This window comes from Pseudomonas siliginis (genome assembly GCF_019145195.1).
GTDB lineage: Bacteria > Pseudomonadota > Gammaproteobacteria > Pseudomonadales > Pseudomonadaceae > Aquipseudomonas > Aquipseudomonas siliginis.
In genome coordinates this window covers 167758-223387 of sequence record NZ_JAHSTW010000003.1, presented here as the reverse complement: position 1 = coordinate 223387, position 55630 = coordinate 167758, and the positions used below count along the sequence as shown (strand labels likewise).

Genomic DNA, 55630 nt, shown 5'->3' with positions numbered 1-55630 from the left:
TTTTATGGTTGCGATGGCAACCCTTTGAATCAGTGCCACCGCTGTGCGCAAAGGCAGCAACGGATGTAATCGATAATATTGCGGCAATCAGAATGGCGGACAGTTTCATCAGGGCTTGCTCCATGCTCGTGTTGTTATTCTTTGTGAGATGTCTCACGCGGAGCAGCGTATGGCCAGGTGCCTTCATTGAGCAAGCGACTTCTCCGAGGATTCGATCAAAGGTCGATTGCTTGCGATGGCTGGGTCACTGGGCGCGAACATCAGCCACACGGCGTCGTTTGTCGGGCTGGTTATGGTGGCAGGTGGCGGCACTGAGTGCCGCAACGAAAAGCACCAACACTCCCGCCTTATGCGCTCAGGCCGATCCAGCCATGGAAGCCGACATACAGGCCAACGCCAATGATCAGCACGCTGGACAGATAAGGAGCGCGGCGCGCCACGGTTCCCAGCCACGGCCAGCGATTGGAAGCCTGTCTGGCGCCAATGGCTGCTGCGGCACCGACGGTGACCAAAGTCAGCGCCAGGCCGATGCTGAAACACAGAACGAGCATGCCGCCGAGCGCGACTTCTTTGACTTGCAGGCACAGCAACAGGACAGTGATGGCAGCCGGACAGGGAATCAGGCCGCCAGTCAGCCCGAACATGACGATCTGACCCGTGGTCACTTCGCGGTTGGTGAAGCGTTTACGGATGTCGTTGGCATGAGCACGTTCGTGCGCATCCTGATAGCCATCAATCGACAGCTCCAGGCCTTCCAATTCCGAATGCGCATGCCCGTGATCATGCTCCTGGAACGTCAGGTCGTAATCATGCGAATGCCCGGCATGTCCAAGACTCAAGCGGGCGCTGAACTCGTGCGGTTCCGGAATATCCACCGTCGACTGCAGAAAACCTTCACGCTCGACGAACGCGAACGATTGGCTGCTGCCGTCCGGACGCGTCGTGGTCAGGCGAACATCCGAGGCTGCCCAGGCGTGTCCGCTAAGGGTCTTCAGGCGCCAGTGCGGTGGCATGCCTTCCTCGAAGATCGACAGTTCAACACGGCCATGGCCGGTATCTATTCGGTGCGTTTCATCATGATGACCATGGTCGTGTTCGCCGTGATGGTGATCATCGCTTTGCTCGAACTTGAACATCTGCTCACCGCGCCAGGTACGCCAGAGCATCCACAGGGCAATCGCGATGATCAGTGCAGAGGAAGCAAGCTGGAAATACGGCTCAGTGGTTTCAGCGTCCAGACCTTTGCCCAGGTACATGCCGCCGATGGCGACCAGCCACACCACGGCGGTGTGCGAAAGCGTTGCGGCCAACCCCAACAAAACAGCCTGTTTGACCGAGCCACGGATGGCCACGATGAAGGCCGCCATCATGGTTTTCGAATGACCTGGCTCCAGGCCATGCAAGGCGCCGAGCAGAATCGCGCTCGGGAAATACAGCCAGGCGTGAGCCCCGCCTTGCTGCAACAGTTCAGCGAAATCGGGCATGTCAGACCTAAAGGTACTTGGTGATTTGTTTGAAGGCTTCCAGCGGTGCGCGCTCGCCATTGCCTAGCGCCGAAACGGTATCTTCGAGGCAGTGGTCGATGTGATCCTGGATGAGCGTGCGTTTGGCCTGGCAGATCGCTTTCTCGACCGCATGAAGCTGCTGGGCGATATCCACGCACTGACGCCCTTCTTCGATCATGGTGATGATGCCGCGCAAATGCCCGTCCGCCCGTTTGAGGCGTTTGATGATCGCCTCATGACTTTGGTGGGTGTGGGGATGGCTGTGGTCGTGTTCGTGTTCACTCATGAGTTGAGTCTCAGGGCTCGATGAATTACGCTGGCATCGTATCCCCCCAGGGGGGATTAGGCAAATCGCTTGAGCGCCCGGTCAACGAGTTGAAACCTTTAACGCCATGTACAGCAAAACACTGACAACGACGGTAGTAATCGCGCTTGCTCTCGCCATGTTCATGGCCTGGGTCGGGCATACCTATTCGTTGTCAGTCACCTCGGGGCAGCCAGCCTGGGAGATCGCTCAGGACGTCCATCATTCTCACGGCGAAGAGTCGTCATCCAGTCACTCAAGCTTTTCAGAACACTATCACTCGCCATTGACCCCTGATCATCAGCACGAAACGCCGCAACTCACAGCCGCGTTGATGTTGGCGACATCGCCGATGCCATCGATCCGGGTCGATGCACTTCGACACTCGGTTCCTCTGCCGCCGATATTTTTGATCGAGCGCCCACCTCGCCCTTCGTTCGCATCCTGACCACGGCCGCAATGCGGCCCACGATCATTGCAACGTAGGATTGACCCATGCATTCGCACTCGATGAGCGGCACAGGCGTATTTACTGCGCCTTCGCACCGCCCGCTACCGCTGTTGTTTTTACTTGTCGCTGCACTTTTACTAGGGACACCCGAGGCGATGGCTCACGCTGTTGCGGAAGGCGACAAAGGTTTCATCCAGGAAAGCTCAGGCGTCATGTTGCTGCCGTTCATCTACATGGGCGCCAAGCACATGATGACCGGCTACGACCACCTGCTGTTTCTGTTCGGGGTGATCTTCTTCCTCTACCGCCTGAAGGATGTTGGCCTTTACGTCACGCTGTTCGCCGTAGGCCACTCGGTCACGCTGCTGCTTGGCGTGCTGGCCGAAATCAGCATCAGCTCCTACATCATCGACGCCATTATCGGCTTTTCGGTGGTGTACAAAGCCCTCGATAACCTCGGCGCATTCCAGCGCTGGTTCGGTTACCAACCCAATACCAAAGTGGCCACGCTGATCTTCGGCCTGCTCCACGGTTTTGGTTTGGCGACCAAGATTCAGGAATACGAGATCTCACCAGACGGCCTGATTCCGAACCTGATCGCCTTCAACGTTGGTGTCGAGATCGGCCAATTGCTGGCCCTCAGCGCGATTCTCATTTTGATGGGGTATTGGCGGCGCACCGGCAGTTTCTGGCGCCACGCGTATACCGCCAACGTCGCCATGATGAGTGCCGGTTTCCTCCTGATGGGATTCCAGATCACCGGCCTGTTTGTCTCCGCCTAAGGAATTCTGACCATGTTCAATACTCCGCTTCCAACTGTTAATGAACTGCCCAGCACCCGCAAACTGCTGCGCTCGACCGTCATCGCGATACTGGTCGCCGCCGGCCTTTTGGTGACCGTTGTCATGCCGTCTGAATACGCCATTGATCCTACAGGTGTGGGCCGAACACTGGGGCTTACCCAGATGGGCGAGCTGAAACTCATCCTTGCTCAAGAAGCGTTGGCGGAAGCCGCTGCGCCTCAAGCAACCGCTCCAGCTCCGACTGCAACTTCTGCTCGAGCTCCGGTGCAGCAAGTTGCGCAAGTCCAGCCCGTTCAGAAGCCTGTTGCTCAGCCAGTAACGGCACCCTCCCCGGCCCCGAAGTCCAATCAGATGAGCGTAACGCTCAAACCTGGCGAAGGTACGGAAATCAAACTGGAAATGCTGAAGGGCAAGACTGTCAGCTACGAATGGACAGCCACTGGCGGGCTCGTGAACTACGACACGCACGGCGAGCCCTACAACGGTGAAAAGGGTTACTTTCACAGCTATAACAAGGGCAAGCAGGTCAAAAGCAATAAAGGCGAATTCACCGCGTTATTCGACGGCACCCATGGCTGGTTCTGGCGTAACCGCAGCAACAAGGACGTGACCATCTCGCTGAATACGACCGGCGATTACCTAAGCGTCAAACAGTAGTCCGGAACACATTGAAAACGAGGCGGCAAATGCGGCCTCGTTTTTTTCTGCGCGAAGAAAAGTGCTGGATTCAAATTCCACAAATGTCCGTGCGCAGCCGCCAGGCGTCTTTCGCCGGTGGCATGCCGAACAGACGGGCGTAGTCTCGGCTGAACTGCGAGGGACTTTCATAACCGACTGCATATCCCGCCTCTGCGGCATCGACCGCGTCGGTGACCATCAGCCGGCGTGCTTCCTGTAGCCGCAACTGGTTGCGAAATTCCAGCGGGCTCATCGAGGTGATCGCCTTGAAATGCGTGTGAAACGAAGAACGGCTCATGCCGGCGATTTCGACGAGTTCATCTATTCGACACGCTTCGTTGTAGTGGCTGCGCAGCCAGGCAATGACCTTGGCGATCTGGTTCAAGCGGCTGTCTGCTTGTGCCATCTGCCTGATGATGCTGTTGCCGTTTTCGGTTAGAAGGCGATAAAGCATTTCGCGAATCACCAGCGGAGCGAGCGCTTCGATATCCCGTGGCCTGTCGAGCAGCCCCGCGAGTCGAACCGCAGCATCCAGCAGTTCTGGAGTCGTATCGTTGAGCGTAATGCCTGCCGGCGGTGCACTGACGCTCTCTTCTCTTAGCGGATGGCGCAGCGCAAGTTCACTCAACACAGCGGTATCGAGATCCAGCGCCAGGCACAGATAGGGAACAGCCTCACTCGCCTCGATGACCGAGCCCATCACCGGAAGGTCTACCGATGCAACCAGATACTTGGCAGGATCGTAAACATAGGCGGTAGTACCCAGCATCGCTTGTTTACGTCCCTGAGCGACAAGGCAGAGCGTTGGCTCGTACACCACCGGCATAGGCATCGTGGGCGTAGCCGAGCGAATAAGGCTGACACCCGGGATCGCGGTGCTGTGAATGCCGTCATCCAGGACGTGACGACCAACGATATCGACAAGCTTTGAAAGGGAATTCAAACACAACTCCATAACGTGACGATGCGGCGGATAGGCATCTGGTATCGGATGATCAAGCAAGAAATCAGGACGATCCTGCAACAGCCCTCCTCCGCTCGTAAGTCACACTTCAGATGAAGCCCAGAGGTACTGCCGGCCACACCCGCGCCGATTCTTTGCCAAAGCCCCATATAGAGCAACGGCGTGAGGGAACGCAACTAGCGGCTTACAGATAACAACAACGGCCCAGCCAACTCGACGGGGCTCATCGGATAGATTAAGGAGCACAGGAAATGACGCTTGTTCAACGCCTCTCTACAGCGCTAGCACTAGTCCTCACCGTTCTCATTGCAGGGCCGGCGCCCGCCGTGGCCAGCGAACCGACTACGGAACGCAACCGCCAATTCATTGCGCAAGCGTTCAACCAGTGGGCTCAGGGCGGCCGGACGTTCTTCACAGATGTCCTGGCTGCCGATGTGATCTGGACAATCAAGGGGACGAGCCCTTCGGCAGGTACTTATCGGGGCCGAGACGACTTCCTGAAACGCGCAGTCCAACCCTTCGCAAAACGGCTCGCCTCGCCCGTCCGCCCGACGGTGACGGATATCTGGGCTGAGGGCGATGACGTCGTCGTGCACTGGGACGGCACCGCCACCGCAGCCGATGGCGCGCCTTATCGCAACAGCTACGTATGGATCATGCGCATGCGAAATCTCCAGGCAGTTGAAGTCATTGCCTTTCTCGATCTGGTGCCTTACGACGACGTTATCAGGCGAATTCCGCTTGAAGCTGGCGATGTGGAATAGATAAGCCTGCCAAGATCGGCTGAAGGATCTGCTTGCGGGAGGCTGCAAGATGTTGCGCAGGTGGACATGTCGTCGAATGTCGGCTTTCGGCCAGAAGCGGACAGTCTCACTGGGACTGGGCTGGTATCCCTGAGGCTCGAAAGCATCTATGAAACTCGGGGCGATTCAGTGGCCGGGAATTGTTGACCACTACAGTTGGCCTCGATACTCAAATTGCTCGTGTGTCTTAATCTCTGATCGATCTTCGAACCATGAGCGGGCTATTGCCGCAGTAGACGCCATTTAGTGGCGAAATACCTCTGCCGAGATTGGCATGATAAAAGCTCTAACGTTGAAATAAACGGCGTTGCGTAGCAACGTCCGGCGCCGAAGGCGCGAACTTGATTGGCATGTTATGCATTTTTGCTGCTCGACGTAAGCATTACAAGCTGGCCTGCATATGCTGCTTTTGAAACCTTTGAAATGAAATTAGGGCCAACGCCCTCAGCAAGAAATTCTATTTCTTGAAATTCTTCGCTTACGACGGTGGCTCGCAATGATTCTGTGATTTCTGAAGAGAGCGCAAGCCAGCTTGTGGCGACATGCGATTGGCTGCAAGAGATGCAGCGCAAAAAATAACTGCCATGCTGAACGAATGCCCTTAGATTTGAAGACGTGCAAAACTCACATTTTAATTCGATACGTCGCTCAGACATTGAATTTCCCCTGTAATGCATGACGCGCAATTAAGAGGCGCGCTGAAAGCGCGTCCCGTCGAGCGTGCTTGAATGCCTTGCTATGCATTCCTTCGCCGAGTAACCGGGAAGACAAATGGCTTTTCTTGAGTTAAATTTATTTCGTTTAGCTTGTATTTAAACCCAATATCACTACAACTAAATTGTCGAATTAGATTTTTTGCTTCAATATCGCTTAGCTCGTAATTCCAAGACTGAATTATAGGGCCACCTCTAACTTTATCGAAACCATACTTTTGCCCAAGGCTACGGTGATAGTATTTTCAATCTCTGCAACCCAGAAACAATCGCCAATTGATCTAAAAGCCGCATGTAAATGAGTTGCTTTTCTCTTTCCCGTGAGGCCGCTCTCCATATATCCGACAGCGCCCTTTTTCTTTAATGTAGAGTAGCGGCTTTTCTTACCATGGCTTCGCAGCCTTGATCTCAACCCCTTAGCTGTGCCCACGTATCATGAGTTCAGTTCAAGCTTCAAAATATAGACATACCAATTTCTAATTTCTTCACTCATTTTCCGGAATCAAATTGTGCATAACGATTAAGCTAATTCGTCTGAGACAGTACTCGATTCGCACTGAGCGTGTCTATTGCAAGTGGGGTACGCCGCACGTCAGGAATAGGTCTGCTGAGGTCGAAGCGTCTCATGCAGGTGTCTACCGGAGCGAGGAGTAGCCCAAAACGTCCGCTTTTGGCCGATTCTGTTGAAAAAGTCGGCCACGGTTACCACGGCAGAAAAGTAAGCGCCTGAGATTGAAATCTTCACTTTGGGCAGAGGCTTCCAGGCTCAGATATCACGTAGCAGCGTGTAAAAAAGGCGTTTTCGCCGGCCAATATTCAGGCCATTTGGGCGAACCGACTTTTTCAACAGAATCGGCCAATAGCTGCCATTCGGCCCTCGTATCTGCGAGCTAAAACAATGTCTTAGCGTCCGAGTGAGGGCGGCCCATATAACTCAGTTTCCCAGTCTTCAAGAGGCGGTTTTACTTTGAAAGATGGGTCGCAGTATGACCTTAAGTAGTCAGTCGCTCTCCTTTGGGCGTAGGTGAAATTGAGCACGTTGCCTTCACCGTCCATCTCTATGACGTTCGCGAATATCGCGAAGACCATCTCAATTGCACTCGGCTCAGAGCCATAAATGTCGATGTACTCCACGTTTTCAAGCATGTAGTGGCTTCCACTTGCCATGTAGTACGCAAACGTTCGGAGTGCTCCACTGAAATCATTACTCAGCTTCTTCATGTACATTTTCTTTTAGTAAATGTTCTGGATTTAACTGCTTCATAATCAAGCATTGGCTTTTTTTGCCGTTTTATTGTGGTCGAGAAAGGCCTGAACCGGCCAATGAGCATTAGCAATCGATTGCTGACAGTCTGCTTATGGCCGATGTCTGCCCGTCGCGAAGGGCAGACATCGACCCAATGCTGTCTGTCGCGACCGCAGGCGATTGCGGCCAGTAGCGAAGAACTGCCCGATCTTGTATTAATTTCTTAGCCAATTCAGCCAGAGCGTTCCAGGGACTTCGGATCGAATGACACATTCGCCAGACTTTGAGCATCAGGCACTGGCAGCCATTCAGCAGTGGTGGAGTCGATTTCGCGCAGAGTGCATTGCTGGGGGCCGGACCAGGACAGTTCTATGTAGGGGCCTTCAAGTACTTCGTTCGCTATTAACATCTCGACTTCGTCGGCAGGTCCCGGGAGCATGCCTCCGACAGCAATGGGCACGCGCTGACGCAAAAGGATGTTGAGCATGCACAACAGCTCGGCATGTGATGTGTAATGCACTCTGTGCTCCCCGACTTCCGTGTAGGCAAACACCAGATCGCCCGATACTGAGTCTACGGAGCTGATCAAAGTGAGATGCGCCGGTGGCCGGCCTGACCCCTTTGAATAACGTAGTTTGATAGCCGCGCCCCTCTATATATTTCGCTTTATGAAATCGGAGAGCTTCGCGGCTTCATTGCGTAATTCGTCGAATCTTTCGTTTAGCTCAACATGGCCCGGCTTCCAGCAAAGAACGCCATTGTCATGGCTTTGACCAAGAATGAGATCATTGAATGAGCCCATTCCGCCATAGGCTGACTGTAGGTACTCAATTCCGGAGTAATCAGACTCCATTAAGCGTGCTCTTGCCTTACGCATCCACAGGCTCCAGTGAGTATCTCCATCGCTCTCAAGCATTGCTGCAAGCTGATCAAGAACGCAGATCAGTTCTTCGGTTTTCGGTCCCATTTCTTAACATCCTTCAAGTGAAACACGGTATGGGAAGTAAGTCCCGCTGCCGAGTGTTTCTTGTCAGTCTCGCTGCATAAGCTACTGTTTCGCCATCAGGTTGTCCAAGGGCCGCTTTTGGCCGATTGCTGCCCGTCGCAATGCGCATCTTGCTGGCAGACGATGCAAATGAACAACGACGACGATCATGGCAGATCAAAAACCTGACAGCCCCGTAACCCGTCCAGACAAGTTATTGTGTCGAGCCCTCGCTTCGTCAAAACCAAGGAAAGCCAATGCCCAGCTCACTTGTATTGAATGGCCAGGCTCACCAGCTCGACTACTCAGACCCCATAACCCCATGGTGGAGCTTTACCAAAACAGTGTTTGCAGCGACCGCGCTTTCATTGGTACGTGACGGTCTGATCGAACTGGACGAGCCAGTTCTCAACCAGCCTTTTACGCTGCGTCAGTTGCTGCGGCATGAGGCAGGCCTTGCCGATTATGGCGAACTGGCTGAATATCACGCCGCCGTCGCTGGCAATGAGGACGCATGGCCGGTGATTGAAATGATGCAACGTCTTGAGGGTGCGCGACTTCGATACAGCCTCGGCACCGGATGGCGTTACTCGAATGTTGGTTACCTTTTCGTCGTGAGACTTATTGAACAGCTCACTGAGCTGACGCTTGAAGAGTCCATCCGCCGACGCGTCTTGACCCCATTAGGTCTTTCGAGCGTTCGCTTCGCTAAAACGCGGGCCGATTTGAAGGAATGCCAAGGTGGAAATACGTTGAACTACGACCCCGCCTGGGTCTATCACGGCTTGCTGATTGGCCCCCTCTCGCAAGCAGCGCTATTGCTGGATCGACTCCTCGCCGGCCAACTCCTTCCCTCGACGTTGCTCCAGGCAATGCAGACAGCAAAACCCTTGGGCGGGCCGATTCCAGGACGTCCATGGATCGCTCCGGGGTACGGCCTCGGTTTGATGCAGGGTTCGATTGAGGGCGGATTGATCCTGAGCGGACACACGGGTTGCGGACCCGGCAGTGTCATTGCCGTTTACCGAGTCTGCGATGGCAACGCATCAGCCTGTTGCGCGGGTTTCGAGATGGGAGCCAATGAAGGTGCCGTTGAAGCCCACGTCGTCCAACGATTGATGCAGGCCTTACGACACGGCGCTGACAACGCCTGAGTTCTCTGCCGGCTGCCCTTCCCCCCGCAAAAAATCCACAAACGCCCTCAGCGGCGAAGGCATATGACGGCGGCCATGGTAGTAAAGAAACGGACCGTCGAAGGCCTGCCACCAGTCCTCGAGAATCGGCACCAGTCGACCATCGGAGAGCGCCTCGCGCAGGAAGTCCTCGAAGGTATAGACGATGCCCAGTCCGTTGATGGCCGAGCGAATTTTCAGATCGTGCGACGACGTCAGCAGTTGCCCCTGAGGCGGGATACGTACGATACGGCCGTCTCGATGGAACTCGAATACGCCGACTTTGCCACTCTCGAACCGATGGCCAAGCAGGTCATGGCCCGGCAGTTCTTCGGGGTGAGTGGGCGTACCGCGTTCAGCCAGATAGCGCGGGGCGGCCGCTGCAACGAAGCGTTGGCGACGCGGGCCGATGGGCACGGCGATCATGTCTTTGGCCAGGCTCTCTTCATAGCGCACGCCGGCGTCATACCCGCCAGCGTTGACGTCGACAAAGGTGTTGTCCATGACGACTTCGACACTGACCCCTGGATAAAGGCGCAGAAAACGCGCCAGCAGGTCGGGCAACAGAAAGCGTGCCACCGGCACTGGCACATTGAGCTTGAGCGTGCCGACCGGGCGCTGAGCGTCGTCGTCGAGATCGTTGAAAGCGGCGTCGATTTCTTGCAAGGCCGGGCGCAGGCGCTCGAGCAATCGTTCGCCGGCCGCCGTCGGCGTGACGCTGCGCGTGGTTCGATTGAGCAGGCGCACGCCCAGGTCGCTTTCCAGCCGACGCATGCAATCGCTCAGCGACGAGGCGGACAAACCGCGTTTTTGCGCGGCAGCACGAAATCCCCCCGCCTCGACCACCGCAGCAAATATCGACACATCGGTAAGGTTTGGTTTACGCATGAACGCTTCCTCCGCAAGCGGCTGACTGTACGCCATGCCGTACGGGCCATCCACCAATGCCCGACTTATCCTCGCGCATTCGTACACCGATACTGCTCACTCGCCCCGCCAAGCGGGAACCTGTCACGCGAATGAGAATCCCCCGATGAGCCATTCACCCGCTACGCCGAGCAATACCGCGACCCAACGCATTCTCAAGGCCGCCCGAACGCTGTTCGCCATTTCCGCGATGGCCGGCACACTGGCTGCGCAGGCGACTTCCCGAACGGAGTCGAAGCCGGACTGGTCAACCCACGACATGCCCAGCCAGAAAGGCCGCATTGTGCTGGTGACCGGGGGAACCAGCGGCATGGGCTATGAAGACGCGCTGGCCCTGACGCGCGCCGGTGCCGAGGTGATCATCGCCGCACGCAACGCCGAGCGCGGCCGCGAAGCGATCACGAAGATCAAGCAAGCCGTGCCCGAGGCGCGCGTGCAATTCGAAACGCTGGACCTTGCCAACCTGCAATCGGTGCGCGACCTCGCCAACCGTCTGCAAGGGCGCCTGCCGAGGCTCGACGTGCTGATCAACAATGCCGCGATCATGTCGCCGCCTGTCCGAGGCGTTTCCGCCGATGGCTACGAGATGCAACTGGCGACCAATTACCTGGGGCATTTCGCCTTGACCGGCCTGCTGATGCCCCTGCTACGCAAAAGCGACGATGGTCGGGTGGTCAGCCTGTCGAGCATCGCCGCCGGGCGCGCAAGCCTGAACTTCGATGACCTGCAGGCTGAGCGCAGTTACGACCCTTTCGCCAGCTACAGCCAATCGAAACTGGCGGTTCTGAAGTGGAGTATCGAGCTGCAGCAGCGCAGCGATGCCGCCGGTTGGGGGATACGCAGCATCGCCGCGCACCCCGGCGTTGCCGTGACCGAGCTGATCGCCCGGGGGCCTGGCCTGGACAGTCAATTCGGCAAACAATGGGCGGTAGAGCGGGACCTGTATCATTCCGCAGCGCAGGGCGCGCTGCCCACGCTGTATGCAGCCACGGCGCTTGAGGCGGTTGGCGGCGCCTACTACGGCCCCACCGGTGATAACGAAAAGCGCGGCCCGCTGGGCTTCGCCAAGATGCCGCCGGCCGCTGCCGATCGCTCGAATTCGGCCACACTGTGGCAACTCTCCGAGCGACTGACCGGCGTCACCTACCGCTGACCGCCCGGCACGGGCAGGCTCCGTGCCATTGCCCCGCCACTCCCACAGGAGCGCAACATGGATATGTCTCTTCTCGCCCACCGCGCCGGCGCCATCATCAATGCAGAGGCTCACGAGCTGCGCCCTGCGCTCAATGGCTTTCTGCTGTTCGTCTGCCTGTTCGCCGGCTATTTCATGCTCCGCCCGATCCGCGAATCGATGGGCATCACTGCCGGCGTCGAGAACTTGCAGTGGCTGTTCACCGCGACCTTCCTGGTCATGCTGGCGGCCGTGCCGCTGTTCGCCTGGCTCAGCGCACGCGTGCCGCGCCTGCATTTCGTGGACTGGGTGTACGGATTCTTCTGCACCAACCTACTGTTGTTCGCCGCCTTGTTCCTCGGCGAAGAAAGCCCGTGGCTGGCGCGCGTGTTTTACGTGTGGATATCGGTCTACAACCTGTTTGTCGTATCGGTCGCCTGGAGCCTGATGGCCGATGTATTCGACAGTGCCCAGGCCAAACGTCTGTTCGCGTTCATCGCGGCGGGCGCCAGCGTCGGCGGCCTGAGTGGCCCTGCGCTGAGCGCCTTGCTGATCGGTCCGCTGGGTGAGTCCGGCCTGATGCTGCTGGCCGCTGTTCTGCTGGCCGCTGCGATGTGGTTCAAACGCCAGCTGATGCGCTGGCGTGAACGGGGTGGCGCAGGACGCCCCGATGCCGCGCCGAGCGAAAGCCCTCGCAGGCCGTTGCCCGGCAATCCGTTCAGCGGTATGACGGCCGTTCTGAAATCACCCTATCTGCTCGGCATCTGCGGTTTTGTGGTGCTGCTGGCGACAGTCTCCACCTTCCTTTACTTCGAGCAGGCACGCATCGTCGCCGAACACTTCCCGGACCGCGAGGCGCAGGTGCGCGTGTTCGGCATCATCGACTTTGTCGTGCAGGCGGGCGCCCTGCTCTGTCAGCTGTTCATCACTGGACGCCTCGCGCAAAGGCTCGGCGTCGGCGTGCTGTTGGCCATGGTGCCGCTGGTCATGTGTGCCGGGTTTATCGGGCTGATCTTCGCGCCCAGCTTTGGCCTGATCGCCGCGCTGATGATCGTGCGCCGCATCGGTGAATACGCCTTCGTGCGTCCAGGCCGAGAGATGCTGTTTGCCCCGCTCGATGCCGAAAGCAAGTACAAGGCGAAGAACTTCATCGACACCGTGGTCTACCGCGCCGGCGATGCCATCAGTGCCTGGGCGAAAAGCGCGCTGGACGCCCTCAGCCAAGGTGCAGGCATGGCAGCGCTGGTCGGCGCGTTGTGTGCACTGCTGTGGGGGCTGCTGGGATGGCGGCTCGGCGAGCGGGCGGACCGCCGAGCCAGTGTGGCGGGAGCGCGGCAAAACCCAGCGTAGCGTTCAACGGTCATTGACTGAGACAGGCATTGCCGTAGAATCGCCCGCCCAAAAAATCAGCTTGCAGAGCGAGAAGGAGCTTCGATGCAACGGGTGATGATTGTTGGTCAGCCTGGGTCTGGCAAAAGTACGTTGGCGCGCAGGCTTGGTGAGCGCACGGGGTTGCCGGTCGTGCATATCGACACGATCCATTGGCAGCCAGGCTGGATCGAGCGAAGCCCGGATGAGAAGACCCGACTCTGCCTGGAAGTCGAGGCGCGTGATCGCTGGATATTCGAAGGTGGCCATTCGACAACTTGGGAAAATCGCGTCGCCCGTGCAGATCTGCTGATCTGGATCGATCGTTCGCCACCGCTTCGATTCTTGCGCGTCCTGCGTAGAACGCTGCTCAACCACGGTCAGTCTCGCCCCGACTTGCCGGAAAACTGCCCCGAACAGCTGGCGAATCTGCCGGAGTTTCTAAAGTTCATGTGGCGGACGAGAAAAACCTCGCGAGCCAAAATGCGCCAATTCGTGTCAACGGCGCCATCGGTTTGCCGGGTGGTTCATCTGCGGTCGAATCGAGAGACGAGGATTTTTCTTGAAAGCATTTGCCCTGCACAGGGCCAGACTTTGCAGACTGACTGACGGCTGACCGCCCCACCAGGGAACTGCGGGTGCATGGCATCGTCCGAGCTTAAGCGTTTAAGCAAACTGCTCGCCACGAGGTTTCCGTTTGAAAGCTGCCATCGTCAAAAAATACCGTCTGATCATCAAGACCCTCGGCTACGTGGGCTGGTCTTTGTTCTGGTTGCTGCTCTGGGACATCGCCGTCACCGTCGACTTCATGCTGTTTCTCAACGCCAAGCTGAACCTGCCGTTGATGCCGCTGACCTTGCTCGGTTCGGCGTTGATCGTGTTGATCAGTTTTCGCAACAGCAGCGCTTACAACCGCTGGTGGGAAGCGCGGACGCTGTGGGGGTCGATGATCAACAATTCCCGCAGCTTCGCCCGGCAGGTGCTGACGCTGCTGGACGACGCTGGTGGCGAGGTGAACCCGGTCAAATCCACGCTGTTGCGCCGCCACGTGGCCTACGTGAATTGCCTCGCCGCGCACCTACAGGGCCAGCCATGTCCCGACGAGGTGCGCGCGTTTATTCCCGCCGAAGAATTCGCCCGCAGTGGCACAACCAATAACTTTGCCAACGATATCCTCACCGGCTCGGCGACTCTGCTCGCTCGCGAATACAAGGCCGGGCATCTGGACAGTATTCGCCTGGCGCGGCTCGAGTCGACCCTAGTGGATCTGTCCAACAGCCAAGGCGGCATGGAGCGGATCGCCAATACCCCGCTGCCCTACCCTTATGTGTATTTCCCACGGCTGTTCATTTCGCTGTTCTGCCTGATCGTCCCGATAGGTCTGGTGGAATCCCTCGGCTGGTTCACGCCGCTGGCGTCGACTGTGGTCGGGTTCATGCTGCTGGCCATCGAGCGCATCGGCACCGATCTGCAGAGTCCGTTCCGCCACAGCGAACACCAGATTCAAATGGAAGCGCTGTGCGAAACCATTGAAAAGAATTTGCAGTCGATGCAGCGTGATTCGTTGGGGGATGTACGCAGGGTTGAGGAGCCCGCTTGAGGCGCTGCTTTAGCAGCAGAGCTTTTCATCAGATGCGGAGCGGCTATTGACGAGTGTCCGCCTCCTCGGCCGGATAAAACTCGCCCTGCTTGCCCATTTCTTCCAGTCGTTCGCGCGCTATCGCCTCAACCCGGGCCACTGCGTCTCGATCGTCAGGGTCAACCAACTGCAAGCACAGGCGGCGAACATTTTGGTCATGGGTGCCCTCGCTGAGCATTTCGTGGGTGAAGACTTGCTCTCCACGCCACAGGCATAACTGGGTATGAGTCCCGCCGAGCCATATCTCGTTGATTGATTCAAGATCAGTGGTTGCCAGTTGATCCACGGTGATTGTCTTATCCATTGCGCCGTACCTGTAAAAATGTTCGTAGACAGGTACGACTAGCGGGCACAGTGGGTCGTTCCAAGCGTCGCACTTTCCCACCGCATCCGCGGTATATCCTCCTCCCAAAACGTCAATTTTTCCGAGCCCAACTCCCAAACATCACATCACCGACGTAGATACCCGAAGAAGCTGATCGCTCCTGATCCAGACGCGTCTGCAACGTTTCAATGTCGACCTCCTCTGCACTGGCCACCCCTAACGCAATGATTCGCGGCAAGCATGCTCGAACGATGGCGCCAAGGCTGTACGGCGTATCAGGCGTTTGTACCAGGCACTCGGCTCGCACGCTTTCAACGGTCAAGCCTGCCTGAGTGAAAATGCCGTGCAGGTTGAACCCGATGTGCAAATCCGCTCCTTCGCGAGCAAGCATTTGCTGTAACCAACGTTGCGCTCTTGCATGCAAAGGGAAAGGCTCGACGCTGGCAGGCGCCATCGTCGTATCGTGTTCCTGGAAGACCATGATCCCGCCGGGACGTAGACATCTCGACAGCGCTCGGATCGTCGCCACCGCATCCGGTTGATACATGAGGACACGCCTGCCGACGATGGCGTCAAAACTGCCGATAGAGTCTGGCAATTCCAAGAGGTCTCCCTCAAGAAAGGTCAGCGCATGTCCTGCGGTGCGCTGGCGTGCAACGGCAATGGCAGCGGCATCGTGATCAACGCCGATGATCTCCCCGCCTCTTCCCACGAGATCACACAGCAAAAACGAAACATCACCCGAACCGCAACCTACGTCCAGGATTCGCATCCCTTCACTAACGCCCGCATCGATCAGCAAGCGTGTGGTGAAATCGAGTCGGTTGAGCGGCATTATCAAATTCCCTGAGTTTTCTGAAAAATCATGGCAGGCGCATAAGTCATCTGGCCCCCAACAGCGCTTCATCCTTGGCCACCGCACGTTTGTAGGCGTCGCGGCTGGTCAACTTCTGGACATAGGCGAGAAACGCAGGCCTGGGCGGCAAGGTTTGCAAGCCTAACCCCCAGCCAATGTGGGAGCCAACATAAACGTCTGCAGCGGTGAAGCGTTCCCCGGCGATAAACGGATGCGCCAATACCGCGCGCTCAAGCTGATCGACCGTGCGCTCATAGCTTCCGTAGCCAAAGAAAAACTCCTGATCCGGCGTCGGGTTGAAACTGGCGCGGTAGTTGGTGACCGCCTGCTCCAGCGGCCCCGCAGCGAAAAACATCCACCGGTAATAAGCGGCGCGCTCCGCTGCCACCGGGACCAGCCCGGCTTCGGGAAATGCCTCCGCCAGGTACGCACAGATGGCGGAAGTTTCTGTTATGGTTTGCCCGTTATGCACCAGGGCCGGGATCTTTCCCATCGGGTTCACGTCGCGAAAAAAGCCGACACGCCGATCATCAGCATCGGCCATCGTTGGCACTGCCAGCGCAGCACCGCCCCAACGGTCAGCCTGACTGCTCGACTGGTAATCCATGATCACCGTCTCATACGCGCAGCCGATTTCTTCGAGCATCCAGCGCACCATGCGCCCGCGAGAATTGGGGTTGGTATAGAAAGTCATTGTCATCGTGAGCTCCTTTTGGCTCGGTGTGTTGACGACAATGGTAAAAGCGAAGCGGTATGAGCCTGTGGGCGCCTTCCGCCAGAATACTTGCAGAACGCGCCATTGGCGGCGCATTGCATCACGCATCACCGCTATCCTGCAGTTCGGAGTCTGGAAATGCCGCACCTTCACACCAGCGCCGAGCGGTGTAAATTACCCAGGGTATTCTGGGAATCAATAGCGCAGCTGGGACTGGATCCCTCGTTGATTGAGCAACATGCTGAACTGCCCCATGACCTTTATCTGAACGAATCGACCTTTGTCAGCACACAGCAGTTGTTCGCTGTCTGGAACGCCATTGAGGCGCTTTCGGCAGATCCCGCTTTGGCGATAAAAATGGTTCGCGACACGCCCAGTGCGAAGCACAAAATGGCGTTCATCACGGCGTTATATGCTGCTGATTATCGCGACGGACTTGCGCGGTTGGCGCGCTTGCAGCGCCTGTGCAGTCCCGACAAATTATCCATGGTCGAGCACCAGAACACTGTGTCATTCACGATTCAGTGGCCATCCGGCACGGGGCCTGCGCCCTATCTTTCAGTGGAGGCGTGTTTTGCCTTGGTACTGGAGCTCGGTCGACGAGGCACCGGAAAACACATCACGCCTATGTCATTGAGCTTGCGGCGGCCAAAGCCACCGCTGGAAACTCACTCGGATTATTTCGCCTGTCCCATCAACTACGGCGCCAGCCATGACGAGATGATCGTGAGCGCCTCTGATCTTGAGCGGCCGTTTCTGCACCACAATGCGCAGGTGCTGCACATGATGAGCCCCGGCCTCGATGCCGCATTACGCGCAATCGAGGCGCCGGTTGGCTTCTGTGAGCAGGTCATTGAAATATTCAAGCGCACGCTGGCGAACGGACGGCCAAGTTTGCAACACCTCGCCAGAGAACTGTTGCAGAGCGAGCGAACCTTGCAGCGCCGTTTGGCGTCCGAGGGCACGACCTTCAACGCACTGCTCAACGAGGCGAGGCGTCAAGTGGGGTTGCACCTGCTGGCTGATAAGAGCCTGGAGCTCAAAGAGGTGGCGTATCTTCTTGGTTATGACGACGTCAACTCTTACTATCGGGCCTTTCGGCAGGTGGAAAAGGTTACGCCCAGTCAGTGGCGTCGTTCTTTCAATACCTGATATGAACCAGGCGTGAAGCAGCCGCTACCCGCTCTCAAAATGATGTCCGCTCTAGTTGGCGATAAATTTGTTGTGGGTTTTATTCGTCGTACTGTCAACGAACCAAATCGAGCCCCCGTCTGTTAAAACCCTGCTGCATTCCTTACCGTATTTTTGATAGGCAACGCAGATCACATCCCCCGTAATCACCCAACTTCCTGACTGCATGGACTCGCTGGAGATCTGAATTTGTGCAGTTCCGTCAGCGTTTAATACTTGAGAGAAAGGATAACCAGTGGACGTTACGCTGGAATATTTTCGGCCTATGACCGTAGTTTTTATTTCGCTGCCCGTTAGCTGCTTTGCGGTCGCCGGCGCGTCCGCATGGGCGTCGAGCGCAGCTTGATTACCGGACGAAGCGCAGCCAATCATAAATAGCATGGCAACCGCACAAAAAAGGAGCTTTTGCATAACTATCACCTTTTCGCTTATTGAAGCGCTATAGAAGTACCGGACTTATATTAGACACGGAACGGATCGACAATATATTCGATTACTATAAAGCCAATAGCACTCCCACCTATCCACCCCCAAACTGTAAAGCAATCGGACACAATTCGATTTAGTTCGGTAGCGTCGCCGCCATTCAATTTTGCGAACTCACACTATTTAACTTAACTATGTAGTGCTGGCGCCCAATTGGCGATTTCCGCCCATAGCGAGCCATCAGAAATGACCGCTGAAGTCGAAAGCAAACGATGCTCCAAAGCCTTGTCACCAGACAGTCACGCCAATTTCCTAATCTTCATCCCTCCCGTCGCCCCAAGAGCCCGCATTCCAAAATGCCGCCCATCACCGCCACCTGCCCACCCCGCCAAAAGATCATCCTGCGCTCCGACAACCTCACCTCTTCCGACTTCGGCGCCCTGTTCTCCAGACTCTTTGGCAACCGCTACGCCGATACTCCGCCGCCGCCCTCCAACATCATCATCGGCGGTGTCTACGGGCGGCACGACGGGGTGAGTTTCCGGCGCATGCATTACCACGGCGACTTCAGCGTCGCCCTCCCCGATCCGCAGAACGAAATCACTTTCGTCATCCCCACCGCCGGCAAGATCGTTTTCAACCACGTCACTGAATCCATTGGCATGGCGCACATCGGTCTGGCGATCGACAAGGCGGATATCCGTTCGATGCGCTTTGTTGATGATCACGCGCACCACGGGATTTCGATCAATCGTCAGCAGCTCACCGAGCGGTTGTCGGCGCTGCTGGAGAAACCGGTCGTGCAGAAGATCGTGTTTGAGCCACGCGTGGATCTGAATACCCCGGCATTTCAGGGCCTCAAGGCGTTGATCGATCTGGCCACGGGCACTGAGTTCGATGCCTTGATCAACAGCGGCACGCTGATGCCGTCACGGTTGCGCGAGATGTTGATCGATGCGGTGCTGGAGGCGTGGCCGCACAATTTCACCGAGGCATTACGGCGGCCGGCGCCGTGTGTGGCGCCGCGACATGTGAAGGTGGCGATGGAGTTTATTCAGGCGCATCCGCAGCAGTTGGTCAGTGGCGTGGACCTGGCGCGGTTGAGCCATGTCAGCCAGCGCGCCTTGCAGGAAGGTTTTCGGCGTTTTGTCGGGATGTCGATCGTGGCGTATCAGCGGCAGGTGCGTTTGCAGCGCGCCTATGAAGCGTTGGTGCGCGGGCATGCAAGCTCTGTGACGGAGGTGGCGTTGAGCTTTGGCTTCAGTAATGTCGGGCGCTTTTGTCAGTATTTTCAAAGCGCTTACGGCGTAAGCCCAGCGGAGTTGAAGGCCAGGCGTTGACCATTCGGTCCGGTTAAACCTGCATTTGATTGAACAGCAGGAATCTCAGGGCGACTAACCCAGACAGGTCGTTTGACGGCACCACCGATTCAAGCGGCGTTTACCTGGCTGCGACCGACGGTGCGTTTCTGCGCGCGTCGGTGCAGGCTTCGCAAGGGGGTTTCCATGACCGAGGATTTCATCGGCTTTTTCACGGCTCACACGATTTTAGGAATTTCATTGGCGAACTGGGTCTTGGCGTTGCTCGCCGCAACGCTCAGTTATCTGCTGACCACCACGGCGATCCGCTTCGTTTTCCGCAAGGTGCAGGCGCGGGCCACTGCCGGCAATGGGCATCTGACGTACATGGCCAGCGAAGTGCTGGCGGCGACCAGCACCACGTTGCTGCTATTGGCGTCGATTCTGGTCGGTATCGGTTTGCTGGACTTGCCGGAGCGCTGGCTCGGGCGGGTCAGCAGTTTATGGTTTGTGGTGGCGGCGTTGCAGGTCGGCCTGTGGACCAACCGCGCGCTGGCGCTGGGGTTGCATCGCTATTTTTCGCGGCATAACGCGACCGGCTCTTTTCAGGCGAGCGCATTGGCGACCTTAAGCCTGTGGGGCGTCAAGGTGTTGCTGTGGGCGGTGATTCTGCTGGCGATGCTGTCGAATCTGGGCGTCAACATCACTGCGTTCGTCGCCAGCCTCGGTGTCGGCGGTATCGCGGTGGCGCTGGCGGTGCAGAACATTCTCGGCGACGTGTTCGCCTCGCTGTCGATTGCCGTCGACAAGCCGTTTGAGGTGGGTGATTTCATCGTCGTCGGCACGCTGGCCGGTACGGTCGAGCACGTCGGCCTGAAGACCACGCGCATCCGCAGTCTCGGCGGTGAGCAGATTGTCATGGCCAACGCCGACATGATCGGCAGCACCATTCAGAACTACAAACGCTTGCAGGAGCGTCGAGTGGTGTTCGAGTTTCGTCTGACTTACGAGTGCACCAGCGAACAGATCCGCCAGATCACTCAACGCGTTGAAAGCATCATCAAGAACGAAAAACAGGCCCGCTTCGACCGCTGCCATTTCCGCAGTTTTGGTGAAAGCGCGCTGGAATTCGAGACGGTATATATCGTTCTGGACGCCAGCTACAACGTCTACATGGACGTCCAGCAACGCATCAATCTGGCAATCATGGAAGCGGTGGCCGAGCTGGACGCGACGTTCGCCTTCCCGGCGCGCACCGTGCATGTCGCCTCGCTGCCCGAACCCACCGCGCCACCGGCACGCACACAGCAACCTTCGCGTGCGCAGCATGCTTGAGCGCAAGAGCCCGGCAACCTGCCGGGCTCGCTGTGTTCAAAACGCGTAACTGGCTTTCAGTCCGCCATTGAAACCATGGCTGTCACCGCCACCGTTGGCCCCGACCTCAGCGCCCACACTCAGGGCGCCGAGGTTGGCCATCAAGTTGACGCCGCCGCTGAACTGATCGCGGTTGTCGAACGCCGCGCGCTGCTCGATATCCAGCCCCAGCAGGTGGCCTTCGCTGTCGACTTGCTGATCGCCGAGCGCACGTTCATAGCCCACGCGAACGCCCGGGACCAACTGCCACGCACCCACGGCCATCGGGGCAAATGACACGTCGAGATTGGCCACCGCGCTGCGGCGGGTCTGCTTGATGCCATCGACGTCGAGCGCCAGCTCACTGCCCTTCTCTTTGAAACCTTGCAAGTCCAGATGACTGACGCGAAAGCCCAGGCTCGGTTCGACAATCACGCTGCTCAGCGGCAGGCGATAGCCCAACGCCACGGTCGCGCCAGTGAGATTGCCGTGAGTGTCGCCCTTGGCAGTGCCGAGACCACCGCCGAGCTCGCGTTTGCTGTCGTAGTCGACGTAACCGGCGCTGGCGTTGGCATCGACAAACATGCCGCGCTCAAGGCTGGTGAGGCCGTAACGCGCACCGAGGTTGAGGAAGGTGAAGTCAGTATCGGCCTCGCCACCCGCGCCGCCCACGCTGCCCTTGCTGTAGCCAAAGCCGCCGCGTGCGCTGAGTTGTTCGCTGAAGCGCTGGGTAATGCCGAGCATCAGGCCCTGGCTGTGTTCGTTGCTGCTCTCGGCATGGGCCGAGCCGTCCGTGCCGAGGTAGCCGGCAAGCGCGGTGGTCCAGAGGCGGTATTGGCCGATCTTCAGATCGCTGCCGCTGGCGAACGGTGCGGCGGCTTGTTCGATCATCGCGTTCTGCCGCAGCAGGTAGCTGGCCGCATCAGCGTGAACCTGACCGCCGACTTGAGATTCGACACCGCCCAGACTGCCGGCGTCGATCGCCGATTGCAGGTAGTAGTTGTAGGCGCTGTAGGTGCCGGACAGCTCGGAGTTCTGCAACTGCCGCAGCAATTCGGCACCAGCGGCGGCATTGCCGATCAGCCCGGCCTGCCCCGGCAAGCTGCTGTACTCGACCAGTTTGCCGCGCAGTACGTAAATGGTTTCCTGGGACAGACCGAGGCCCTGCTTGAGGTAGTTGTCCATGCTGCCGTACTCGGCGGCGACCTGGTCGAGACCGGCCTGCAAGTAACTGGCCTGCACGCCGAGCAGCGGCTCGTAGACAGCGGCCATGCTCGGCGGCAGCGCTTTCAAGGTCGCGGCGACACGGGCGGCGGTGTAGTCGTTGGTCGCCAGATAATTGGCCATGATCGTCGCCTCATCGACGCCAGCGATGCTCTGCAACACGGCGGCGGTCCAGCCAGTGCGGTCCTTGCCGGCGGTGCAGTGGAACAGCTGCGCGGCGTCGACACTGGCCAGCTCATTGAACAACTGGCCGAACTGCCCGCGCATGCCGGCATCGCTGACGAAAGCGCGGTTGGTGTCCTCCATCATCGCCACCGCTTCGGCGGCGCTGTGGAACGCGATATTGGTGATGTCCGCACCCGAGGTGGTGCTGCCGATGATGTCGATATTGCGATAGGTCGCGCCCGTGATCATCGTGTCGGGCGTAGCGGCGATTTCACTGGAAGTGCGCAGGTCGTAAATGGTTTTGATGCCGAGACCATTGAGTGTCGCCAGATCCGCCGCCGACGGCGTCAATGCGTTGGAGCGGTAGAACACGCCGCTGCGCATAACGCCGTCGTGGGCGGTGGAGTAGGCAGTGGTGATGCCGGCGATGTCGCGAAAGTTGTCGATGCCGGACAAGCGCGGCGTGTCGAGGGTGACAGGCTCGGCCGCGTGGGCAGCGGCGATGGACAGGCTCAGAACGGACAGCGAACACAGAAGACGTTGGAACACAGTGCAGCCTCATGAAATCAGCGTTGGGCTGGTTACTATGGGCAGGCGAGTGGGAGGGAATATGACAGTTTCGGCAGGCGACAAAATGCCTGCGCGAATGGGCCGTGGGGTGCGTGATCGGTCCAACAATCCTGCTTGAATGTGTTGAAGATCCCTGTGGCAGCGAGCCTGCTCATGAAAGCGGCGTGTCAGCCGATTATATTCAAACTGAAAAAAAGCTTTCGCGAGCAGGCTCGCTCCCACAGGGTTTGGGGAAGTATCCGTTTTTTCAATTTGTCGCGCACAATCACAACCCCTTATAAGACTGCCATCACTTTCAAGAACAAGAGGCTGTACCCATGAGCAACGCCTGGAACGAAGGTTATTTCACCGACGAAGGCTACACCTACAGCTATAGCCGGGAGATCAATCCGGTGTTCCTGCGTTACTGCCTGTTGTTGCGCGGGTTCGCCACGCTGGAAAGCAACGACGGCGTGCACTGCGAACTGGGCTTCGGTCAGGGCGTGTCGATCAACATCCATGCCACCGCCAACCCGGGTTCGTTTGTCGGTACCGACTTTCACCCGGGTATGGCGGCCCATGCCATCGAACTCGCGACTGCCGCCAACAATGGCGCGCGTCTGTATGACGACAGCTTCGAACAGCTGCTGGCGCGCAATGATCTGCCGCAGTTCGACAGCATCAGCCTGCATGGCATCTGGACCTGGGTCAGCCGCGACAATCAGAAACTGATCGTCGAATTCGCCCGCCGTCACCTTAAACCGGGCGGCATGCTCTACGTCAGCTACAACTGCTTCCCCGGCTGGTCGCCGTCGGCGCCGCTGCGCAATCTGTTCAGCCTGCATGACCGCTTTGCCAATGCCTCGTCGCGCTCCGACCAGCGCATCGACGCCGCGCTGCAATTTTCCGAAGCACTGCTCGCGGCCAATCCGAAGTATGCCGCTGCGGCGCCGAGTCTCGGCGCGCGGCTGCAGAGCATCAAGGGTCAGGATCGTCACTACGTCGCCCACGAGTATTTCAACCGCGACTGGAACTGCATGTACTTCGCCGACATGGTCGACGCGCTGGCCCCGGCCAAGCTCGACTACGCCACCACGGCAGTGCCGCTGGATTCGGTCGCCCCGCTCAACCTGAGCGCTGAAGGCATGGACTTTCTGGAAACCATCGAACATCCGATCATGCGCGAGCAAGCGCGGGACTACTTCGTCAACCAGCACTTCCGCCGCGACCTGTACGTACGTGGCGCGACCCGCCTGTCCGCTGCCGAACGCCGGGCGAGGATGCTGCACAGCCGTTTCGTGCTGCTGCAACCCTGGGAAACCGTGGCGGGTTCGGTCACCGGTCCTGCCGGCGAAGCGACCCTGCAAGCGGAAATCTACGGCCCGGTGCTCGATGCCTTGGCGGCGCAAAACTATGCGGCCAAATCCATGCGCCAATTACTGTCCGAGACTGCGCTGGCTTACGACGACCTCGAACAAGCCCTGGCCGTGCTGATCGGTATGGGCGCGGTCGCTCCGTGCCAGAGCGAGGCCGCCGAGTCGCAGGTCAGCGGTCGCTGCGCCGCGCTCAATCTGCAACTGTGCAAACGCTCGCTGTACGGCGCCAACATCCAGACCCTGGCCAGCCCCGTCACTGGCGGTGGCGTGACGGTCAGCCGCTTCCAGCAGCTGTTCCTGATCTCGATCAAGCAAGGCAAACAGCAGCCAGCCGAGTGGGCGCAACTGGCGTGGAGTGTGATCAGCGAACAAGGTGAAGTGCTGGTAGAGAACGGCCAGCCGCTGCTCACTGCCGAAGCCAATATCGCCGCGCTGACCGCACAGGCGCAGGTCTTCGCCGAGCAGACGCTGCCTGTGCTGAGGGCGCTTAAAATCGCTTGATTGCAAACGAACCAAGGTGGGAGCGAGCCTGCTCGCGAAAGCGCTGGATCAGCCGCCTAATCGGTGACTGACGTACCGCATTCGCGAGCAGGCTCGCTCCCACACTGGTCGTAGATCCGGGTCAAGCCAACCGTCCTGTTTCCGGAACTTTCCGCCCTCTGCCGTCCGTCCAGCCGGCCTGCAATAAACGAAATTTCCGCTCCACCCACTCCTCACAAACTATGCATGCGCTAACGCCCACCAGGGCAAAAGCGCGATAGCCTGGTCTGAGGAAAATTTGAATGTTCATACATAACAAGCGACTTCAGTACACCGTCCGAGTGGCGGAGCCCAACCCTGGTCTGGCCAATCTGCTGTTGGAACAATTCGGGGGCGCCAATGGCGAACTGGCCGCAGCAGCGCGCTATTTCACCCAAGCCTTGGCCGAGGAAGATCCGGGGCGCAAAGACCTTCTGCTGGACATTGCCACCGAAGAATTGAGCCATCTGGAGGTGGTCGGCTCGATCATCGTCATGCTCAACAGAGGTGCCAAGGGTCAACTCGCCGAGGGCGTTCAAGAGGAAGGCGAGCTGTACCGCGCGCTGAATGGCGCCGGCAATGACTCGCACATCACCAGCCTGCTTTACGGCGCAGGCGCGCCGCTGGTCAATTCGGCCGGGGTGCCGTGGACGGCGGCTTACGTTGACTCGATCACTGAGCCTACCGCCGACTTCCGCTCCAACATTGCCGCCGAAGCACGGGCAAAAATCCTCTACGAACGCTTGATCAACATCACCGATGATCCGGGCGTCAAAGAGGCGCTCGGCTTCTTGATGACGCGGGAAATCGCCCATCAACAGTCCTTCGAAAAAGCCCTGCATTCGATCCAGCCGAACTTCCCGCAGGGCAAACTGCCGGGCATGCCGGAGTTCACCAACAAGTACTTCAATATGTCTGGCGAGCCCAACGTTCGTGGTCCGTGGAACGAGGGCGGCGCGTGGGAGTATGTGGAAAACCCAGAGCCTGCGGTGGACGGCGGCGATGGTCTGGCGACCGTCACCCTTCCGGCTGAGGACCAACAAGTGCTGGAGGCGATGAAGATCCGCACGGCGTCTGACCCACTCAGCGAGCCGGTGACCGGTGCTGATCTGGGCTCGGGTTACGTGCAAGGCAAAGATGTCTGAACCCCGTTCGGCGGCCCCGGATCGGGGTCGCCACTTGCTCAAGGAAAACCACATGAAAAGCAGCAAAGTCCTGGCACTGACCTCTGAACATTTTCAACGTCTGATGGAGCACGCATACGCCGGTTTTGAGCTCGACTGCAAACAGGCCTGTCGAGGATTGAAAGTCAGCATGGCGGTGAATGTATTTGGCTTGGGCACCCTGCTGCCGAATAATTTCGCCGATGAAGCCACAGTCCAGCAAGCGGAGGTGGCAGCCATCCATTGACCGCGAACTCGCGGGAAGACTTGCTGCTCTGTGAGCCGAGTGTTGCCACCGTCTTCAATGCAGAACCGGGCGTTCAGAAAAGTACCGCCGCCGCTTCCCTCATGAAGATCTCAACGGTCTTCGGCCCTATCCCCTCGAACTCGGACAGGCGCTTCTCCAGCGCCTTACGGTCCGCGCTCGCCGCCACGATGTTACCGACCTTACCGGCGTACTCGCTGTTGAGCTTGTTGGCCAATGCGAGCAGTCGCGACGCCGTGCTTTCATCGTAACGAACGTAACGCGCCTGCCCGAGCATCGACACCAGTTGACGGTGCGTACACTGCGCGAGCTTTTGCGGGGTGTCTTGGTGATGCTGCTCTACTATGACTTGATACGCCTTGGCGGCAATGGCCCCCTGAATTCTTTTGCCCATCAGAAAACTCGCCAGCAACCATTTGAACAGGCCGGTTTCGTTGGCATTGCGCAGGTCGATGTTCAAGTCACCGGCGGTGATGATTTCGCTCACAAGTCTCACCTCAAGGCGCGCTTCAATTACAGATGTTGACCCGGCACGGCTTTGAACGATCCAATCGCGACAGCCTGGCCAAGGCAGTAAATTGAATTCCAGGTGGAAAAGGATGGTCATCTTTCAAGAGATGAGAGATGACAAGCATAAGGACCCTCAAATGCTCGGTCGTAAGATGCCCAAAACCAAGGGGCATGACGCCGCAGAAACCGCTCCCATCAAAGCTGCCAGCGAGATCGCCGCTTTCCGCCTGACAGTCATCTTCATGCTGACGGTCATTCTGGCGTTTCTCGGCGTGGAGGGATGGCGAACCTGGCGTGACTATCATGCAGCCTTCTCGTCGGCGCGTGATTCGGTCACCAACCTCGCGCGGGCAACTGCGCAACACGCCGAAGACGCCATCCGCCAGGTCGATGTGCTGACCGCCGCCCTGGGCGAGCGCGTCGAAGGTGATGGCTTGCAAAACATCGACGTAGCGCGCATCCACAACTTGCTGGTGCAGCAGGCCAAATTGATGCCGCAGTTGCATGGACTGTTTATCTACGGCCCGGACGGCAAATGGATCGTCACCGACAAGGAAATGATCCCGGACCCGGCGAACAATGCCGATCGCGACTACTTCCAATATCACCGCGCCAACACCGATCGAAACGTGCGTATCGGTGATGTCGTCAAAAGCAAATCCACAGACGACCTGATCATCCCGATTTCCCGCCGCCTGAATAACCCGGACGGCTCCTTCGCCGGCGTGCTGCTTGGCACCATCAAGGTCAGCTACTTCGTCGACTATTACGGCGATTTCAAGATCGACGACAAGGGTGCACTGGTGCTGGCGCTGCGCAACGGCACCATCCTCGTGCGGCGTCCCTTCATCGCTTCGGTCATCGGTCAGAGCCTCGCCGACAGTGAGGTGTTCAAAAACTACCTGCCGTTTTCCAATCAAGGGATCGCCGAGGTCCGAGCCGTCGTCGACGGCACCCAGCGTCTTTACGGTTACAGAGCTTTGAGCACCTATCCGTTGGTGGTCGAAACCGGCCTTTCCCGCGAATCGATCATTGCGCCGTGGCGCTGGGACCTGATCAAAACCGGTTTTGTGTTGATGTCGGTAATCACGGCGTTCACGGTCTTCGGGTTGATTGTGTTGAGGCAACTGCGCCAACGGATGGTGATGGAAAAGGATCTGCGCCGGGCACATCAGGCCATGAAGGACATGGCCTTGACCGACAGCCTGACCGGGCTGGCCAACCGTCGGCGGCTGGACACTGCTTTGGTCGAGGAAATTCGTTTGGCCAGACGGCAAGGTTCGTCGATCTCACTGATCATGATCGACGTTGATCACTTCAAACTCTACAACGACAGCTATGGGCACGCGGCAGGTGATGATTGCCTGAGCGCCGTCGGCCAGGCCATTGCGCAAGCGGTAAAGCGACCGGGTGATCTCGCCGTGCGTTATGGCGGCGAGGAGTTTTCCGTGTTGCTGCCCAACACCGATATTCGCGGGGCGGCGCTTGTGGCTGAGGAAATTCTTGAGGCCATTCGATCCTTACGGATGGAGCACAGAGCCCATCCGCTGGGTCACGTCACCGCCAGTGCAGGTATTGCGGTTGGCAAACCCGCCGAACATGAAGTGAGCCCCGCCACTCTTATCGAGTCGGCTGACAAAATGCTTTATGCCGCGAAGCAGAAAGGCAGGGATCGCTGCTGTATCGGCGAGGAAGTGCTCGGCGCCTAGCCACCCCTCCTCAACGGGAGCGCAGCATCACGGCTGCGCGAACCCGCTGGACGCCAAACACCGTCATGCGCAGAAATTCCTGGTGACTGACCGGCAAGTGCTGGCAGTCCAGGCCGCGCTTGAGTTTGCTGTGGTCAACATCAGGATCGTGCAAGTAGACGAAATCCTCGTCACACCCGGTGATGATGACCCAATGCGGCGCTTTCAAGCGGGTGAATCGGTAGCTGCTGATCAGCACCAGCGGTTTGTATCCGGCCGCCAACGCAGCGCCGATCTGCAGATAATCACCCAGCACCTGCTCGACTCGCGTGGCAGCCAGTTCCTGGGCGAACCCATCCTCGACCAGTTTCATGATCGACTTCTTCTCCATGCTGCGTACGCCGTGAAGAAAAAGCGAGCCCGCGTGACTGACTTCCAGGCGCACATCGAAACCGCGCCGCCAGGCCGCCAATGCCAGGCCCTGAGGACTGCAGCCACCGTGCCCCGCCGTCATGAAAATGGTGGTTGCCTCGCGCCACAGCTGGATTTCCTCCGCTCGGGTCATGGCACGGGTCGGATCGATGGCAGACATGGCCATCAGCAGGCACGCAGCGCCGCAGGTGAACTCGGTGGTTTGCTGGTAATACGGCACTTGGCGCGCGGGTGCTGGTGTTTCGCGCAGGATGCGTTTCTCGTAGCGCAACGCCTCGCAGTGGTCTTCGTAGTAGTCCTCGACGCTGGCAAAGCGCTGATAGCCATTGGCTTCGTAGAGGCGAATGGCAGCGCTGTTGCCAGCGCGCACCTCCAGGCGCAGCCATGCGCAGTTGCGCGCCAATGCGCAGGCCTGTGCCTCTTCCAACAGACGCTGGCCAAGCTCATGCCCGCGCCAGGCGGGGCTGACCGCAATCGAATACAGGCGTCCAAGTGAGGTGCCACGGTGAAAAAGCACCAACGCGTAACCGCAAAGTGTTGCGCCCGAGGTGACGACAATCAGCGCGGCATTCGCTCGACTGAGCATCCAGCTGAAGTTGCGCTGATTCAACCGGTCGAGGGTAAAACACATCCGCTCCAATTCGACCAGATCGTCGATATCGTCAGTGGATGCAAAGCGAAAATCAAAAGACATGACCGCACCGTAAAGTTTGAGTAACGAACCGGGACAGACCGAAAGGCCCGTGATTTATTGAAGCGGCGTCTTCTTCAACAGGGATTCATTACTCATGTCAGCGGTGCAAGCCAACGTGAACGAAGTATTAGACAAAACCGAGCATTCGACAATCTCCCTCAGCGAGGAACCTCCCAGTATCAAGCCCTCGGGAAGTCGATTGCTCATACTGGTCGAACGCAAGGATGACTGGGCCGATTACCTGCCCAGCGAGAGCCTGATGCTCGCTCAGGATTACCTTGAACACAGCGATGATTTTCCTCATCGCACCCAGGTCATCAACCTTTGCCGCAATTACAAATACCTCGGTCAGGGCTATTACTGCTCATTGCTGGCCGAAGCGCGCGGACACAAGGTTTTCCCCTCGGTACGCACCGTCAGCGAGCTGGCGCGCAAAGCGCTTTACGGGGTCGGGCTGAATGATCTGCAACGCACCCTGGAGCGGGCGCTGGCCAACCACCCGTACGGCGAAACCGAGGCCTTCACGCTATCGCTGTACTTCGGCAAGGCCTCGATCGAGCCGCTGCAAGAGATCGGCCGTCAGCTGTTCGAGGCGTTCCCCTGCCCTATCCTGCTGGTGGAATTCCGCCGTGGTGAGAGCTGGCAGATCGCAGGCATCAAAGCCGGTGCACTGCACAAACTTCGCGACGAACAGCAGCATGTCTTCGCCGACGCACTGGATGCCTTCAATCGCAGAACGTGGCGTCAGCCGGCCTCCAAACGTGTGGCCCGCTACGACCTGGCCATCCTGCATGATCCTGACGAAGCCCTGCCGCCGTCTAACCCCGAGGCATTGCAGCGCTTCATCGCTGCGGGCGAGCAGCTGGGTATCGATGTCGAATTGATCGAGAAAAAGGACTACGCGCGTCTTGCTGAATTCGACGCGCTGTTCATCCGGGAAACCACGCGAGTGGATGATCACACCTATCGGTTTGCCAAGAAGGCTGAAAGCGAAGGCCTCGTGGTGATTGACGATCCGTCGTCGATCCTGCGCTGCACCAACAAGGTCTATCTGGCCGACCTGCTCAAGCGTCGCGGGCTGGGCATGCCGGCAACGGAAATACTCTACAAGGATCGTCCGCAGGAACTCGAAAACGCAGGGCGTCGCCTAGGTTTCCCGTTGGTACTGAAAATCCCCGATGGCTGCTTTTCACGCGGTGTGATCAAGGTCGCCGATGCACAAGCGCTGGCCACTGCCGCGCAGGAGTTATTCGAACACTCGGTGTTGCTGCTGGCGCAAGAGTATTGCTACACCGAATACGATTGGCGCGTCGGCGTGCTCAATGGCGAAGCGCTGTATGCCTGCCGATACTTCATGTCCAAGGGGCATTGGCAGATTTACAACCACAAGGCGCTGCCCGGCGAGATCAACGGAATGTGCGAGGCGGTGCCCGTCGAGCAAGCTCCGCCCGCAGTCGTGCAGCTCGCCGTACAGACTGCCCGGCTGATTGGCGACGGCCTCTACGGCGTCGACCTCAAGCAGGCGGGCGATCGGGTCCTGGTGATCGAAGTGAACGACAACCCCAACCTCGATGCGGGTATCGAAGACGCGGTACTGGGCGACGAACTTTATCGGCGCGTGCTGCAAGCGTTCACGCAAAGGCTCGAGCTCAAACACCGTGGCCAAGCGTGGTGAGCAATGATTGAAGGCTATTGCATTGACTGCGGCGCCCTGCACAGGACATCTGGAGAACAGGCGACTGTCTGGCTGTGTGTCGCCCCGGACGCAGCCGAGCAACTGGATTTGCACAGACGCCTGGGCATTGGCGCACAAGCGATAGAGTCGTCGCTGGACCCTGATGAAGTGGCCCGCATCGAGGTCAAGCCAGATCACCTGTTTATGATCTGGAAGCGCCCGGAAAGCTTCGACGGGCGCGCATTCAACGTTTCGTCCTTCGGAGTGGTGCTGAGCGAAAAACGCTTGGTGGTTATTTGCGCGAGCAACTCGCTGCTTTCGGGGTTGGAGCACGATGCGCAAATGACCGGGCCGCTGGACGTGCTGATGGCGTTACTCGCAGAAAGCGTTCACCACTATCTCGGGCATTTGCGCGTGGTCAAACAGATCGCTCGGGAGATCCAACAGCAATTCACCCGGGCGATGGACAATCAGCAATTGGCGCAGATGTACAACCTGAGCGAAAGCCTCGTGTACTACGTCAACGCGATTCAAAGTAACGGAGCGGTGCTGACGCTGCTGCGCAACCACGGTCAGCGTCAGGGCTTCAGCGACGGTCAACTGGCTGCGCTGAACGATCTGATCGTGGAAAACGAACAAAGCTTTCAGCAGGCCAGAATTCACGCCAAGGTGTTCGCCAACCTGATCGAGTCGCATGGCAACCTTGCCAACAACAGCATGAACCGCGCGCTGCGCAAGCTGACGCTGATCAACGTCGTATTCCTTCCCTTGAACCTGATCGCCAGCATCGGTGGCATGTCGGAGTTCAGCATGATGACGTCCGGCGTTCCATGGTGGATGTCTTTTCCCGTGATGATCGCCTGCATGGGCCTCGTGGGCGCGGGGATGGTGCTGGTATTGCGGCGCATGGCCTGAATCCAGAGCACATTCTGCTAACGCCTGCGCCGCATCCGAAGGTCAATTGGTCCGGCTGACCACTCGGATATGTGTAATCCCTACCCGCTCGGCCTGCTCGAGAATCTGCTCTGGCGTCGAATCCGCCGTGGGCATGACCAGGCTGTTTTCGGCATCGCCCAGATGCAGTTCGAGCAGATGCATCGCCGCGTCGTGCTCGGCCAGTTGCGCTTCCTTGAGTTCGAGCAGATAAGTACGAGGCTCGCCATTGAAACGGTATTCGATGTGATAGGTGTACATGATGTCGTCCGCGTCGGTGGGAAAAGGCACTGTTTATCCTGACGCAGCGGTCAGCTTTTAGTTCAACCTGACTGCCAAATTGCATTTGCGAACAAACTTTTTGCGCAGCGAAGCGTCCTCTTCTTAACTCTCCACAACAGCTGATCACAGCTAAGGACTGGCAATGACCTTTTTCATCTTCCTCTTGGCCTGCGCAGCGGCGGCAACCACTGGCGTGATGTTCAAACCCGGCCCGTGGTACGAATCGCTGACCAAACCCTCCTTCACCCCGCCCAACTGGGCCTTTCCCGTAGCGTGGACGATCATCTACCTGCTGCTGGCCTGGGCCGGTTATCGCCTGAGCCTGATCCCCGGCAGCCAAACGGTGCTGGCCCTGTGGGCCGCGCAAATCGCCCTGAACACGCTGTGGACGCCGGTGTTCTTCGGCGCGCATCAGGTGCTGGCGGCGCTGGTGATTCTGGCGGTGCTGTGGGTGGTGGTCGCGGTGATGGTCGTGCTCGCACTGCAACTGGACGTGGTCACCGGGCTGATTCTGTTCCCGTATCTGGCGTGGCTGTGCGTCGCGGCAGCATTGAACTGCTCGATCCTGATGAAGAATCGCCTGTGAGCGACTTCCCATGGCCGCAAGGCGAGCGCGAACTGGCGCAGGTTCGCGCGTTCAACAAAAAGCTCGCCTGGCTGCCGCGTTTCAAGATCCGCAATCGCCTTACCCCGAGGTTGATTCAGGCGTTGCTGCGGGCGGGTCAGCTCGGCGGCGACGGCAAGCTACGCCAGCATGGGCTGACCGCCGAACGCAAGATCATCGACACGGTGCCCGTGCGCATCATCCGCCCCAAGGGCAAAGCCAGAGGCGTGGTGCTGGATTTCCATGGTGGCGGCTGGGTGATCGGCAATGCGCAGATGAACGACAACTTCAACATCGCCATCGTCAACACCTGCGACGTGGCGGTGGTGTCGGTTGATTATCGGCTGGCCGTGGCGACGCCGATCGAGGGCTTGCTGGAAGACTGTCTACGCGCCACTCGCGGCATCTTGAACGATGCTGAATTTGCCGGCTTGCCCGTAGTCGTCGTCGGTGAATCGGCCGGCGGTCATCTGGCGGCGGCCACCCTGCTCGCCCTCAAATCTTCGCCGCAACTGCTGCAACGGATCTGCGGCGCGCTGCTGTATTACGGCGTCTACGACCTGACCGGCACGCCCAGCGTTCGCACCGCACCCGCCGATACTCTGGTGCTCGATGGCCCCGGCATGGTCGAAGCGTTGCGCCTGCTCACGCCGGACATCAGCGACGCACAACGACGCCAGCCACCGCTGTCGCCGCTGTACGGCAATTTCAGCGGACTGCCACCAGCGCTGCTGTTTGCCGGCGACCTCGATCCGCTGCTGGATGACACGCGGCTCATCGCCGAGTGCTGGCAACACGCGGCGCCGGTGGAGATGTACGTGCTGCCGGAGTGTCCGCATGGCTTCATCCACTTCCCCACCGCCACTGCAGACCATGTGCTGGCTTACAGCAGGCAGTGGATTTCGGCACGAGTGGCAAGCTACTCAGCGAAATCCGCCGAAATCAGCCCAGTGCTTTCGTAGCTGCCGATTGCATGGCGAGCCTTAAAAAACCGAGACAAACAAAAGGCGCCCTCACCGGCGCCTTTTTTGTTTGCGCTGAACCCTGCGCGATCGTTCACCCCATGCCGATTGTGGCTCAAACCGTAAACAGTCTTTACCCAATCCGCGCCTGTTTCCCCCGCCAGCCGCCGCATAGAGTTCGTTCCAGCAACACACTCAACTTCAGCAAAGGAACATCCTCCATGAAAGTATCAATGCTCGTCCTCGCACTCTTCGGCTTCAGCTCGGTGGTCATGGCTCAGGACTCGACTACCACGCCACCCATCGAGCAATACACCTACGCCAGTCACCTCGACGTCGCCAAAATCATCTCGGAAGACCCCGTGCCGGACGTCTGCGCCGTAGTGCCGGTGCACATGACTTATCAGGACTCCCAAGGCAAACAGCACATCCTGCAATACGAGGTCATGGGCAGCGGTTGCAGCAACGGCTGATCCGGCCAATACCTCGCACACCTATTGCGTCTCAGAGTTGGCTCGCTGAGACGCAAATGCTTTACCGCTTCAATCGATAAGCGCCTGAGCAGTGCTCGCCAACTGCGCGCCGACCCGGGTTTTCAAGGTATCGATGAATCGCGTGATCTTCGCATCGACAAACTGGCGAGACGTGTAGACCGCGTAAACATTGCGCTCGTAGGTGTGGTAATCGGGCAGCACCCGCACCAGCCTGCCGGTACGCAAATCGTCGATCGCCGTGAAGCCTGCCAACAGACCAATCCCCGCCCCTTCGCGAATGGCAACGGCCATTGCGTCCATATCGTTCACGCTGAAACTCGGCCCGCTCGGAATGAACGTCGCATCGCCGGCCTTGCTTTTGAGCTGCCATTCATCGCGCACGTAATCCACGGTACCGAGCAGCAGGCATTGATGATCGCAAAGCTGCTCCGGCGTTTCGGGTGCGCCATGCCGCGCCAGGTATTGCGGGGAGGCCACCAGTACACAGTGACTGACGCCGATCTTCTGGCTGACATACGCCGAATCCGGCAGCGTTCGCGCGATCAGAATGGACACGTCCAACTGATCCTCAAGCAGATTGGGCATGCGTTGGGAGAGCATCAAATCGACGGTCACTTCGGGAAACGCCTGGCGATATTCCAGCACCGCGCCGGTCACCAGTTGCCGCGCCAGTCCGGGCACGCAGTGCACGCGTAACGTCCCTCGTGGTTGCAAGGCGGCATTGCTCGCCTCGGCTTCGGCGCTTTCCAGGTCAGCGAGAATCTTCACGCAGCGTTCATAAAACCGCCGGCCCGCGTCGGTCACCGAGAGACGCCGGGTCGAGCGTTGCAACAGGCGGGTGTCGAGCACGTTTTCCAACGCCGAGACCGCACGCGATACGTTACCGACGGTGGAGTCGAGATGGTTGGCCACGGCAGTGAAACTGCCCATCTCGACTACCTTGATGTACACCGACATGTTTGAAAGTTTGTCCATCCTGATCGTCCTGTAGAACTGCCACTCACTGCGGATAAGCACGGATGCTACACGCTCGCCCCTGCGCTCGATATTACCTTCTGGGACAACAATGATTCCCTCGTGGCCGGCTAAATCAAACGGCACGCCTTCCATAGACTGGATTCCACGGGACGCCTGAACCACTGCGTACAAGGCGCCGAATGAATCCTTAACCATGAAGGCGACATCCATGAACACTCTTTACGATCCGCTCTATCTCTTCATCGGTGGTCAATGGCTCACCGCCCAAGACCGCGCTACCGCTGCCGTGGTCAACCCGGCAACCGGCGAGGAAATCGGTCAGGTGCCACTCGCCACCGCAGACGATCTGGATCACGCCCTCGAAGTCGCTCGACTGAGCTTCGACCAATGGCGCCAGACCGTGCCGGACCAGCGCGCAAAAATCCTCAAGCGCGCCGCCGACCTGATCCTCGAACGCGCCCCGCACATCGCTGCGCAGATGACACTGGAAGAAGGCAAGCCACTGCGCGAAAGCCTCGATGAAGTGACCCGTGCGGCGGAATATTTCGAGTGGTTCGCCGAAAGCGCACGACGCATCGACGGCCGTGTCGTCCCGGCCAATCGTCCGGGTGTACTGCAACTGGTCAAACGCCAGGCGATTGGCCCTGTGGCAGCGTTCACACCGTGGAATTTCCCGGCCATCACCCCGGCGCGCAAGCTCTCGGCAGCGCTGGCTGCCGGTTGCAGTGTGGTGCTCAAGCCTGGCGAGGAAAGCCCCTCCACCGCGCTGGCCCTGGCCCGGGCGCTGGACGATGCCGGCTTGCCCAAAGGCGTGCTGCAAGTGGTGTTCGGTGTGCCGGATCAAGTGTCCAGCCATTTGATTGCCTCACCGATCATTCGCAAAGTGACCTTCACCGGTTCGGTGCCGATCGGTCGGCTGCTCTCGGCCCGCGCTGCCGAAGGCGTCAAGCCGATCACTCTGGAACTGGGCGGCCACGGCCCGGTGCTGGTGTTTGCCGACGCCGACATCGAAAAGGCTGCTGTGGAAGGCGTCGCCAATCGCTTTCGCGGCACCGGTCAGGTGTGCATTTCCTCGACTCGTTTTCTTATCCAGCGTGAGGCCTACGCCGAGTTTGTCGAGCACTTCGTCGCGGCCACCCAGGCGTTGAAAATCGGCGACGGCATGGATCCGCAAACCCAGGTCGGCCCTCTGGCCAACCCACGGCAACTGGCGAAGATGGAGCAACTGATCGCCGACGCCGTCGAGAAAGGCGCGCGGGTGCTGGCCGGTGGCGAAGCGTTGCCGGGCGCAGGCTTCTTCTTTCAGCCCACCGTATTGGCCGATGTGCCGATGAGTGCGCGAATCATGCACGAAGAACCCTTTGGCCCCATCGCGATACTGATGCCTTTCGATGAGTTGAGCGACGGCCTGCAAGAAGCCAACCGCCTGCCCTACGGCCTCTCGGCCTACGCGTTCACTTCCAATGCGCGCACCGCAATCGACGTGGCCGATGGCCTGGAAGCCGGAATGATCGGCATCAACCAGTACCGTATCGTCGCCACTGAGTTGCCGTTCGGCGGTATGAAGGAAAGCGGCCACGGTTCCGAAGGCGGCATCGAAGGCATAGAGCACTATCTCACCAACAAATTCATCAGCCAGGTTTAAGGGGATTTCCATGTCGACTATCGATTTCAGCAGCCCACGCGAAGCCGCCCGCGCCTTCACCCCGAAACTGGCGCAATTCGTGGACTCAACGCTGTACCCGCAGATCTGGAGCGACCCCGCCTTGTCACCCCGCGAGCGCAGTCTGATCACTGTCGCTGCGCTGATTGCCGGCGGCCACTGCGAAGAGTTGCCCGCGCACCTGCGCCGTGCCGTCGGCAATGGCGTGAGCCATGAAGAGTTGTCGGCGGCGATCACGCACCTGGCCTTTTACGTCGGTTTCCCGGGCGCCATCACCGCCTCGGCCATCGCCAATGCCACGCTTGCCGACACGGAGCAACGCTGAGATGAAAGCCATCAACCTGAAAGCATTCGGTTCGGCAGAAGTGCTGCAACTCGGCGAAGCGCCCAACCCTGAAGTACGCCCGACCGACCTGCTGGTGCGGGTCTATGCGGCCGGCGTGAACCGTGCCGACCTGACCCACCGAACCGGCGGCTACGGCCATGCGAACTTCGGCGACTCGTTGATCATCGGTCTGGAGATTGCCGGGGAAGTGCTCGAGACCGGCAGCGAGGTCAGCGGATTCGCCGTCGGCGACCGGGTGATGGGCGTGGTCGGCGGCGGCGCCTACGCCGAACTGGCGCGCATCGACTACCGCATGGCCATGCCGATTCCGGCGCAGCTCGACTATGTGCACGCCGCGGCGATTCCCGAAGTGTTCGTCACCGCCCACGAAGCGATGCTGCACCTGGCCCGACTCAAGTCAGGCGACTCAGTGCTGATCCATGCCGCCGCCGGTGGCGTCGGCTCCGCTGCCGTGCAACTGGCCTACGCCACCGGCGCCACGGTGTACGCGACCACCGAAGGCAGCAAGCTTTCGCGCGTCGAACACCTGGGCGCCGACGTGGCCATCGATTACAAGACCGAGGATTTCGCCGCAGTCATCGCCGACAAAACCCAAGGGCGCGGCGTCGATGTGATCATTGATTTCATCGGCGCGCCCTACTTCGCGCGCAACATAGCCTCGCTGGCCCACGGTGGTCGCCTGGTGCAGGTCGGCATTCTTGGCGGCGGCGGCAAGGTCGACGTGGAGCTGGAGCACATCCTCTACCGACATCTGCAAATCATCGGCACGGTGATGAAGTCGCGCACCCAGCCGGAGAAGCACGCGATGATCCAGCGCTTTCGCGACCACTGGCTGAAACGCTTCGCCGGCGCTGCGAGTCTGGAACCGGTGGTGGACAGCACCTTCCCGCTGTCCCGCGCAGCCGATGCCCATCGGCGGATGGAGTCTTCGCAGAATGTCGGGAAGATTATTCTGACGATGCAGGCCGAGGATTTGCGTTAAGGCAGGTCGATCAAATCTGGCCTTGCACCGTCCTGTTGCAAGGTCAGCGGCCAGCGCACTCAAGATTTAACACTGATCCCCCGAGCAGCAAAGACTTCACGCGCAGCCGTTATACCGTTCAAGGCGCTGGGAAATCCTGCGTATACGGTCATTTGCAAGATCACATCGACCACCGCCTCCGGTGTGCACCCGACGTTCAGGGCGCCGCCGATATGCACTTTCAGTTGTGGCTGGGCATTGCCCAGTGCGGTCAGTGCCGCAACGGTTGCCAGCTCACGAGTGCAGTGGTCGAGGCCGGGGCGGGCAAAAACATCGCCATAGGCAAAACTCAGAATCCAGTCCGCAAGCTCTGGAGCAGTATCCTTCAATGAATCAACCACTGCCTGGCCGGGTCCGCCAGTAATCTGCGTCAGAGCGGCTTCTCCGCGCGCTCGACGATCAGTCATCTCCACCGGCGCTGCGACACTGGTCACGCTTGCGCCAATCAATGTGGCGGACAGCAAACGATTGAGACCGGGAAGTTTACGGATCATGGTGATGCTCCTTTTGCTCGAGTTGGTGGTAGATCTGAATCTTGTTATCCAGAACCTCCAGGGACTGGCTCAACTGGCTGATCTGCGCTTGCACGTCCCGGCGATGCTGCTCGAGAAGCTCGCGGCGTTCTGCCAGGGTCGAGTCGCCTGATCGACGCAATTCGGCATACCGCAGCATTTGCTGGATCGGCATTCCGGTCGCCTTCAGCCGGAGCAGAAACTCGGCCCACAGCACATCCTTCTCGGCGTATACCCGGTGGCCATTGCCACCGCGCCCAACCGGGTCGAACAGCCCGATGCGCTCGTAATAGCGGATCGTGTGAGCGCTCAGATCAAGGCGCTTGGCCAACTGTGAAATTGTCAGTTCTGGATTCATGTCATCACCGTAAAGGTTTGAGCGCGCTCTAAGTCAATGGCTATTTTCCATCGAGCAGAATCAGGCAAATCGCCAACAGTATCCGCCTAACGCCGACACCGCCCTGCCCCCTAATCTGAACCCATGCAGAACACACCACTGCAACGGGTTAACCAGAGACTGATCTGAACGACCCGGACCTCAATCGAAATTTGACCGGAGTCACCGCCATGAAAACTGTAAGCCAACTGATCGCCGTCGCCACCTTCGCCCTTAGCGCCAGCGCATTCGCCGTACCGAGCAATCAGGAAGACCGTTTCTTCACCCAGGTCAACGACCCACAGCAGACTGTTGCTGCCGATGGTTCGCAGCGTACGCCGCAGGGCCAGGCTCTGGCTGAAAACGGCCGCAACCGCCTCGAGGAACAAGGCCTGGTTGAAGACGGCTATGACAAGACCCCACAAGGCCAGGCCATCGCTGCCGACGGCTCAGACCGCACCGCATTGGGTGAGGCCCTCGCCGCTGATGGATCGGACCGTACACCGGGTCGTCGCGCAGCTTAAGCGCGTGTTGCCGAGACAGGAAAAGTCCTGCGGGTTTGAAACCTGCAGGACTTTTCCGTCTTTTGAGGCAAGACCTGATCGAAAACTCTATTGATAGGAACAGGCAATACTCCGATCCGATTCGGCATCGTCCGCCAGCGTTATCCGCCCTAGCATGGCCTCTCCAATCGCCTGCTGGAGTACAAATCCATGAAGACCCTTTTCATCACCGGTGTCAGCAGCGGCTTTGGCCAAGCGCTGGCCAAAGAAGCGCTCGCTCAAGGTCACAGGATTATCGGCACAGTGCGCAGTGAGTCCGCTCTGGCAGCCTTCGAAGCGCTGTCGCCCGAGCGCGCGCATGGGGTGCTGCTGGACGTTACCGATTTCGATGCCATCGATGGGGTGGTTGCGGCAGTGGAGGATCGCCACGGCCCGGTGGACGTGCTGGTCAACAACGCAGGTTATGGCCATGAGGGGATTTTCGAAGAGTCATCGCTGGAGGAAATGCGCCGCCAATTCGACGTCAATGTGTTCGGCGCGGTGGCGATGACCAAGGCTTTCGTCCCGTATTTCCGCCAGCGCCGCGCGGGGCATATCCTCAATATCACTTCGATGGGCGGCCATATCACCATGCCCGGGATCGCCTATTACTGCGGCAGCAAGTTCGCTCTGGAGGGCATCTCCGACACCTTGAGCAAGGAGCTTGCGCCCTTCAATATTTTTGTCACCGCTGTGGCGCCGGGGTCATTTCGCACCGACTGGGCAGGCCGCTCGATGCAGCGCACGCCGCGTAGTATCAGTGACTACGACGCAAGCTTCGATCCGGTGCGCAAGGCCCGGGAGGAGAAAAGCGGCCAGCAGCTGGGCGATCCGCTGAAAGCTGCACGGGCCATGCTGACCATCATCGACAGTCCAGATCCGCCGGCGCACCTGCTGTTGGGCAGTGATGCGCTGGCGTTGGTGCGTGACAAGTTGCAGCAGACGGCGGAGAGTATTGAGCAATGGGCAGCGCTTAGCCGTTCGACGGATGGCTGAGCAACGCGGAGAACCTCAATGCCGAAACCGAAAGACCCCATCATAGCGCGCATGGTCCAGCTAATGAGCCGGCTCGCCCCGCTGGAAGGTTACAACCTGAGCCCGCTGGACGATGTGCGTTTCCTGCGTTCCAACCGACCGCTGACCCGCACGCCGGTGTTGTACGAACCGGGCATCGTGATCCTTTGTCAGGGGCGTAAACGCGGTTATCTCGGCGATGAAGTCTACGTCTACGACGCTCAGCATTATCTGGTGGTGTCGGTGCCGGTACCCTTCACCATGGAAACCGATGCCAGCGAAGCCGAGCCAATGCTCGCGGTGTACGTGCGTCTGGATTTCGCCCTGGCCGGCGAGCTGATTCAGCAAGTGGATGAGCGGTGGGATTTCCCTACAGCGCAGCCGATGGGCATGTACGCCTCTCCTCTGGACGAACCGCTACGCCGGTCAACCCTGCGTTTTCTTGAAGTGATGAGCGACGATGCCGACGCGCAAATCCTCGGCCCGGCGATGCTGCGCGAGATCTACTACCGCATCCTCACCGGCGAACAAGGCGGCACCCTGCGCGCCGCCATCGCCCAACAGGGCCAGTTCGGCAAGGTGACCCGCGCCATCCACAAGATCCACAGCTGTTATCACCAGCATCTCGACGTAGAGACCCTGGCCGAGGAAGCGCAGATGAGCGTGCCGAATTTTCACCTGCACTTTCGCAAGGTTACCGATTCCTCGCCGATGCAGTATCTGAAGTCGACGCGGCTGCACCAGGCGCGATTGTTGATGCTGCGCAACGACCTGACTGCGGCAAAAACTGCATTTCTGGTCGGCTACGAAAGCGCCTCGCAATTCAGCCGCGATTTCAAACGCCTCTTCGGCCGCACACCCCTGGCGGAAGTTGCGTGGATGAAACAGGCCTATGCGCTGCCGGCACCGTCGATTGCTTCGCCGTTTGTGTCTTCGCACTGACTTCACCCGCGTCTTGAACAACAGAAATCCATATTGAAGGGAAGAAAGTGAATCTGAGAGCTGAGATCGATAACGCATTTGGACCCCAGGCATTCGCCCGTCCGCTTTTCTATTCCTGGCCGGGAGGATTGCGTTTCGAACTCTCCGAAACGGGCGGAATGATCGAGCAATTCCTGACCGCTATGCGCAAAGCCATAACCATCTGCGGCGACATTTTCCAAGGGGACGCATCGTTTGTCGCATGCCTGCGCATTCATTCCGGTCGCAATCGATTCGCCCACCGCAGCACTCTTCGCGCCCTTCAATCTGCTGGAATCGATACTCCATCAGCGCTGTGCATCTGGAGCGAAGAAATAGACAACGAGGAATGGTTCAGTGAGCAAGAGCCGGAATATTGGGTCAACGTCGCCTTCGAAGCGTCTGTCACGAGCATTCAAGCATTACTCTGGTGCGCATTGGCCAAGGACTTCGGTGCTATCCAACCGCGTGCGAACTGTGCTGTCTACCTGTTCAATCTGCCCAAGCGAGTCATGGTCTTTCCCTATGACGACCGAGGCATGGACGTGGTTGGGACCAATACCGAACTGCTTTCGCAGCTTTATCAACGACACTATGCCTGGCTGCTCGACCATGACCGAGCAGCGATGGATGCCACATTCGGCAGGCTGAAACGTTAGGTGAACGCTATCGTTTCAACGTCTTCGCCATGATGATCGTGCGCTCTGTCTGATGAAATTCATCTCTGATCTTCTTGAAGCCGAGCGATGCATAGAAGCCTTCCGCGGTAACCGAGGAAGGAACGCGTAGCAGATTGAAACCTGCATCGATGGCGAGTGATTGAATGCGTTCCATCAACTGTCTGCCAATACCCCTTCCTTGAAAGCTCGAGTCGACAAATACGCTTCGAACAACGTCTCGATCAAGACTTGCCGTTGCGACGATTCGACTGTCGAGCGTAGCGACTAGAACCTGACGCTCAGCCAACAAGCAAAGGATCTTCGAAGGCGAAAAGCTTTCAATTACTCGATCAATGATTTCGGATGAATAGTCGAGAGCATTGCTCTCACAGAGCGTCTTGATGATCGTCTCACTGATAGCCGATGCATCCGCATCTTTCGCAATGTGAATTTGAATATCCATCCCGTAGCTCCTTGCTGGTCAGTTCCGTGTACAGCACTTATCGCAGCAAATTCCCCATCCACATAGTGCTTGCCCCCTCCTGCGACTCCCCGCCCAATCACACAGGTCAGCCACCTGCATCAGGATGGGATCATGAACACCACGGCCATTCCCGAAGGTTTCACTCCATTGACCCGCAGCAGTCCGTTGCTGGATCTGCTCGGCCCAATCTACGCCAGAGGCCACGGCCTGCAATTGGAACTGGGTTTGCTGACCGACTCCCGCCATGCCAATGGTCGCGGCACTTTGCATGGTGGTGTTTTGGCGACGCTAGCGGACGTGGGCATGGGCTACGCCATGGCCTTCTCCAGCGATCCGCCGCAGCCGTTGATCACCGCGAGCATGACCCTGGATTATCTCGGTGCGGTGCAAATCAACGAGTGGCTCGAAGTGCGTCTTGAACACTCCAGAAAGGGCCGCCAACTGGCGTTTGCTGGCGTCAGTCTGCACGTCGGTGAGCGAACGGTTGCGCGCGCCAGTGCCGTGTTCGCCGTGCCGATGAATTGAATCGACTGACTCGACTCATCGACCCAGCTGGACGGCAGGCTGGGATTTGCCGCCCCGCCCGCACGGCCATCACCTATGCGGCCTTGTGTTCGCCAACGTCACCGATACGCAGCCAGAAGCATATCCGCCGCCCGCTCACCAATAACGACACACGGCGCCATCGTGTTGCCAACGGTAATGCGCGGCATGATCGAGGCATCTGCAACGCGCAGCCCGTCGATCCCGTACACGCGTAATTGGTGGTCAACCACCGACAGCGCATCGCGGCCCATTTTTGCCGTGCACGACAGGTGCCAGTAGGTCATCGCCGAATTGCGGATGAACTGTTCCATAGCGCGACGCTCTCTGGGACCGGGCACGACTTCGCGCTTGATCAGCCCATTGAAGGCCTGGCTGTTGCCGAGTGCGCGGCACAGTTCGATCGACGCATGGGCTGCGGCCATGTCCTCGGGCTCGCTCAGGGAGTTCGGCTCAATGATCGGTGCATCCAGCGGCCCAGCACCCGACAACCGCAAGCGTCCGCGACTGGCAGGTCTGGCCAGCCCGGCGAACATGGTCCAACCATGCTCCGGCGGTTGTATGGCGACCTCTGGCGGAGACGGTACCGCGAATGCCAACTGGCACTGCAACAGGTCCGGGGCTTCCAGGCGACTGTCGCTTTTCCAGTACAAGGTGGTTTCACATCCGCTGCCAGCGACCGCCTGGGGTTGTCGGTATTCCCACGTGCAAGCAAACGCCAGATGATCCTGCAAATTCTCGCCCACACCGGGTAAATGAACGACCGGTGCGATGCCGTGTTTTCGCAGTTCATCCGCCGGACCGATGCCCGACTGCATGAGCACTTTCGGTGATTGCACCGCGCCCATGGACAGGATGACTTCAGATGCGGCATGAAAGCGCCGCCGCTTGCCGGCGATCAACACTTCGACACCGACGGCCCGGGTGCCGACCAGCAACACGCGGGTCACCAACGCCCCGGTCAGCACCGTCAGGTTCGGACAGTGCAAGCGTGGCCGGATGTAGGCGTCGTAAACCGACTCGCGCTTGCCCTGTTTGATGCGCAAGTCGGTGACAGCGATCCCTCCTGCGCCTTCCATCATCTCGCCATTGGGACTGTCGAATCGGGGGATGCCCAGATCGCCGGCCGCCTCCAGCGTTGCCAGCGCAAGGGGTTGAGGTGTGGCCGGCTGCTCGACATGTACCGGCCCACCTGAACCACGCCGGGTGGCGTCCGGGCTGCCTTGCCAGTTTTCGATCCTGCGGTAGTAATCGAGCACCGATGCGTAGCCCCAGGCCGGGTCGCCAGATTCGGCAGCGAAATGCTCCCAATCGGCGCGATGGCCGCGCGACCAGACCATCACGTTGATGCTCGATCCACCGCCGAGCCCCTTGCCCATGCTCAACGGTAGCCGTCGACCGTTCAAGCGTGGATCGGCTTGGCCCTCGAATGCCCAGTCGCGCGTGGAGCCGAGGTTCAGCGGCCATTGCGCCGGTTCTGTCACCTCTGGGCCCGAATAGTCTTCGCCGGCCTCAATCAGCAGAACTCGTGCGCCTGACTCATCGGCAAGCCGCGCAGCGACCACGCAGCCCGACGTGCCGGCACCACAGACAATGAAGTCATAGTCGTGATCGCTCCGACGGTTCATACGCCCGCTCCCCTTCGCTGCCGCGATCACTGTTCAGCAACGCTGTGCACGGCTTTGAGAATCACCGCCGCGACTTGCGCCGGCTGCGACTGCTGCGGGACATGGCTGGCGTGCACCTCTTCAAGGCTCGCGCCGATACGCTTGGCGGCAGCACGCTGGACGTCGGGATGAATCATCCGGTCTTCGGTAGCGAGCAGGTACCAGGACGGTTTGGTTTTCCAGGACGAAACGGTGGTTTTATCTTCGAAAGCCGAGGCCTTGATCGGCCCTTGCGTGGCGGTCATGACGGCGGTTTGCGCGGCCGGCAGATCCTGGGCGAAGTCCTTGGCCATGCCTTCGGGGGTCAGATAGAGGAAGCCGTTACCGTCAGCCTTGATCTGACTGATGCCCGGCGGCGTCGGCGCGCCTTTACCCTGTTCGCCACTGGTTTGCCCGGCGTCTGGCGCGAAGGCGGCGACATACACCAGCGCGCTGACTTTCTGGTCGTTCCCGGCTTCGGTGATCACCGTGCCGCCCCACGAGTGACCGACCAGCACCACTTTGCCCTGCTGGTTGTTCAGCGCGCGGCGCGTGGCGGCAACGTCGTCGGCCAGTGAGGTGAGCGGGTTTTGCACAACGGTCACGGCCACGCCTTTGGCTTGCAGCAGTGGCACCACTTTGGCCCAGTCGGAACCGTCAGCGAAGGCGCCGTGTACGATCACCACCGAAGGCGTTGTATCCTGCGCGTGGCTGGCGCCGGCCATGAAGGTACTGGCCAGGGCAAAGGCGACGGTGGCGAATTTCGATTTGATTGTTTTCATTGGATGAGCTCCTGTTCGGGAGTTCAGATTCTGCTGACTGGCCTGCGTTGTGGGCATCGGTCAATTATCCGACCCCGGGGCATTTTTCATGGATAGCGGCTTGCAACTGGACATCTCGCTGGACGGCGCACTGGCAACCATCGCCCAGGTCGGTGACCTCAGCATGGGGCAACCGCTCGGTCATTCCCGGCGCGTTGCCGCTTTGGCGCGGATGCTCGCGCAGGCACGCCACGGCGACGGTGAGCATCTGCAGGTTGCAGAGCAGATTGCCTTGCTGCGCTGGTCTGGGTGCACAGCCAACGCCGAAGGCTTTGCCGACCTGCTGGGCGACGACGTCGATGGTCGCCGCGCAATGCTCGATCTGACCCTGGGCAATGAACAGATGAACGCGGTGCATCAGGCAACCCCGCTGGCCGTGGTGCACTGTGAAGTGTCCGGTGCAATCGCCAAAACCCTCCAGCTCGGAACCGCCGTCGAAGCGGGCCTGTGTCGGGTGTTCGAAACTTACGACGGCACTGGCCGACCGCTGGGCGTAAGCCATGAACACATCCCGGAGGTCGCCTATCAGGTGGTCATGGCCGGTGATCTGGATATTCTCACTCGCGCTCACGGCCTGGACGCGGCGTTGCGCTGGATCAACGAGCAGTCGGATCGGCGCTATCCAGCGTCGCTGGTGTCGTTGCTGGTGGCTAATGCCAAGGCCTGGCTGGCGGAACTCGAAACGCTTTCCACTAAAGTTGAACCCGTGCCTGAGCAGCGTCGTGTTTCGCTGACTTTGGTCGGAGACGTCATTGACTTGAAGCTGCCATGGCTGGCCGGGCATTCGCGTCAGGTCGCGCATGTTGCCGTGGAAGCGGCACGCCTGTGGGGGCTGAGTGAGCCGACTTTGGCAAACATTGGCAAGTCCGCGCTGATTTACGGTCTCGGCCGCGCAGCCGTTTCCAATCACCTATGGAATAGCCCAGGGTCGCTGCCCTACGGTGCGGCAGAGCGAGTGCGGCTGGTGCCTTACTGGACGCAACAGGCGCTCCGACCGGTTCCTGAACTGACCGCGCCCGCCGAGATAGCCACCCACGCGTATGAACGGCTCGATGGCAGCGGCTATTTTCGCGGCGTGGCCGGTGATGCACTGAATGCCGAACATCGGCTGTTCGCCACCTCGGTCGCCTGGGTAGCGTTGAGGCAAGCCCGGCCATGGCGAACAGCCCACGACGAAGCCGCAGCCGCCACGCTACTCAAACAGGATGCTGGCCGTGGTCTGTTCGACAACGATGTCTGCGAAGCGGTCATTGCCGCCGCCAGTGGCGAGCGCCGCCTGCGGCAACCCAAGCCTTCGCTGCTGACAGCCCGTGAGTGCCGCATTCTTCTGGAGATCAGCCGTGGCGCCAGCAACAAACAAGTCGCGCAACTGTTGGCTATCAGTCCGAGCACGGTACGCACGCACATGGAAAGCATCTTTCGAAAATTGCAATGCTCGACCCGGGCAGCCGCCACCTTGAAGGGGCTGACGATGGGCTTGATCGCCTGAATACCGTGCCGGGGTCAAGCCTGACTGGCGCGCGCCAACTCAATGAATGCCCTGGCGGCCGCAGAGGGATTGCGGCGGTTCGGGTAGTACAGGCACAACCTGTCTCGAGGCGGCGTCCAGTCCTCGAGTACCTGCACGAACTCGCCGGTGCGGATTTCGTCACGAACGTCCTGCTCCATGAAAAAGCCCAGCCCCATGCCCGCCTGCACCGCGACCTTGACCACGCTCGATTCATCCAGCGTAAGCGGACCGCTCACATCCAGGCGGGTAACTTCTCCGTCCCGCTCGAAATACCAAGGGAAAATCGCCCCGTTCGGTAGTCGCACACGGATACATTGATGCCCGAGCAGCTCGGACGGCGTGCGCGGTTTGCCCTGTTGTTCAAAGTACGCTGGCGAACCGACCACTGCGTACCGCTGCGGCGGCCCTACGGGGACCACAATCACGTCGTTGGGCACCAGGCCTGCCGAGCGCACGCCGAAATCGAAGCCGTCAGCCACGATATCCACCAGCCGGCCTTCGGTTACAAGGTCAATATGGACTTTCGGATGCTGCTGCAAAAACTCGATCACCAGTGGCAGCAACGCCGAACGCGCAGCACTGGCGAAGGCGTTGATGCGCAACGTGCCCGAGGGTCCGGCGTTTTGCGAGCGCACTGCATCGAGTGCCGCACGCAAATCCTGCAAGGCTGGCCCCACCTGTTCGAGAAACACTCTCCCCGCTTCGGTGATGGCGACGCTGCGGGTGGTGCGGTTGAACAGTCGCGATTCGAGGCGCGCTTCCAGTTGCGCAATGGTGTTGCTCAGCGCGGTGGTGGAGACGTCGAGATCAATGGCGGCGTGGCGAAACGACCCCCTTCGCGCCACGGCTATGACGGCGTCCAGTTCATTGAGGGCCAAGCGATCCTGAACCATGCATTGTCCTGTTTTTCGGGATAGGTCATTAAGATTTGTCCCAGTTGAACAAACTATCTGCGTCGCAGCAAGATGACTCCAGTTCATCAATCAGGAGTCAGCCAATGAACCTTCAACTTCCCGCCTCCGCGCAGACGTATGTCACGGTTAACAATGCGAACAAAATCTACGACGCAATCGATCGATTCCGTGCTTCGGAGATCTCGCCATGCTGAATTCAGGATTGACTGGCAAGCGGGTCCTCGTCACCGGCGGCACCAAGGGAATCGGCAAAGCAGTGGTCGAGTGGTTTCTGGCCGAGGACGCAAAGGTCATCACCTCGGCTCGGCAAGTGGACGTCGAAATGCCGGGAGCACTGCTGGTTGCGGCTGATCTTTCGACACGGGAAGGTTGTGACGCACTCATCGCTGCGGTCCAACAGCAACTGGGCGGCGTCGACATAGTGATCCATGTCCTGGGTGGCTCGTCGGCCCCCGGTGGTGGTTTTGCAGCGCTGGACGAGGAGCAGTGGCAACGCGAGCTCAATCTGAATCTGCTGCCGGCGGTGCGCCTCGATCGCGCCCTGCTGCCGGGCATGCTCGAGCGTTGTAATGGCGTGGTGATCCATGTCACGTCCATCCAGAGTCGGCTGCCACTGCCGGAATCCACCACAGCGTACGCGGCGGCCAAGGCTGCGCTGTCGACCTACAGCAAAAGCCTGTCGAAAGAAGTGTCACCCAAGGGGGTTCGCGTGGTGCGGGTATCGCCGGGCTGGGTTGAAACCGAAGCGTCGGTGGCATTCGCTGAGCGACTCGCGCAGGAGGCAGGCACTGACTATCAAGGTGGCAAGGACATCATCATGCAAGCCTTGGGCGGTATCCCGCTCGGCCGCCCATCGACACCGGCTGAAGTGGCTGAGCTGATCGGGTTTGTGGCGTCGCCGCGAGCGGCGTCGATCACAGGGAGTGAATTTGTGATCGACGGCGGGACCATCCCGACAATCTAGCCGGCAGTTTGCGGGTCAGGGATGACTCGCTGAATCCGACCGGCACGCTTACATCCGATGCTGCTCCAGCAAAAAATCCACAAACAAGCGCACCCGCACCGGCATCGCCGCGCCGCCCACGAACACGGCATGAATCGGTTCCTCATCGCCCGGGTTGAACGCTTGCAGCAGCGGGATCAGCGCGCCGCGCTGCAAGTCTTCCCTGACGGTGAACTCGCCAATCCGCGCAATGCCGGCGCCGAGTCTGGCGAACTGGGCCAGTGCTTCGCCGCTGCTGCATTCGATGTTGCCGCTGACCTTCAATGAAAAATCCTCGCCGTCGCGGATAAACGGCCAGTTGGCTTCGGCGCGGCGGAAGTTGAAGCGCAGGCAGTTGTGCTTGAGCAGGTCTTCCGGTTCGAGGGGTGTGCCGTGACGTTTCAGATAGTCGGGCGATGCCACGACCACCTGGCCGGTGTGGCCGAGCCGGCGTGCGGTCAACGGGCTGTCGGGCAGATGGCCGAAGCGTATGGCGACGTCCGCCTGGCCGGCGAGGATGTCGACGACTTCGTCGCCGAGGCTGAGGTCGACGACGATGTTCGGGTAACGGGCGGTGAAGGCTGCGACCAGCGGCACAATGGTCAGCCGTCCATGGCCAAGGGCGGCACTGACGCGCAAGCGGCCCTTGGGTACGCCTTGATCAGTGATGGCCCCTTCCACTTCGTCCATGTCGGCGAGAATCCGCCGGGCACCGCGCAGGAAGGCCTCGCCCTCGGCGGTAAACGTCAGCGCGCGGGTCGTGCGCAGCAACAGACGAGTGCCGAGTCGCTGTTCGGCGCGGGCGATGATCCGACTGACCGCCGAAGGCGTAAGCCCCAGCGCACGCGCGGCCGCTGAGAGGCTGCCCTCCTGCGCCACGGTGACGAACACGCTCATTTCCCCTGATCTACCGTTGAAGTCCATTCGTGCCTCTTACGCAAAGGTGATTGCCAAAATCGCCATCTACCGCCTGAAAACGTTGGATCGTAGCATTGGCGGCATAGATAAGGAGACTTTCCATGCGTATCAATCCACCACTTGTTGCACTCGCTGTCGGCGCCTTTGGCATCGGCGTCACCGAGTTCGCGCCGATGGGCATGTTGCCCGGCATCGCTGCCGATCTCGGCGTTTCCATTCCCGCTGCGGGGTTGCTGGTCAGTGCCTACGCCTTAGGCGTGCTGCTCGGCGCGCCGCTGATGACCCTGACCACCGGCAAGATCCCGCGGCGCTATTTGCTGATCGGACTGATGGCGATTTTCACCCTGGGCAATCTGATGTCGGCGCTGGCCACCGATTACTCCAGCCTGATGGTCGCCAGGGTGATCACCTCGCTCAATCACGGCGCATTCTTTGGGGTTGGTTCGGTGGTCGCCGCCAGTGTGGTCGCGCCGGAAAAACGTGCCGGCGCCGTGGCGGCGATGTTCATGGGCCTGACGTTGGCGACTATCGGCGGTGTGCCGCTGGCAGCCTGGTTTGGTGACCTGTTTGGCTGGCGCACCGCGTTCTGGGGCATTACCGGCCTCGGCGTACTGACCATGATCGCCTTGTGGTTCGCCCTGCCCAATCTGAAAGCAGAGCAAGGCGCGGGTGCGCTGGCGGAAATTCGTGTGCTAGGCCGAGGTCCGGTGTTGGCCGCGCTGGCCCTGACCGTGGTTGGCTCAAGTGCGATGTTCACCGTGTTCACCTACATCGCGCCGATCCTCAGCAGCGAGACCCACGCCTCCGCCGCGTTCATCACCGCCATGCTGGTGTTGTTCGGAATCGGTTTGACGCTGGGCAATATGTGGGGTGGCAAGGCTGCCGACCGTTCGATCGACCGCACCCTGATCGTGTCGCTGAGCGCATTGATTGTGGTTTTGCTCGCATTCACTGTGCTGATGCGCTGGCCGCTGCCGGCCGCGGTGGCCATTCTGATCTGGGGTATCGCCAGCTTCGCTCTGGTGCCGCCGCTGCAGATGCGCGTGATGGAAGCCGCCAAGGACGCGCCGAATCTGGCTTCGGCGGTGAACATCGGTGCGTTCAATTTTGGCAACGCGATCGGCGCGGCGCTGGGTGGCGCGGTGATCAATGCCGGGCTGGGTTATCCGGCAATTTCCCTGGCCGGCGCGGCGATGGCTGGTCTGGGCCTGCTGATGGTGCTGACGTTCGCCTGGCGCTCCAGAGCCAGTGCCGCTGCGCTGGCGTAAGTCTTCGCAGCGCTATGTGCCGCCATGCTGATATTCGCGGGGCGTGCAGCCGAACTCGCGACGGAACACCGTGTGCAGATATTGCGCAGACTTGAAGCCGCAGGCCTGGGCAATGTCGGCAATCGCCGCATCGGTGTTCTTCAAACCGCTGGTAGCCGCCGCCAGTTTGAAACGCAGAATCTCGTCATGCACGCTGCAACCGCGCTCGGCGCGGAAATGCGCTTCCAGTGATGAGCGCGACACGCCGACATAGGCCGCCACTTGCGCGGTCTTGATGCCTTGGCAGGCATATTGGCGGATGAACAGCAGCGCTTGCATGACGTAGGGATTGCCCAGCGGTTGGTGCAGGCTCGACACCTGCACGTTGACCGCGTCCGGCGGAATCAGGATTTGCGTACCGGTGGACGGCATGCCGTGGAGCATCTGGTGCAGCAGTTGCGCGGCGGTGCGGCCCATGGTTTCGGTGCCCTGAATCACCGAACTCAGCGGTACGCGAGTCAGGCTGCGGGTCAGCGGGTCGTTGTCGATGCCGATCAGCGCGACCTGCTCCGGCACGGCAATGCCGGCGGTCAGGCAGGCTTGCAGCAACTGCCGGGCGCGGGCGTCGCTGACGGCGATGATGCCGATTGGTTTGGGCAGGCTGTGCAGCCAGGCGATCAGTTGCTCGACGGCGCTGTCCCACAGCGGTGCGCTGGTGCCCATGCCGCGATAGATCTCGGCGTGCAGGTCGTCGCGCTGCATCAGTTTGCGAAAGGCTTTCTCCCGCTCCTGCGCCCAGCGATTGGCCTGCGCCTCAGGCAGACTGAAACAGGCAAAGCGCTGCAACCCCGCCTCGACCAGATGCGAGTAAGCCAGCGTGATCAATGCGTTGTTGTCAGTGGCAACATAGGGAATCGCTTTCGGATAGGCGCGCGCATCCTCGTAGGAACCGCCCACCGCCACCACCGGCAAATGAATGTCGGCCAGCGCCTCGCCGATCAGCGGATCGTCGAAGTCGGCAATGATCCCGTCACCCTGCCAACGCTCAATGCCCTTCAAGCGGCAAAGAAAGTCCTCTTCCAGAAACAGGTCCCAGGAAGCGCGGGTGCTGCTCAGGTAGTTGCCGATGCCGCTGATGATTCCACGGTCGTAGATCTTGCTGCCGTTGAACAACAGGGCGATGCGGTGCACGGGCGGTAGGCTTTTCATTCAGGATCCGGATTTTGCCTCAAGCCATTCGCGAGCAGGCTCGCTCCCACACAGTTTTGTGAACGACACGAATCAAATGTGGGAGCGAGCCTGATCGCGAAAGCGGCCTCAAATTGTTTTTGTACTGTTCCGGGCCGCCATGTCGCGGCGACGATGGACACAGACTAGGCCTGCGAGCGCTGAAGCTCAATACGCAAAATCGCACTCGCAGTTGAGGCTTTTCATAATCAGCGGGCACGGGGCCGTTGCTAGTATCGAGACACCGCCAAGAACAACAAGGACAAGGTCCATGCAGTATTTCCCCAATATCGAGCCGGTTCGCTACGAAGGCCCGAACAGTGATTTGCCCCTCGCTTTCCGCCACTACGACGCCGACAAACTGATCCTCGGCAAACCCATGCGCGAACACCTGCGCATGGCTGCCTGCTACTGGCACACCTTCGTCTGGCCGGGCTCCGATGTGTTCGGCGCCGGCACCTTCAAACGCCCCTGGCAACGCAGTGGCGAACCGCTGGAACTGGCCATCGGCAAGGCTCAAGCCGCATTCGAGTTCTTCAGCAAACTGGGCATCGATTACTACTGCTTTCACGACACGGACGTCGCCCCCGAAGGCAACTCGCTAAAGGAGTACCGCGAACACTTCGCGCAAATGGTCGACCGCCTCGAACAACATCAGGAACAAAGCGGCATCAAGCTGCTCTGGGGCACCGCCAACTGCTTCAGCAATCCGCGTTTTGCCGCCGGCGCTGCGAGTAATCCCGATCCGGAAGTGTTCGCCTGCGCCGCTGCGCAAGTGTTCAGCGCGATGAACGCCACCCATCGCCTCAAAGGCTCCAACTACGTGCTGTGGGGCGGTCGTGAAGGCTACGAAACCCTGCTCAACACCGATCTGAAACGCGAGCGCGAACAACTCGGGCGCTTCATGCGCATGGTGGTCGAGCACAAGCACAAGATCGGTTTCACCGGCGACCTGCTGATCGAACCCAAGCCACAGGAGCCGACCAAGCACCAGTACGATTACGACAGCGCCACGGTGTTCGGCTTCCTCCAGCAGTACGGTCTGGAGAAGGAAATCAAGGTCAACATCGAAGCCAACCACGCGACCCTGGCCGGCCACAGCTTTCATCACGAAATTGCCACGGCTGCCTCGCTGGGGATTTTCGGCAGCATCGACGCCAACCGTGGCGATCCGCAGAACGGCTGGGACACCGACCAGTTCCCCAACAGCGTCGAAGAAATGACCCTGGCGACCTATGAAATCCTCAAAGCCGGCGGCTTCAAGAATGGTGGTTTCAATTTCGACTCCAAGGTGCGCCGGCAGAGCCTCGACGAGATCGACCTGTTCCACGGTCACGTTGGTGCCATGGACGTTCTTGCCTTGTCGCTGGAACGCGCCGCCGCGATGGTTGAGAACGATCAACTGCAAGTGCTCAAGGATCAACGCTACGCCGGCTGGCGTCAGCCGTTCGGGCAAGCGGTGATGGCGGGCGACTTCAATCTCGAGTCGCTGGCCGAGCACGCGTTTACCAACGAGCTGAATCCGCAAGCCGTCAGTGGCCGTCAGGAAATGCTCGAAAACATCGTCAACCGTTACCTGTATCGCTGATCGCCGAGACCCTCTGCCGACGCAACGACGCTGTGACAATTGCACGACAATTCTGTGCCTGCTGCGTCGGCAGATTCTCTACAGTTCTACCAGCCCGATTCATCGTCAGGCCGTGTCTTTCCAACAAAAATAAAAGGACGCACCACCATGAAGAACTTGAAACGTACGCTGTTGGCCAGTGCCCTGGCGTTGTTGGCCATGCCGGTAATGGCCGACGCCACCCACCCGAAAATCGGTTTCTCCATTGACGATCTGCGTCTGGAACGCTGGTCGCGCGACCGCGATTACTTCGTCGCGGCGGCAGAAAAAATGGACGCCAAAGTCTTCGTGCAATCGGCGGACGCCAACGAGCAGAAGCAGATTTCGCAGATCGAAAACCTCATCTCTCGCGGCGTCGATGTGATCGTCATCGTGCCTTTCAACGCGACAGTGCTGACCAACGCCGTGGCCGAGGCGAAGAAAGCCGGAATCAAAGTGGTGTCTTACGACCGGCTGATTCTCAACGCCGATGTCGACGCCTATATCTCCTTCGATAACGAAAAGGTCGGCGAGATGCAGGCCGGCGGCGTGCTGAAAGCGGCGCCCAAGGGCAATTACTTCTTGCTGGGTGGCGCGCCCACCGACAACAACGCCAAGATCCTCCGTGAAGGCCAGATGAAGGTGCTGCAACCGGCCATCGACAAGGGCGATATCAAGATCGTCGGGCAGCAGTGGGTCAAGGAATGGAACCCGACCGAAGCGCTGAGCATCGTCGAAAACGCGCTGACCCGTAACGACAACAAAATCGACGGCATCGTCGCCTCCAACGACGCCACCGCTGGCGGCGCCATCCAGGCACTGGCCGCGCAGCAGTTGGCCGGCAAGGTGCCGATTTCCGGTCAGGACGCCGACCTCGCAGCCGTCAAACGCGTGATCGCCGGCACGCAAACCATGACCGTGTACAAACCACTGAAACTCATCGCCTCCGAAGCGGCCAAGCTCTCGGTGCAACTGGCGCGCAACGAAAAACCGGCCTACACCTCGCAGTACGACAACGGCAGCAAAAAGGTCGACACCATCCTGCTCACGCCAACCCCGTTGACCAAGGACAACATCGACTTGCTCGAACAGGATGGCTTCTACACCAAGGCGCAGATTGCCGGGCAGTGATCCGGTCGTAAATCTTGATCAGACCTGTGGAAGCGAGCCTGCTCGCGAAAGCGGAGTGTCAGTCAGTAAAGCTCTGTCTGAAAAGACCCCTTCGCGAGCAGG

The 55630-nt window shown here is 59.3% G+C and carries 59 protein-coding genes (1 of these 59 cut by a window edge); 33 read left to right on the top strand and 26 right to left on the bottom strand.

The features are described 5' to 3' along the window. The 3 genes from KVG87_RS08485 to KVG87_RS08475 all read right to left on the bottom strand — a co-directional run. Positions 1–109, bottom strand: the 5' portion of a protein-coding gene (locus KVG87_RS08485) for a YHYH domain-containing protein (protein ID WP_116657708.1). 23 nt of this gene lie to the left of the window's left edge; 109 of the gene's 132 nt are visible here — the first part of the coding sequence; it begins with the start codon at positions 107–109; its stop codon lies beyond the left edge, outside the window. Between the two features lie 238 nt (positions 110–347). Beyond that, positions 348–1484 carry a nickel/cobalt efflux protein RcnA gene (locus KVG87_RS08480; protein ID WP_122601587.1) on the bottom strand — a complete coding sequence of 379 codons (1137 nt, stop codon included), beginning with the start codon at positions 1482–1484 and terminating at the stop codon, positions 348–350. A 7-nt stretch (positions 1485–1491) separates the two neighbouring features. After that, a complete protein-coding gene (locus tag KVG87_RS08475; protein WP_016774379.1) occupies positions 1492–1791 on the bottom strand; it encodes a metal-sensing transcriptional repressor in 300 nt (99 codons plus the stop codon). Between the two features lie 513 nt (positions 1792–2304). Here KVG87_RS08475 and KVG87_RS08470 point away from each other — a divergent pair. Next, complete coding sequence (locus KVG87_RS08470) at positions 2305–3042, top strand: HupE/UreJ family protein (RefSeq protein WP_217850193.1); 738 nt, start codon at positions 2305–2307, stop codon at positions 3040–3042. A 12-nt stretch (positions 3043–3054) separates the two neighbouring features. Continuing rightward, entirely contained in the window at positions 3055–3720 is a 666-nt protein-coding gene (locus tag KVG87_RS08465; RefSeq protein WP_217850191.1) for a transmembrane anchor protein, read from the top strand. Positions 3721–3790: 70 nt separating this feature from the next. On the opposite strand, the gene KVG87_RS08460 is transcribed toward KVG87_RS08465, so the two are convergent. Continuing rightward, positions 3791–4765: an AraC family transcriptional regulator gene (locus tag KVG87_RS08460; protein ID WP_367616678.1), complete on the bottom strand. Its 975-nt coding sequence runs from the start codon at positions 4763–4765 to the stop codon at positions 3791–3793. A 191-nt stretch (positions 4766–4956) separates the two neighbouring features. Here KVG87_RS08460 and KVG87_RS08455 point away from each other — a divergent pair, with 191 nt between their 5' ends. After that, positions 4957–5469, top strand: coding sequence for a nuclear transport factor 2 family protein (locus KVG87_RS08455; RefSeq protein WP_217850190.1), 513 nt, complete (start codon positions 4957–4959; stop codon positions 5467–5469). Between the two features lie 392 nt (positions 5470–5861). On the opposite strand, the gene KVG87_RS08450 is transcribed toward KVG87_RS08455, so the two are convergent. From KVG87_RS08450 to KVG87_RS08435, 4 genes are all read right to left on the bottom strand, one after another. Continuing rightward, positions 5862–6164: a hypothetical protein gene (locus KVG87_RS08450; protein ID WP_136493570.1), complete on the bottom strand. Its 303-nt coding sequence runs from the start codon at positions 6162–6164 to the stop codon at positions 5862–5864. Positions 6165–7124: 960 nt separating this feature from the next. Then, on the bottom strand, positions 7125–7442 hold the full coding sequence (locus tag KVG87_RS08445; RefSeq protein ID WP_034154003.1) for a DUF7677 family protein: 318 nt from the start codon (positions 7440–7442) through the stop codon (positions 7125–7127). Between the two features lie 257 nt (positions 7443–7699). Continuing rightward, the gene (locus KVG87_RS08440) at positions 7700–7954 is read right to left on the bottom strand and encodes a hypothetical protein (protein WP_225930810.1); all 255 of its coding nucleotides are present in this window, start codon (positions 7952–7954) and stop codon (positions 7700–7702) included. A 165-nt stretch (positions 7955–8119) separates the two neighbouring features. Continuing rightward, the gene (locus tag KVG87_RS08435; RefSeq protein WP_217850187.1) at positions 8120–8434 is read right to left on the bottom strand and encodes a DUF6966 domain-containing protein; all 315 of its coding nucleotides are present in this window, start codon (positions 8432–8434) and stop codon (positions 8120–8122) included. A 275-nt stretch (positions 8435–8709) separates the two neighbouring features. On the opposite strand from KVG87_RS08435, the gene KVG87_RS08430 reads away from it, so the two are divergent. Beyond that, positions 8710–9606 (top strand): serine hydrolase domain-containing protein, encoded by an 897-nt coding sequence (locus KVG87_RS08430; RefSeq protein ID WP_217850184.1) that lies wholly within the window; start codon positions 8710–8712, stop codon positions 9604–9606. On the opposite strand, the gene KVG87_RS08425 is transcribed toward KVG87_RS08430, so the two are convergent. Then, a complete protein-coding gene (locus tag KVG87_RS08425) occupies positions 9580–10512 on the bottom strand; it encodes a LysR family transcriptional regulator (RefSeq protein WP_217850183.1) in 933 nt (310 codons plus the stop codon). The two genes, KVG87_RS08430 and KVG87_RS08425, sit on opposite strands and share 27 nt — an antisense overlap. A 145-nt stretch (positions 10513–10657) precedes the next feature. Here KVG87_RS08425 and KVG87_RS08420 point away from each other — a divergent pair, with 145 nt between their 5' ends. The 4 genes from KVG87_RS08420 (at position 10658) to KVG87_RS08405 (ending at position 14690) form a co-directional block, all read left to right on the top strand. Further along, entirely contained in the window at positions 10658–11704 is a 1047-nt protein-coding gene (locus KVG87_RS08420) for an SDR family oxidoreductase (protein ID WP_217850182.1), read from the top strand. A gap of 57 nt (positions 11705–11761) precedes the next feature. Beyond that, a complete protein-coding gene (locus tag KVG87_RS08415; protein ID WP_217850181.1) occupies positions 11762–13072 on the top strand; it encodes an NTP/NDP exchange transporter in 1311 nt (436 codons plus the stop codon). 84 nt (positions 13073–13156) lie between these two features. Continuing rightward, complete coding sequence (locus KVG87_RS08410) at positions 13157–13699, top strand: P-loop NTPase family protein (RefSeq protein ID WP_217850180.1); 543 nt, start codon at positions 13157–13159, stop codon at positions 13697–13699. A gap of 88 nt (positions 13700–13787) precedes the next feature. After that, positions 13788–14690: a bestrophin family protein gene (locus tag KVG87_RS08405; RefSeq protein ID WP_024012629.1), complete on the top strand. Its 903-nt coding sequence runs from the start codon at positions 13788–13790 to the stop codon at positions 14688–14690. Positions 14691–14733: 43 nt separating this feature from the next. Here the strand turns inward: KVG87_RS08405 and KVG87_RS08400 are convergent, their stop codons facing one another. The 3 genes from KVG87_RS08400 to KVG87_RS08390 form a co-directional block, all read right to left on the bottom strand. After that, entirely contained in the window at positions 14734–15033 is a 300-nt protein-coding gene (locus tag KVG87_RS08400; RefSeq protein WP_041480484.1) for a hypothetical protein, read from the bottom strand. 112 nt (positions 15034–15145) lie between these two features. Then, complete coding sequence (locus tag KVG87_RS08395; RefSeq protein WP_217850179.1) at positions 15146–15889, bottom strand: methyltransferase domain-containing protein; 744 nt, start codon at positions 15887–15889, stop codon at positions 15146–15148. A gap of 46 nt (positions 15890–15935) precedes the next feature. Beyond that, complete coding sequence (locus KVG87_RS08390; protein ID WP_225930809.1) at positions 15936–16733, bottom strand: glutathione S-transferase family protein; 798 nt, start codon at positions 16731–16733, stop codon at positions 15936–15938. Between the two features lie 30 nt (positions 16734–16763). On the opposite strand from KVG87_RS08390, the gene KVG87_RS08385 reads away from it, so the two are divergent. After that, entirely contained in the window at positions 16764–17777 is a 1014-nt protein-coding gene (locus KVG87_RS08385) for an AraC family transcriptional regulator (protein WP_217850177.1), read from the top strand. A 51-nt stretch (positions 17778–17828) separates the two neighbouring features. On the opposite strand, the gene KVG87_RS08380 is transcribed toward KVG87_RS08385, so the two are convergent. After that, positions 17829–18227 (bottom strand): hypothetical protein, encoded by a 399-nt coding sequence (locus tag KVG87_RS08380; protein WP_217850176.1) that lies wholly within the window; start codon positions 18225–18227, stop codon positions 17829–17831. Between the two features lie 371 nt (positions 18228–18598). On the opposite strand from KVG87_RS08380, the gene KVG87_RS08375 reads away from it, so the two are divergent. After that, positions 18599–19582, top strand: coding sequence for an AraC family transcriptional regulator (locus KVG87_RS08375; RefSeq protein ID WP_217850175.1), 984 nt, complete (start codon positions 18599–18601; stop codon positions 19580–19582). A 165-nt stretch (positions 19583–19747) separates the two neighbouring features. Then, a complete protein-coding gene (locus KVG87_RS08370) occupies positions 19748–20875 on the top strand; it encodes a mechanosensitive ion channel family protein (protein ID WP_217850174.1) in 1128 nt (375 codons plus the stop codon). 36 nt (positions 20876–20911) lie between these two features. Here KVG87_RS08370 and KVG87_RS08365 read toward each other — a convergent pair whose 3' ends face one another. Continuing rightward, a complete protein-coding gene (locus KVG87_RS08365; RefSeq protein ID WP_217850173.1) occupies positions 20912–22831 on the bottom strand; it encodes a tyrosine-protein phosphatase in 1920 nt (639 codons plus the stop codon). Positions 22832–23169: 338 nt separating this feature from the next. On the opposite strand from KVG87_RS08365, the gene KVG87_RS08360 reads away from it, so the two are divergent. From KVG87_RS08360 to KVG87_RS08350, 3 genes are all read left to right on the top strand, one after another. Continuing rightward, positions 23170–24708 (top strand): methyltransferase regulatory domain-containing protein, encoded by a 1539-nt coding sequence (locus tag KVG87_RS08360; protein WP_217850172.1) that lies wholly within the window; start codon positions 23170–23172, stop codon positions 24706–24708. Positions 24709–24989: 281 nt separating this feature from the next. After that, positions 24990–25871 carry a manganese catalase family protein gene (locus KVG87_RS08355; RefSeq protein WP_217850169.1) on the top strand — a complete coding sequence of 294 codons (882 nt, stop codon included), beginning with the start codon at positions 24990–24992 and terminating at the stop codon, positions 25869–25871. A gap of 52 nt (positions 25872–25923) precedes the next feature. Further along, entirely contained in the window at positions 25924–26136 is a 213-nt protein-coding gene (locus KVG87_RS08350) for a hypothetical protein (RefSeq protein ID WP_217850167.1), read from the top strand. 73 nt (positions 26137–26209) lie between these two features. Here the strand turns inward: KVG87_RS08350 and KVG87_RS08345 are convergent, their stop codons facing one another. Further along, the gene (locus tag KVG87_RS08345) at positions 26210–26641 is read right to left on the bottom strand and encodes an HhH-GDP family DNA glycosylase (protein WP_122692058.1); all 432 of its coding nucleotides are present in this window, start codon (positions 26639–26641) and stop codon (positions 26210–26212) included. Positions 26642–26801: 160 nt separating this feature from the next. Here KVG87_RS08345 and KVG87_RS08340 point away from each other — a divergent pair, with 160 nt between their 5' ends. Further along, complete coding sequence (locus KVG87_RS08340; protein WP_217850164.1) at positions 26802–28373, top strand: sensor domain-containing diguanylate cyclase; 1572 nt, start codon at positions 26802–26804, stop codon at positions 28371–28373. A 10-nt stretch (positions 28374–28383) separates the two neighbouring features. Here the strand turns inward: KVG87_RS08340 and KVG87_RS08335 are convergent, their stop codons facing one another. After that, positions 28384–29478, bottom strand: a complete 1095-nt coding sequence (locus tag KVG87_RS08335; RefSeq protein ID WP_217850162.1) for a GNAT family N-acetyltransferase/peptidase C39 family protein — start codon at positions 29476–29478, stop codon at positions 28384–28386. A 94-nt stretch (positions 29479–29572) separates the two neighbouring features. On the opposite strand from KVG87_RS08335, the gene KVG87_RS08330 reads away from it, so the two are divergent. Beyond that, a complete protein-coding gene (locus KVG87_RS08330) occupies positions 29573–31153 on the top strand; it encodes a RimK family ATP-grasp domain-containing protein (protein ID WP_071171957.1) in 1581 nt (526 codons plus the stop codon). A gap of 3 nt (positions 31154–31156) precedes the next feature. Beyond that, the gene (locus KVG87_RS08325; protein WP_217850160.1) at positions 31157–32068 is read left to right on the top strand and encodes a magnesium transporter CorA family protein; all 912 of its coding nucleotides are present in this window, start codon (positions 31157–31159) and stop codon (positions 32066–32068) included. Between the two features lie 42 nt (positions 32069–32110). Here KVG87_RS08325 and KVG87_RS08320 read toward each other — a convergent pair whose 3' ends face one another. Beyond that, positions 32111–32377, bottom strand: coding sequence for a hypothetical protein (locus KVG87_RS08320; RefSeq protein ID WP_038861562.1), 267 nt, complete (start codon positions 32375–32377; stop codon positions 32111–32113). Positions 32378–32510: 133 nt separating this feature from the next. On the opposite strand from KVG87_RS08320, the gene tspO reads away from it, so the two are divergent. The 3 genes from tspO to KVG87_RS08305 all read left to right on the top strand — a co-directional run bounded on the left by tspO (position 32511) and on the right by KVG87_RS08305 (position 34407). Then, positions 32511–32954, top strand: a complete 444-nt coding sequence (tspO, locus tag KVG87_RS08315; protein WP_041480509.1) for a tryptophan-rich sensory protein TspO — start codon at positions 32511–32513, stop codon at positions 32952–32954. Beyond that, positions 32951–33934, top strand: coding sequence for an alpha/beta hydrolase fold domain-containing protein (locus KVG87_RS08310; protein ID WP_217850157.1), 984 nt, complete (start codon positions 32951–32953; stop codon positions 33932–33934). The genes tspO and KVG87_RS08310 overlap by 4 nt, the downstream gene beginning before the upstream one ends. Before the next feature lie 221 nt (positions 33935–34155). Then, the gene (locus KVG87_RS08305; RefSeq protein WP_217850155.1) at positions 34156–34407 is read left to right on the top strand and encodes a DUF2790 domain-containing protein; all 252 of its coding nucleotides are present in this window, start codon (positions 34156–34158) and stop codon (positions 34405–34407) included. Positions 34408–34476: 69 nt separating this feature from the next. Here KVG87_RS08305 and KVG87_RS08300 read toward each other — a convergent pair whose 3' ends face one another. Beyond that, complete coding sequence (locus tag KVG87_RS08300; protein WP_041480513.1) at positions 34477–35403, bottom strand: LysR family transcriptional regulator; 927 nt, start codon at positions 35401–35403, stop codon at positions 34477–34479. 211 nt (positions 35404–35614) lie between these two features. Between KVG87_RS08300 and KVG87_RS08295 the strand changes: the two genes are divergently transcribed. Genes KVG87_RS08295 through KVG87_RS08285 form a run of 3 tightly spaced genes read left to right on the top strand, consistent with a single transcriptional unit; the run spans position 35615 to position 38397 of the window. Further along, positions 35615–37051 carry an NAD-dependent succinate-semialdehyde dehydrogenase gene (locus KVG87_RS08295; RefSeq protein ID WP_136493588.1) on the top strand — a complete coding sequence of 479 codons (1437 nt, stop codon included), beginning with the start codon at positions 35615–35617 and terminating at the stop codon, positions 37049–37051. 10 nt (positions 37052–37061) lie between these two features. After that, complete coding sequence (locus KVG87_RS08290; protein WP_217850152.1) at positions 37062–37394, top strand: carboxymuconolactone decarboxylase family protein; 333 nt, start codon at positions 37062–37064, stop codon at positions 37392–37394. Position 37395: 1 nt separating this feature from the next. Continuing rightward, positions 37396–38397, top strand: a complete 1002-nt coding sequence (locus KVG87_RS08285; protein ID WP_217850151.1) for an NAD(P)H-quinone oxidoreductase — start codon at positions 37396–37398, stop codon at positions 38395–38397. A gap of 59 nt (positions 38398–38456) precedes the next feature. On the opposite strand, the gene KVG87_RS08280 is transcribed toward KVG87_RS08285, so the two are convergent. Next, on the bottom strand, positions 38457–38849 hold the full coding sequence (locus KVG87_RS08280; RefSeq protein WP_016774346.1) for a carboxymuconolactone decarboxylase family protein: 393 nt from the start codon (positions 38847–38849) through the stop codon (positions 38457–38459). 70 nt (positions 38850–38919) lie between these two features. Next, positions 38920–39306, bottom strand: a complete 387-nt coding sequence (locus KVG87_RS08275; RefSeq protein ID WP_056784936.1) for a MerR family transcriptional regulator — start codon at positions 39304–39306, stop codon at positions 38920–38922. A 209-nt stretch (positions 39307–39515) separates the two neighbouring features. Here KVG87_RS08275 and KVG87_RS08270 point away from each other — a divergent pair, with 209 nt between their 5' ends. The 4 genes from KVG87_RS08270 (at position 39516) to KVG87_RS08255 (ending at position 42499) form a co-directional block, all read left to right on the top strand. Beyond that, on the top strand, positions 39516–39848 hold the full coding sequence (locus KVG87_RS08270; protein WP_217850150.1) for a hypothetical protein: 333 nt from the start codon (positions 39516–39518) through the stop codon (positions 39846–39848). A gap of 189 nt (positions 39849–40037) precedes the next feature. Further along, on the top strand, positions 40038–40862 hold the full coding sequence (locus tag KVG87_RS08265; protein WP_217850149.1) for an oxidoreductase: 825 nt from the start codon (positions 40038–40040) through the stop codon (positions 40860–40862). 18 nt (positions 40863–40880) lie between these two features. Beyond that, the gene (locus KVG87_RS08260) at positions 40881–41822 is read left to right on the top strand and encodes an AraC family transcriptional regulator (RefSeq protein ID WP_217850148.1); all 942 of its coding nucleotides are present in this window, start codon (positions 40881–40883) and stop codon (positions 41820–41822) included. Positions 41823–41869: 47 nt separating this feature from the next. Next, complete coding sequence (locus KVG87_RS08255; protein WP_076563305.1) at positions 41870–42499, top strand: DUF3885 domain-containing protein; 630 nt, start codon at positions 41870–41872, stop codon at positions 42497–42499. Positions 42500–42506: 7 nt separating this feature from the next. On the opposite strand, the gene KVG87_RS08250 is transcribed toward KVG87_RS08255, so the two are convergent. Then, a complete protein-coding gene (locus KVG87_RS08250) occupies positions 42507–42962 on the bottom strand; it encodes a GNAT family N-acetyltransferase (protein WP_076563306.1) in 456 nt (151 codons plus the stop codon). 132 nt (positions 42963–43094) lie between these two features. Here KVG87_RS08250 and KVG87_RS08245 point away from each other — a divergent pair, with 132 nt between their 5' ends. Further along, positions 43095–43508, top strand: coding sequence for a PaaI family thioesterase (locus KVG87_RS08245; protein ID WP_095179649.1), 414 nt, complete (start codon positions 43095–43097; stop codon positions 43506–43508). A 98-nt stretch (positions 43509–43606) separates the two neighbouring features. Here the strand turns inward: KVG87_RS08245 and KVG87_RS08240 are convergent, their stop codons facing one another. Together KVG87_RS08240 and KVG87_RS08235 are read right to left on the bottom strand one after the other, a co-directional pair. Next, complete coding sequence (locus KVG87_RS08240; protein WP_217850147.1) at positions 43607–45154, bottom strand: GMC family oxidoreductase; 1548 nt, start codon at positions 45152–45154, stop codon at positions 43607–43609. 26 nt (positions 45155–45180) lie between these two features. Beyond that, entirely contained in the window at positions 45181–45954 is a 774-nt protein-coding gene (locus KVG87_RS08235) for an alpha/beta fold hydrolase (protein WP_217850145.1), read from the bottom strand. 88 nt (positions 45955–46042) lie between these two features. On the opposite strand from KVG87_RS08235, the gene KVG87_RS08230 reads away from it, so the two are divergent. After that, positions 46043–47482, top strand: coding sequence for an HD domain-containing phosphohydrolase (locus KVG87_RS08230; RefSeq protein WP_217850143.1), 1440 nt, complete (start codon positions 46043–46045; stop codon positions 47480–47482). A 14-nt stretch (positions 47483–47496) separates the two neighbouring features. Here KVG87_RS08230 and KVG87_RS08225 read toward each other — a convergent pair whose 3' ends face one another. Further along, a complete protein-coding gene (locus KVG87_RS08225; protein WP_217850141.1) occupies positions 47497–48396 on the bottom strand; it encodes a LysR family transcriptional regulator in 900 nt (299 codons plus the stop codon). Positions 48397–48604: 208 nt separating this feature from the next. Between KVG87_RS08225 and KVG87_RS08220 the strand changes: the two genes are divergently transcribed. Beyond that, positions 48605–49381 (top strand): SDR family oxidoreductase, encoded by a 777-nt coding sequence (locus KVG87_RS08220; protein WP_217850139.1) that lies wholly within the window; start codon positions 48605–48607, stop codon positions 49379–49381. Positions 49382–49429: 48 nt separating this feature from the next. Here the strand turns inward: KVG87_RS08220 and KVG87_RS08215 are convergent, their stop codons facing one another. Then, positions 49430–50323, bottom strand: a complete 894-nt coding sequence (locus KVG87_RS08215; RefSeq protein WP_217850137.1) for a LysR substrate-binding domain-containing protein — start codon at positions 50321–50323, stop codon at positions 49430–49432. Between the two features lie 95 nt (positions 50324–50418). Here KVG87_RS08215 and KVG87_RS08210 point away from each other — a divergent pair, with 95 nt between their 5' ends. Next, the gene (locus KVG87_RS08210) at positions 50419–51585 is read left to right on the top strand and encodes an MFS transporter (protein WP_186568970.1); all 1167 of its coding nucleotides are present in this window, start codon (positions 50419–50421) and stop codon (positions 51583–51585) included. A 12-nt stretch (positions 51586–51597) separates the two neighbouring features. Here the strand turns inward: KVG87_RS08210 and KVG87_RS08205 are convergent, their stop codons facing one another. Further along, positions 51598–52773 (bottom strand): XylR family transcriptional regulator, encoded by a 1176-nt coding sequence (locus KVG87_RS08205; RefSeq protein ID WP_217850135.1) that lies wholly within the window; start codon positions 52771–52773, stop codon positions 51598–51600. A 289-nt stretch (positions 52774–53062) separates the two neighbouring features. On the opposite strand from KVG87_RS08205, the gene xylA reads away from it, so the two are divergent. After that, entirely contained in the window at positions 53063–54379 is a 1317-nt protein-coding gene (gene xylA / locus KVG87_RS08200; RefSeq protein ID WP_217850133.1) for a xylose isomerase, read from the top strand. A 147-nt stretch (positions 54380–54526) separates the two neighbouring features. Then, positions 54527–55528, top strand: coding sequence for a D-xylose ABC transporter substrate-binding protein (xylF, locus tag KVG87_RS08195; protein ID WP_217850131.1), 1002 nt, complete (start codon positions 54527–54529; stop codon positions 55526–55528). Positions 55529–55630 lie beyond the last annotated feature (102 nt).

Coding starts and splice junctions, on each gene's coding strand:
- KVG87_RS08370 (WP_217850174.1), top strand. CDS start 19,748: ATGACCGAGGATTTCATCGGCTTTTTCACGGCTCACACGATTTTAGGA.
- KVG87_RS08205 (WP_217850135.1), bottom strand. CDS start 52,773: ATGAAAAGCCTACCGCCCGTGCACCGCATCGCCCTGTTGTTCAACGGC.
- KVG87_RS08440 (WP_225930810.1), bottom strand. CDS start 7,954: ATGCTCAACATCCTTTTGCGTCAGCGCGTGCCCATTGCTGTCGGAGGC.
- KVG87_RS08390 (WP_225930809.1), bottom strand. CDS start 16,733: ATGCGTGATGCAATGCGCCGCCAATGGCGCGTTCTGCAAGTATTCTGG.
- KVG87_RS08435 (WP_217850187.1), bottom strand. CDS start 8,434: ATGGGACCGAAAACCGAAGAACTGATCTGCGTTCTTGATCAGCTTGCA.
- KVG87_RS08350 (WP_217850167.1), top strand. CDS start 25,924: ATGAAAAGCAGCAAAGTCCTGGCACTGACCTCTGAACATTTTCAACGT.
- KVG87_RS08210 (WP_186568970.1), top strand. CDS start 50,419: ATGCGTATCAATCCACCACTTGTTGCACTCGCTGTCGGCGCCTTTGGC.
- KVG87_RS08235 (WP_217850145.1), bottom strand. CDS start 45,954: ATGAAAACAATCAAATCGAAATTCGCCACCGTCGCCTTTGCCCTGGCC.
- KVG87_RS08410 (WP_217850180.1), top strand. CDS start 13,157: ATGCAACGGGTGATGATTGTTGGTCAGCCTGGGTCTGGCAAAAGTACG.
- KVG87_RS08290 (WP_217850152.1), top strand. CDS start 37,062: ATGTCGACTATCGATTTCAGCAGCCCACGCGAAGCCGCCCGCGCCTTC.
- KVG87_RS08445 (WP_034154003.1), bottom strand. CDS start 7,442: ATGAAGAAGCTGAGTAATGATTTCAGTGGAGCACTCCGAACGTTTGCG.
- KVG87_RS08260 (WP_217850148.1), top strand. CDS start 40,881: ATGCCGAAACCGAAAGACCCCATCATAGCGCGCATGGTCCAGCTAATG.
- KVG87_RS08340 (WP_217850164.1), top strand. CDS start 26,802: ATGCTCGGTCGTAAGATGCCCAAAACCAAGGGGCATGACGCCGCAGAA.
- KVG87_RS08475 (WP_016774379.1), bottom strand. CDS start 1,791: ATGAGTGAACACGAACACGACCACAGCCATCCCCACACCCACCAAAGT.
- KVG87_RS08265 (WP_217850149.1), top strand. CDS start 40,038: ATGAAGACCCTTTTCATCACCGGTGTCAGCAGCGGCTTTGGCCAAGCG.
- KVG87_RS08450 (WP_136493570.1), bottom strand. CDS start 6,164: ATGTCTGAGCGACGTATCGAATTAAAATGTGAGTTTTGCACGTCTTCA.
- KVG87_RS08395 (WP_217850179.1), bottom strand. CDS start 15,889: ATGCCGCTCAACCGACTCGATTTCACCACACGCTTGCTGATCGATGCG.
- KVG87_RS08380 (WP_217850176.1), bottom strand. CDS start 18,227: ATGCAAAAGCTCCTTTTTTGTGCGGTTGCCATGCTATTTATGATTGGC.
- tspO (WP_041480509.1), top strand. CDS start 32,511: ATGACCTTTTTCATCTTCCTCTTGGCCTGCGCAGCGGCGGCAACCACT.
- KVG87_RS08220 (WP_217850139.1), top strand. CDS start 48,605: ATGCTGAATTCAGGATTGACTGGCAAGCGGGTCCTCGTCACCGGCGGC.
- KVG87_RS08480 (WP_122601587.1), bottom strand. CDS start 1,484: ATGCCCGATTTCGCTGAACTGTTGCAGCAAGGCGGGGCTCACGCCTGG.
- xylF (WP_217850131.1), top strand. CDS start 54,527: ATGAAGAACTTGAAACGTACGCTGTTGGCCAGTGCCCTGGCGTTGTTG.
- KVG87_RS08455 (WP_217850190.1), top strand. CDS start 4,957: ATGACGCTTGTTCAACGCCTCTCTACAGCGCTAGCACTAGTCCTCACC.
- KVG87_RS08400 (WP_041480484.1), bottom strand. CDS start 15,033: ATGGATAAGACAATCACCGTGGATCAACTGGCAACCACTGATCTTGAA.
- KVG87_RS08285 (WP_217850151.1), top strand. CDS start 37,396: ATGAAAGCCATCAACCTGAAAGCATTCGGTTCGGCAGAAGTGCTGCAA.
- KVG87_RS08270 (WP_217850150.1), top strand. CDS start 39,516: ATGAAAACTGTAAGCCAACTGATCGCCGTCGCCACCTTCGCCCTTAGC.
- KVG87_RS08385 (WP_217850177.1), top strand. CDS start 16,764: ATGCCGCACCTTCACACCAGCGCCGAGCGGTGTAAATTACCCAGGGTA.
- KVG87_RS08275 (WP_056784936.1), bottom strand. CDS start 39,306: ATGAATCCAGAACTGACAATTTCACAGTTGGCCAAGCGCCTTGATCTG.
- KVG87_RS08305 (WP_217850155.1), top strand. CDS start 34,156: ATGAAAGTATCAATGCTCGTCCTCGCACTCTTCGGCTTCAGCTCGGTG.
- KVG87_RS08415 (WP_217850181.1), top strand. CDS start 11,762: ATGGATATGTCTCTTCTCGCCCACCGCGCCGGCGCCATCATCAATGCA.
- KVG87_RS08335 (WP_217850162.1), bottom strand. CDS start 29,478: ATGTCTTTTGATTTTCGCTTTGCATCCACTGACGATATCGACGATCTG.
- KVG87_RS08465 (WP_217850191.1), top strand. CDS start 3,055: ATGTTCAATACTCCGCTTCCAACTGTTAATGAACTGCCCAGCACCCGC.
- KVG87_RS08355 (WP_217850169.1), top strand. CDS start 24,990: ATGTTCATACATAACAAGCGACTTCAGTACACCGTCCGAGTGGCGGAG.
- KVG87_RS08250 (WP_076563306.1), bottom strand. CDS start 42,962: ATGGATATTCAAATTCACATTGCGAAAGATGCGGATGCATCGGCTATC.
- KVG87_RS08240 (WP_217850147.1), bottom strand. CDS start 45,154: ATGAACCGTCGGAGCGATCACGACTATGACTTCATTGTCTGTGGTGCC.
- KVG87_RS08375 (WP_217850175.1), top strand. CDS start 18,599: ATGCCGCCCATCACCGCCACCTGCCCACCCCGCCAAAAGATCATCCTG.
- KVG87_RS08330 (WP_071171957.1), top strand. CDS start 29,573: ATGTCAGCGGTGCAAGCCAACGTGAACGAAGTATTAGACAAAACCGAG.
- KVG87_RS08420 (WP_217850182.1), top strand. CDS start 10,658: ATGAGCCATTCACCCGCTACGCCGAGCAATACCGCGACCCAACGCATT.
- KVG87_RS08470 (WP_217850193.1), top strand. CDS start 2,305: ATGCATTCGCACTCGATGAGCGGCACAGGCGTATTTACTGCGCCTTCG.
- KVG87_RS08425 (WP_217850183.1), bottom strand. CDS start 10,512: ATGCGTAAACCAAACCTTACCGATGTGTCGATATTTGCTGCGGTGGTC.
- KVG87_RS08225 (WP_217850141.1), bottom strand. CDS start 48,396: ATGGTTCAGGATCGCTTGGCCCTCAATGAACTGGACGCCGTCATAGCC.
- KVG87_RS08245 (WP_095179649.1), top strand. CDS start 43,095: ATGAACACCACGGCCATTCCCGAAGGTTTCACTCCATTGACCCGCAGC.
- KVG87_RS08230 (WP_217850143.1), top strand. CDS start 46,043: ATGGATAGCGGCTTGCAACTGGACATCTCGCTGGACGGCGCACTGGCA.
- KVG87_RS08325 (WP_217850160.1), top strand. CDS start 31,157: ATGATTGAAGGCTATTGCATTGACTGCGGCGCCCTGCACAGGACATCT.
- KVG87_RS08430 (WP_217850184.1), top strand. CDS start 8,710: ATGCCCAGCTCACTTGTATTGAATGGCCAGGCTCACCAGCTCGACTAC.
- KVG87_RS08215 (WP_217850137.1), bottom strand. CDS start 50,323: ATGGACTTCAACGGTAGATCAGGGGAAATGAGCGTGTTCGTCACCGTG.
- xylA (WP_217850133.1), top strand. CDS start 53,063: ATGCAGTATTTCCCCAATATCGAGCCGGTTCGCTACGAAGGCCCGAAC.
- KVG87_RS08295 (WP_136493588.1), top strand. CDS start 35,615: ATGAACACTCTTTACGATCCGCTCTATCTCTTCATCGGTGGTCAATGG.
- KVG87_RS08300 (WP_041480513.1), bottom strand. CDS start 35,403: ATGGACAAACTTTCAAACATGTCGGTGTACATCAAGGTAGTCGAGATG.
- KVG87_RS08360 (WP_217850172.1), top strand. CDS start 23,170: ATGAGCAACGCCTGGAACGAAGGTTATTTCACCGACGAAGGCTACACC.